At 54.6% G+C, this 57,237-nt stretch carries 54 protein-coding genes (1 of these 54 only partly in view); 20 read left to right on the top strand and 34 right to left on the bottom strand.

Annotated features, from left to right (window positions below):
* Positions 1–161 precede the first annotated feature (161 nt).
* The 3 genes from malT to KP814_RS26610 all read left to right on the top strand — a co-directional run bounded on the left by malT (position 162) and on the right by KP814_RS26610 (position 4,861).
* Positions 162–2,885 (top strand): HTH-type transcriptional regulator MalT, encoded by a 2,724-nt coding sequence (gene malT / locus KP814_RS26600; protein ID WP_216739624.1) that lies wholly within the window; start codon positions 162–164, stop codon positions 2,883–2,885.
* Positions 2,886–3,082: 197 nt separating this feature from the next.
* A complete protein-coding gene (locus tag KP814_RS26605; protein WP_216739625.1) occupies positions 3,083–4,426 on the top strand; it encodes a glucan 1,4-alpha-maltotetraohydrolase domain-containing protein in 1,344 nt (447 codons plus the stop codon).
* 177 nt (positions 4,427–4,603) lie between these two features.
* Entirely contained in the window at positions 4,604–4,861 is a 258-nt protein-coding gene (locus tag KP814_RS26610) for a GrxA family glutaredoxin (RefSeq protein ID WP_216739626.1), read from the top strand.
* A 112-nt stretch (positions 4,862–4,973) separates the two neighbouring features.
* Here the strand turns inward: KP814_RS26610 and KP814_RS26615 are convergent, their stop codons facing one another.
* From KP814_RS26615 to KP814_RS26630, 4 genes are all read right to left on the bottom strand, one after another.
* Positions 4,974–6,455, bottom strand: coding sequence for an OmpA family protein (locus tag KP814_RS26615; protein ID WP_216739627.1), 1,482 nt, complete (start codon positions 6,453–6,455; stop codon positions 4,974–4,976).
* Positions 6,456–6,599: 144 nt separating this feature from the next.
* A complete protein-coding gene (locus tag KP814_RS26620; protein WP_216739628.1) occupies positions 6,600–7,877 on the bottom strand; it encodes an NAD(P)/FAD-dependent oxidoreductase in 1,278 nt (425 codons plus the stop codon).
* A 159-nt stretch (positions 7,878–8,036) separates the two neighbouring features.
* Positions 8,037–8,477, bottom strand: a complete 441-nt coding sequence (locus KP814_RS26625; RefSeq protein ID WP_011398087.1) for a hypothetical protein — start codon at positions 8,475–8,477, stop codon at positions 8,037–8,039.
* Between the two features lie 347 nt (positions 8,478–8,824).
* Positions 8,825–9,247: a transcriptional regulator gene (locus KP814_RS26630; RefSeq protein WP_127971876.1), complete on the bottom strand. Its 423-nt coding sequence runs from the start codon at positions 9,245–9,247 to the stop codon at positions 8,825–8,827.
* A 108-nt stretch (positions 9,248–9,355) separates the two neighbouring features.
* Here KP814_RS26630 and KP814_RS26635 point away from each other — a divergent pair, with 108 nt between their 5' ends.
* Together KP814_RS26635 and KP814_RS26640 are read left to right on the top strand one after the other, a co-directional pair.
* On the top strand, positions 9,356–9,634 hold the full coding sequence (locus KP814_RS26635; RefSeq protein WP_216739629.1) for a Cro/CI family transcriptional regulator: 279 nt from the start codon (positions 9,356–9,358) through the stop codon (positions 9,632–9,634).
* Positions 9,635–9,655: 21 nt separating this feature from the next.
* Positions 9,656–9,883: a hypothetical protein gene (locus tag KP814_RS26640; protein ID WP_011398090.1), complete on the top strand. Its 228-nt coding sequence runs from the start codon at positions 9,656–9,658 to the stop codon at positions 9,881–9,883.
* A gap of 84 nt (positions 9,884–9,967) precedes the next feature.
* On the opposite strand, the gene KP814_RS26645 is transcribed toward KP814_RS26640, so the two are convergent.
* From KP814_RS26645 to KP814_RS26655, 3 genes are all read right to left on the bottom strand, one after another.
* Positions 9,968–12,490 carry a reprolysin-like metallopeptidase gene (locus tag KP814_RS26645; protein WP_216739630.1) on the bottom strand — a complete coding sequence of 841 codons (2,523 nt, stop codon included), beginning with the start codon at positions 12,488–12,490 and terminating at the stop codon, positions 9,968–9,970.
* 79 nt (positions 12,491–12,569) lie between these two features.
* Entirely contained in the window at positions 12,570–13,142 is a 573-nt protein-coding gene (locus KP814_RS26650; RefSeq protein WP_216739631.1) for a hypothetical protein, read from the bottom strand.
* A 330-nt stretch (positions 13,143–13,472) separates the two neighbouring features.
* Complete coding sequence (locus KP814_RS26655; RefSeq protein ID WP_216739632.1) at positions 13,473–14,873, bottom strand: MATE family efflux transporter; 1,401 nt, start codon at positions 14,871–14,873, stop codon at positions 13,473–13,475.
* A gap of 242 nt (positions 14,874–15,115) precedes the next feature.
* Between KP814_RS26655 and KP814_RS26660 the strand changes: the two genes are divergently transcribed.
* Positions 15,116–16,072, top strand: a complete 957-nt coding sequence (locus KP814_RS26660) for a LysR substrate-binding domain-containing protein (protein ID WP_216739633.1) — start codon at positions 15,116–15,118, stop codon at positions 16,070–16,072.
* 104 nt (positions 16,073–16,176) lie between these two features.
* Entirely contained in the window at positions 16,177–17,247 is a 1,071-nt protein-coding gene (gene dinB / locus KP814_RS26665) for a DNA polymerase IV (protein WP_216739634.1), read from the top strand.
* 64 nt (positions 17,248–17,311) lie between these two features.
* Here dinB and KP814_RS26670 read toward each other — a convergent pair whose 3' ends face one another.
* The 5 genes from KP814_RS26670 to KP814_RS26690 all read right to left on the bottom strand — a co-directional run bounded on the left by KP814_RS26670 (position 17,312) and on the right by KP814_RS26690 (position 22,255).
* The gene (locus KP814_RS26670) at positions 17,312–17,953 is read right to left on the bottom strand and encodes a hypothetical protein (RefSeq protein ID WP_216739635.1); all 642 of its coding nucleotides are present in this window, start codon (positions 17,951–17,953) and stop codon (positions 17,312–17,314) included.
* Positions 17,954–18,127: 174 nt separating this feature from the next.
* The gene (locus tag KP814_RS26675) at positions 18,128–19,777 is read right to left on the bottom strand and encodes a methyl-accepting chemotaxis protein (protein WP_216739636.1); all 1,650 of its coding nucleotides are present in this window, start codon (positions 19,775–19,777) and stop codon (positions 18,128–18,130) included.
* 116 nt (positions 19,778–19,893) lie between these two features.
* The gene (locus tag KP814_RS26680; protein WP_216739637.1) at positions 19,894–20,256 is read right to left on the bottom strand and encodes a hypothetical protein; all 363 of its coding nucleotides are present in this window, start codon (positions 20,254–20,256) and stop codon (positions 19,894–19,896) included.
* A 50-nt stretch (positions 20,257–20,306) separates the two neighbouring features.
* Positions 20,307–21,248 carry a sugar kinase gene (locus KP814_RS26685; RefSeq protein WP_216739638.1) on the bottom strand — a complete coding sequence of 314 codons (942 nt, stop codon included), beginning with the start codon at positions 21,246–21,248 and terminating at the stop codon, positions 20,307–20,309.
* Positions 21,245–22,255 (bottom strand): SPFH domain-containing protein, encoded by a 1,011-nt coding sequence (locus tag KP814_RS26690; RefSeq protein WP_216739639.1) that lies wholly within the window; start codon positions 22,253–22,255, stop codon positions 21,245–21,247. The genes KP814_RS26685 and KP814_RS26690 overlap by 4 nt, the downstream gene beginning before the upstream one ends.
* A 190-nt stretch (positions 22,256–22,445) precedes the next feature.
* Here KP814_RS26690 and KP814_RS26695 point away from each other — a divergent pair, with 190 nt between their 5' ends.
* Both KP814_RS26695 and KP814_RS26700 read left to right on the top strand, forming a co-directional pair.
* Positions 22,446–23,261 carry an ABC transporter substrate-binding protein gene (locus KP814_RS26695; RefSeq protein WP_216739640.1) on the top strand — a complete coding sequence of 272 codons (816 nt, stop codon included), beginning with the start codon at positions 22,446–22,448 and terminating at the stop codon, positions 23,259–23,261.
* 1 nt (position 23,262) lies between these two features.
* A complete protein-coding gene (locus tag KP814_RS26700) occupies positions 23,263–24,129 on the top strand; it encodes an ABC transporter substrate-binding protein (protein WP_216739641.1) in 867 nt (288 codons plus the stop codon).
* Here the strand turns inward: KP814_RS26700 and KP814_RS26705 are convergent.
* The 4 genes from KP814_RS26705 to KP814_RS26720 all read right to left on the bottom strand — a co-directional run bounded on the left by KP814_RS26705 (position 24,126) and on the right by KP814_RS26720 (position 28,359).
* Entirely contained in the window at positions 24,126–25,355 is a 1,230-nt protein-coding gene (locus KP814_RS26705; protein ID WP_216739642.1) for a hypothetical protein, read from the bottom strand. The two genes, KP814_RS26700 and KP814_RS26705, sit on opposite strands and share 4 nt — an antisense overlap.
* A gap of 139 nt (positions 25,356–25,494) precedes the next feature.
* Positions 25,495–25,893, bottom strand: coding sequence for a GFA family protein (locus KP814_RS26710; RefSeq protein WP_216739643.1), 399 nt, complete (start codon positions 25,891–25,893; stop codon positions 25,495–25,497).
* Positions 25,894–25,912: 19 nt separating this feature from the next.
* Positions 25,913–27,004: a S9 family peptidase gene (locus tag KP814_RS26715; protein ID WP_216739644.1), complete on the bottom strand. Its 1,092-nt coding sequence runs from the start codon at positions 27,002–27,004 to the stop codon at positions 25,913–25,915.
* A 62-nt stretch (positions 27,005–27,066) separates the two neighbouring features.
* Positions 27,067–28,359 carry a HAMP domain-containing sensor histidine kinase gene (locus KP814_RS26720; RefSeq protein WP_216739645.1) on the bottom strand — a complete coding sequence of 431 codons (1,293 nt, stop codon included), beginning with the start codon at positions 28,357–28,359 and terminating at the stop codon, positions 27,067–27,069.
* A gap of 243 nt (positions 28,360–28,602) precedes the next feature.
* Here KP814_RS26720 and KP814_RS26725 point away from each other — a divergent pair, with 243 nt between their 5' ends.
* Positions 28,603–29,199, top strand: a complete 597-nt coding sequence (locus KP814_RS26725) for an isochorismatase family protein (RefSeq protein ID WP_216739646.1) — start codon at positions 28,603–28,605, stop codon at positions 29,197–29,199.
* Positions 29,200–29,211: 12 nt separating this feature from the next.
* Here the strand turns inward: KP814_RS26725 and KP814_RS26730 are convergent, their stop codons facing one another.
* A complete protein-coding gene (locus KP814_RS26730; RefSeq protein ID WP_216739647.1) occupies positions 29,212–29,928 on the bottom strand; it encodes a DUF4279 domain-containing protein in 717 nt (238 codons plus the stop codon).
* A 221-nt stretch (positions 29,929–30,149) separates the two neighbouring features.
* On the opposite strand from KP814_RS26730, the gene KP814_RS26735 reads away from it, so the two are divergent.
* A complete protein-coding gene (locus KP814_RS26735; RefSeq protein WP_216739648.1) occupies positions 30,150–30,794 on the top strand; it encodes a putative adhesin in 645 nt (214 codons plus the stop codon).
* Positions 30,795–30,829: 35 nt separating this feature from the next.
* Here KP814_RS26735 and KP814_RS26740 read toward each other — a convergent pair whose 3' ends face one another.
* The 8 genes from KP814_RS26740 to KP814_RS26775 form a co-directional block, all read right to left on the bottom strand.
* Entirely contained in the window at positions 30,830–31,501 is a 672-nt protein-coding gene (locus tag KP814_RS26740) for a response regulator transcription factor (RefSeq protein ID WP_216739649.1), read from the bottom strand.
* The gene (locus KP814_RS26745; protein ID WP_253938658.1) at positions 31,482–32,354 is read right to left on the bottom strand and encodes a sterol desaturase family protein; all 873 of its coding nucleotides are present in this window, start codon (positions 32,352–32,354) and stop codon (positions 31,482–31,484) included. Before KP814_RS26745 ends, KP814_RS26740 begins: the two co-directional genes overlap by 20 nt.
* Before the next feature lie 92 nt (positions 32,355–32,446).
* The gene (locus KP814_RS26750; RefSeq protein ID WP_216739650.1) at positions 32,447–33,004 is read right to left on the bottom strand and encodes a hypothetical protein; all 558 of its coding nucleotides are present in this window, start codon (positions 33,002–33,004) and stop codon (positions 32,447–32,449) included.
* A gap of 34 nt (positions 33,005–33,038) precedes the next feature.
* A complete protein-coding gene (locus tag KP814_RS26755; protein WP_216739651.1) occupies positions 33,039–33,581 on the bottom strand; it encodes a DUF4166 domain-containing protein in 543 nt (180 codons plus the stop codon).
* 5 nt (positions 33,582–33,586) lie between these two features.
* Entirely contained in the window at positions 33,587–34,174 is a 588-nt protein-coding gene (locus KP814_RS26760; RefSeq protein ID WP_216739652.1) for a DUF99 family protein, read from the bottom strand.
* A 21-nt stretch (positions 34,175–34,195) separates the two neighbouring features.
* Positions 34,196–35,899: a nucleotidyl transferase AbiEii/AbiGii toxin family protein gene (locus KP814_RS26765; RefSeq protein ID WP_216739653.1), complete on the bottom strand. Its 1,704-nt coding sequence runs from the start codon at positions 35,897–35,899 to the stop codon at positions 34,196–34,198.
* Positions 35,896–36,570, bottom strand: a complete 675-nt coding sequence (locus KP814_RS26770; protein WP_216739654.1) for a hypothetical protein — start codon at positions 36,568–36,570, stop codon at positions 35,896–35,898. Before KP814_RS26770 ends, KP814_RS26765 begins: the two co-directional genes overlap by 4 nt.
* 111 nt (positions 36,571–36,681) lie before the next feature.
* Positions 36,682–37,167, bottom strand: a complete 486-nt coding sequence (locus KP814_RS26775; RefSeq protein WP_216739655.1) for an N-acetyltransferase — start codon at positions 37,165–37,167, stop codon at positions 36,682–36,684.
* 370 nt (positions 37,168–37,537) lie between these two features.
* Here KP814_RS26775 and KP814_RS26780 point away from each other — a divergent pair, with 370 nt between their 5' ends.
* Positions 37,538–39,373: a pre-peptidase C-terminal domain-containing protein gene (locus tag KP814_RS26780; protein WP_216739656.1), complete on the top strand. Its 1,836-nt coding sequence runs from the start codon at positions 37,538–37,540 to the stop codon at positions 39,371–39,373.
* A gap of 96 nt (positions 39,374–39,469) precedes the next feature.
* Here KP814_RS26780 and KP814_RS26785 read toward each other — a convergent pair whose 3' ends face one another.
* On the bottom strand, positions 39,470–40,132 hold the full coding sequence (locus KP814_RS26785) for an O-methyltransferase (protein ID WP_127971936.1): 663 nt from the start codon (positions 40,130–40,132) through the stop codon (positions 39,470–39,472).
* Positions 40,133–40,311: 179 nt separating this feature from the next.
* Between KP814_RS26785 and KP814_RS26790 the strand changes: the two genes are divergently transcribed.
* Entirely contained in the window at positions 40,312–41,772 is a 1,461-nt protein-coding gene (locus KP814_RS26790; protein ID WP_216739657.1) for an NAD(P)/FAD-dependent oxidoreductase, read from the top strand.
* A gap of 6 nt (positions 41,773–41,778) precedes the next feature.
* Here KP814_RS26790 and KP814_RS26795 read toward each other — a convergent pair whose 3' ends face one another.
* On the bottom strand, positions 41,779–42,759 hold the full coding sequence (locus KP814_RS26795) for an NADPH:quinone oxidoreductase family protein (RefSeq protein ID WP_216739658.1): 981 nt from the start codon (positions 42,757–42,759) through the stop codon (positions 41,779–41,781).
* A 197-nt stretch (positions 42,760–42,956) separates the two neighbouring features.
* The gene (locus KP814_RS26800) at positions 42,957–43,094 is read right to left on the bottom strand and encodes a hypothetical protein (protein WP_216739659.1); all 138 of its coding nucleotides are present in this window, start codon (positions 43,092–43,094) and stop codon (positions 42,957–42,959) included.
* A gap of 255 nt (positions 43,095–43,349) precedes the next feature.
* On the opposite strand from KP814_RS26800, the gene pdsR reads away from it, so the two are divergent.
* Both pdsR and pdsS read left to right on the top strand, forming a co-directional pair.
* Positions 43,350–44,051 carry a proteobacterial dedicated sortase system response regulator gene (pdsR, locus tag KP814_RS26805; RefSeq protein ID WP_127971942.1) on the top strand — a complete coding sequence of 234 codons (702 nt, stop codon included), beginning with the start codon at positions 43,350–43,352 and terminating at the stop codon, positions 44,049–44,051.
* An 8-nt stretch (positions 44,052–44,059) separates the two neighbouring features.
* Complete coding sequence (gene pdsS, locus KP814_RS26810) at positions 44,060–46,021, top strand: proteobacterial dedicated sortase system histidine kinase (protein ID WP_216739660.1); 1,962 nt, start codon at positions 44,060–44,062, stop codon at positions 46,019–46,021.
* A 9-nt stretch (positions 46,022–46,030) separates the two neighbouring features.
* On the opposite strand, the gene KP814_RS26815 is transcribed toward pdsS, so the two are convergent.
* Together KP814_RS26815 and mtnA are read right to left on the bottom strand one after the other, a co-directional pair.
* The gene (locus KP814_RS26815) at positions 46,031–47,617 is read right to left on the bottom strand and encodes an ATP-binding protein (RefSeq protein WP_216739661.1); all 1,587 of its coding nucleotides are present in this window, start codon (positions 47,615–47,617) and stop codon (positions 46,031–46,033) included.
* Between the two features lie 156 nt (positions 47,618–47,773).
* Positions 47,774–48,799 carry an S-methyl-5-thioribose-1-phosphate isomerase gene (gene mtnA, locus KP814_RS26820; protein ID WP_216739662.1) on the bottom strand — a complete coding sequence of 342 codons (1,026 nt, stop codon included), beginning with the start codon at positions 48,797–48,799 and terminating at the stop codon, positions 47,774–47,776.
* A gap of 165 nt (positions 48,800–48,964) precedes the next feature.
* Here mtnA and KP814_RS26825 point away from each other — a divergent pair, with 165 nt between their 5' ends.
* The 5 genes from KP814_RS26825 (at position 48,965) to KP814_RS26845 (ending at position 53,098) form a co-directional block, all read left to right on the top strand.
* Complete coding sequence (locus KP814_RS26825; RefSeq protein WP_127971950.1) at positions 48,965–50,299, top strand: TRZ/ATZ family hydrolase; 1,335 nt, start codon at positions 48,965–48,967, stop codon at positions 50,297–50,299.
* Positions 50,300–50,370: 71 nt separating this feature from the next.
* Positions 50,371–51,087, top strand: a complete 717-nt coding sequence (gene ubiG / locus KP814_RS26830) for a bifunctional 2-polyprenyl-6-hydroxyphenol methylase/3-demethylubiquinol 3-O-methyltransferase UbiG (protein WP_127971952.1) — start codon at positions 50,371–50,373, stop codon at positions 51,085–51,087.
* Positions 51,087–51,767: an HAD family hydrolase gene (locus KP814_RS26835; RefSeq protein WP_216739663.1), complete on the top strand. Its 681-nt coding sequence runs from the start codon at positions 51,087–51,089 to the stop codon at positions 51,765–51,767. Before ubiG ends, KP814_RS26835 begins: the two co-directional genes overlap by 1 nt.
* Before the next feature lie 72 nt (positions 51,768–51,839).
* Positions 51,840–52,589: a YciK family oxidoreductase gene (locus KP814_RS26840; protein WP_216739664.1), complete on the top strand. Its 750-nt coding sequence runs from the start codon at positions 51,840–51,842 to the stop codon at positions 52,587–52,589.
* A gap of 62 nt (positions 52,590–52,651) precedes the next feature.
* A complete protein-coding gene (locus KP814_RS26845) occupies positions 52,652–53,098 on the top strand; it encodes a DUF1499 domain-containing protein (protein ID WP_216739665.1) in 447 nt (148 codons plus the stop codon).
* Between the two features lie 17 nt (positions 53,099–53,115).
* Here KP814_RS26845 and ccmI read toward each other — a convergent pair whose 3' ends face one another.
* The 4 genes in view from ccmI to KP814_RS26865 are tightly spaced (at most 12 nt apart) and all read right to left on the bottom strand, a layout consistent with a single transcriptional unit that may run on beyond the window.
* Entirely contained in the window at positions 53,116–54,369 is a 1,254-nt protein-coding gene (gene ccmI / locus KP814_RS26850) for a c-type cytochrome biogenesis protein CcmI (protein ID WP_216739666.1), read from the bottom strand.
* A gap of 12 nt (positions 54,370–54,381) precedes the next feature.
* Entirely contained in the window at positions 54,382–54,867 is a 486-nt protein-coding gene (locus tag KP814_RS26855; protein ID WP_216739667.1) for a cytochrome c-type biogenesis protein, read from the bottom strand.
* Complete coding sequence (locus KP814_RS26860; RefSeq protein WP_216739681.1) at positions 54,864–55,427, bottom strand: DsbE family thiol:disulfide interchange protein; 564 nt, start codon at positions 55,425–55,427, stop codon at positions 54,864–54,866. Before KP814_RS26860 ends, KP814_RS26855 begins: the two co-directional genes overlap by 4 nt.
* Positions 55,427–57,237, bottom strand: partial view of a heme lyase CcmF/NrfE family subunit gene (locus KP814_RS26865; protein WP_216739668.1) — the 3' portion only. 214 nt of this gene lie beyond the right edge of the window; only the last 1,811 of its 2,025 coding nucleotides appear in the window; its start codon lies off the right edge, out of view; its stop codon occupies positions 55,427–55,429. The genes KP814_RS26860 and KP814_RS26865 overlap by 1 nt, the downstream gene beginning before the upstream one ends.

The raw sequence follows: 57,237 nt of genomic DNA on the forward strand, positions 1-57,237 counted from the left end.
CACCTCCCCCCTTGAGCGGCTGTTTACCCGTATTTTCTACCCCCATAACATTCATTGTAATAACGCCGCCAACATGCCCATTGCACATAACAAACAAAGCGGCCCATAACAAAAATAAACAGCCGTGACGGTCAGCGAGAGGCCGCCGGCGGAGCACCTTTATGACTACGAGCGACGCACCTGAAGCAAGACCGCTGATTCCCAGCAAGATTTCACCGCCGCAAACCAGCCCTCATGTTCTGAGCCGCCCACGCCTGGAAGCCGCTCTGCTTGACGCCGCCAGTAAGCCCTTATGTATCGTACGCGCGCCAGCTGGATTCGGAAAAACCACTTTGATGTCTCATTGGCGCCGCCGTCAGCCAGGACGGGTCGCCTGGCTCAGCCTGGATGAGCTGGATAACGACGCCACTCTGTTTGGGCGCTATCTGACAGCGGCGCTGTCTCATCATGCGGCGGAGCTTCAGGGTCCATTGTCACGCGCAGAAGAGGCGCTATCCGACTATGATCTGATCTGGCTCACCGGAAAGCTGTGCAACGAATTAAGCGCCCTGGATCAACAACTGATTCTGGTGCTGGATGACTACCATCGCGTGCATAACGAGCAAATCCATGAGGCGCTGCGGTTTCTAATTCAGCATCAGCCTCCCGCGCTACGTCTGTTTATTTTGACGCGATCTGAGCCGCCGCTAGGTTTAGCGAATTGGCGGGTGCGCGGCATGCTGCACGAAATCGGGGCCGATGAGCTTGGCTTTACATTGGAGGAAGCCCGGCAATTTCTTCATGAAAAAAATGATCTTCGAATCGACGACCCACAAGCATTGCAGGAGACGTTGCAGCGCCTGAAAGGCTGGGCGGCGGGACTGCAGATCATTGCGTTGTCGGCGCCCCCAAAGGATTCATTTAACGATTACCTGAGACGTTTTAACGGCGCCCACGCACATGTATTGGACTTTCTCGCAGAGGAAGTGCTCAGCAAACAATCGCCGGAACGTCAGGCGTTTTTGCTAAAAACCAGCGTGCTGGAGCGTTTCAATTCCGAGCTGGCGCAAGCGCTGACTGAACAGAAAGAAAGTTTCGGCATGCTGCAGGATCTGGAGAAAGGCGGCATGTTCATCGCCCCGCTGGACGAATATCGCACCTGGTACAGCTACCATCCCTTTTTCGCGGAGTTTCTGCGTCATCAGCTACAGCTTCAGGCGTCTCCACAGGCTATCGTCGACTTGCATAAAAGAGCATACGAATGGTGGTTGCAGAAAGCCCAAATAGCGGAAGCGCTAACGCATCTATTACAGGTGGACGATCCGGCGCTGATCGCAGAGACGTTGTCTGTCCATGGCTGGGCGCTGTTTGAGCAGGGACGGCTGAGCCTCATTGAACAGTGTCTGGACGCCCTTCCCGAAGCCGCCATCGCGAACGATAACAGACTCGCGCTGTTGCGAGCCTGGGTATGCCTGACCCAGGCCGATCCCGGATCGCTGGAGGAAGCGCTAAATCAAGCGGAGCAACGTTTGCCGGACCGGCAAGAGGAGACCCAGTGGCGACGGGTCAGCGCCGAAATCAGCGCACTCAAGGCCCAGTTATACGCCACGGTTGAAGACATAGAAGCGGCGCACAATCATGCGCAACAGGCCTTGGCGATCAGCTCCAGCGCCTCCAACGCAGCGGCCATCGCCCTGTCCGTTCTAGGTGAAACTCATGTGTGTCGAGGGGAACTGAATCAGGCGCGGGACGCATTTATTCAGGCGGAAGCTTCCGCACGCGCCGCAGACTCCATGCACGGACTGCTTTGGACGCTTGGTCAGCAGGCGGATGTTCTACGCCATCAGGGAGATCTGCTGGGATGTCACCAACAGCAGACCATCGTTTTGCAACTGGCGCGGGAGCACCATCTTGCGCAAACACCGGTCATGGAGTTTATTCATCGACAACGGGCCGATCTGCTCATCGAATGGCTGCAATACCATGAGGCCGCCCAGCATTGTGACGCCGGATTGCGCATCGTGGAGCACCTTGAGCCCCACTGCGCCATCCCTCTCAACGCATTGCAAGCCAGTATCGCGTTGCAGCAGGGCGAAGCTGGCGCGGCGGAAATTTATCTACGCAAAAATACACTGCTAATGCGCGAACACCGTTGCCACTCGGACTGGCGCGCCCTGTCCGCATCCATTCAACTTCGCTACTGGCGACAGCAGCGCAATCTATCCGCCATTAACGAATGGTTAGACGCCGAACCGGCTCCCAGTCCAGCGCCAAGTCATTTTCAGCAACGCCGCGCGCGCAACCTCGCCTTTGCGCTGCTCAGCCTGGACAAATCCAGGGAAGCGCTGCAGATACTGCAACCACTGACCGCTCAGGCTCACCAATTTGGCCTGCGCCTCTGTGAGATGGAAAACCAGATTCTCGCAACCTGGGCCTGTCTGCGCCTGGGAAATGAGAACGAGGCCAGCAACGCCCTGCTGCGCGCATTGCAGCTGGCGGAACCGATGCGCGCGATCGCCAGCTTGTTACAAGCGCCAGAGTGGCTGCTGGAGTTCTATGGCGCAATGATGGAGGACTCACGCTTGTCCAGCGCCGAACGCCGACACCTGCAACGGGTGTTAGAGCTATCCAAACGCCAGCATAGGCCGCAGAAGAAAACGCGCAATATGCCAGAACAAGCCAGAGCGTTGGCGCTTACCCCAAAAGAGTGGGAAGTGCTGCGCCTGATTGGCGAAGGCAGCAGCAATGAACGCATCGCCGAGCGTCTGTATGTAGCGCCAAGCACCGTTCGCAGCCACATCAAACACGTGTACCAGAAACTGGGAATTTCCAGCCGGGTGGAAGCTCGACGGGTTTCCCTCGACTTATCGCAGGGCCGGGTCGCCGGCCTTGGCGAACAGGGGTAGGCCGGCGGACCTAAACGCTGAAAATCCCCCCGTAAATCCCCCATTTGCATGGAAGCGTCCCAGGCTCGCCTTGGTTATGATCAAAGGGTAACGTACATCCGAAGCGGCTATGACGGCCGCCGCCAATTCCACGAGCTTGGCGCACGGATGCACCAATATGGACTTCAGAAAAAATACAATACCGGAGCTCATTCATTATGTTGAAAGTTCATCGCCCAACCCGAATTTCTCTCGTCATCCGACACGCAGCCGCCTGTGCGGCGGCCGCCGTATTAGGCATTTCCGCAACCGCCGCAAGCGCCGACACCTCTGGCAAAAGCGGCGCCGGCGTCCGCTTTCACGGCGGCGACGAAATCATCCTGCAGGGCTTCCACTGGAACGTCGTACGCACTGCGGAAAACAATTGGTACAACACCCTGCAAAGTAAGGCCCAGCAAATCAGCGACGACGGCTTCACCGCCATCTGGATGCCGGTTCCCTGGAGAGACAACTCTTCCTGGCAAGCGTCCAGCGATACACGCTTCGGCGGCGAAGGCTACTTTTGGGCCGATATGAATAAAAACAGCCGCTACGGGAACGACGGCCAATTGAAGCAGGCCGCGTCCGCCCTGAAAAACAAAGGCGTAAAGGTCATTTACGACATCGTGCCCAATCACCATGACCGCGGCCACAGCAATGACTCTCTCAATTTTCCCTCCGGGCAAGGTTACTATCGTTCCGACTGCAGTTCCTGTGACGATGGCGACCCGTTCATGGACGGCGGCTCAGATTTCAGCACCGCCCACCCGGATGTATACAACCTGTTTAAGAATGAGCTGGTCAACCTGAAGACTAATTACAGCGCCGGCGGATTCCGCTTCGACTTCGTCCGAGGCTACGCGCCGGAGCGCATCAATTCCTGGATGAGCGCCTCTCTGGACAGCGGCTATTGCGTTGGCGAGTTATGGAAAGGTCCCAGCGAATTTCCTTCCTGGGATTGGCGACACAGCGCCAGTTGGCAGGAAATTCTGAAAGATTTCACTGACAACTCCGATTGTTCCGTCTTCGACTTCGCCCTGAAAGAGCGCATGCAGAACGGCTCCATTTCCGATTGGAGATACGGGCTCAACGGCAACCCCAGCGCCCAATGGCGCGAGGTCGCGGTAACATTCGTCGACAATCACGACACCGGCTATTCACCCGGCCCTCTCGGCGGCCAGCATCACTGGGCGCTGCCGGACTGGAAACGCAAAATGGCTTACGCCTACATTCTTTCCAGCCCCGGCACGCCGGTTGTGTATTGGCCGCATATGTATGACTGGGGAATGCGCGACTTCATCCGCAATCTGATTCAACTACGCAAATCCGCTGGCGTGAAAGCTTACTCCGGTGTGCAATTCCATGATGGATTCAGCGGATTGGTGGGGACCACAAGCGGTAGTAATGGAAAATTGTTGTTCGCCATTGACTCTAACTTCAGCTCTCCCAACCAAGTGGCGGGCGGTTCATGGAGCCTGGCGGTCAACGAGGACAATGGCCGCATCCGCATCTGGCGTCAGTAACGCCAGCAATCTCCCGGGCGGCTGACGCCCGGGATTCTTGTGATCTGTAGACACAGTTTCGACGCACGCCAATAACAAAAATCAATCAAAACGTTATTAACTATCAATTTTCCTCCTTTCTTCGCCACGTATAATCTAGGTCGCATTGTTTTACACGCTCCTACGGAGGTATCAGTCATGTATACGGTGATTTTCGGTCGGTCAGGGTGCCCTTATTGCGTTAGAGCCAAGCAAATTGCAGAGCAACTAAAAGATCAGCGACAAGATTTCGATTTCCGCTACATAGACATTCATGAGGAAGGCATCAGCAAGGCTGACCTGGAGAAAACAGTCGGTAAGCCGGTCCAGACTGTGCCGCAAATATTTATCGATAAAGAACACATCGGCGGCTGTAATGAGTTCGAAAGCTACGTCCGCCAACACTTGACGCATTGACCACACCGCAGCAGCGTCAGCATCAACGACTTAATGCGATAAGCAACACAAATAAAAAGAGGCCACTCAAGGCCTCTTTTTATCTTTTAGATAACGCAACGCTATACGTTCGCTACTGGAGCCGCCTAATCAGCTCAACGCGACGATTGCGTTTCTTTCCAGCGTCAGAAAGATTGTCCGCTTCCGGCGCCACCGGACCCACTCCGTAAGGGATCAAGCGCGCTTGCGCAATACCGTAGTCTTTTATCAGACGTTCAACAACCGCCTTCGCACGCGCCGAGGACAGCTCAATATTGTGCTGAAACGCCCCCGTGTCATCCGTATGACCTGTCACATAGAGCAACAGATCCGGGCGTTTTTTCAGCAAGCCGGCGATCGCGTCCAAAGTAGGCTTGGATTCGTCTTTGACGACCGCTTTGTCCGTATCAAATAACACGCCGTATAAAAGCGCTTTTCCGGTCTCGTCGATATCGCGACTCAGACTGTCCACATCCACCGTGATCAGATCATCCTCCAGCGCCTCTGACTCCAGAATGATCTGCTGCACTGCCGTTTCATCCTCATAACCGCCAATAAACAAGGCGACATACACCTTGCCTTTTGCCGCGTCTTTAGAAGCCACCATAAAGTATGGATTACGGTAATAGTTGTAGACGGATTCTGTAAGCGATATCAGCCCACCAAGGTGAGCCGACTCATATTCATCGCCACACTGCTGCAGCTCACAGGAATAGATAGTGGTAAAGCCGCCTTTCGCCAGCGCCGCTCTATAGTTTTCGTACAGCTTTAACGTGGAGACATTTTCCAGTTCGTAATAGTGCCTGGACAAATCCCCCACTAAATCCAAGGATTCATACTGATAGGGCTTGCCGTCTCCGCTCAGTGCGGAAACCGGAATGCTGATGCGCTCATAATCCACCACTTTGCGTTGCCGCAAATCCGCACCGGGATAGCGTGGCAGCAGCGGATGATCTTCCTTCGTCGCGTCCGGGTCATTCGCCTTCGTTACCGTCGCAGGCGGCTGCGCCCCGAGATAATCGACATCCATGACGACAAGATCGTTCTGCAACGGCTCTTCTTCAACGATAACCTGCTGTACAGCGACCTCGTCTTCATAGCCGCCAATGAACAGCGCCACCGTGACTTTACCTTTTTCCGCCCCCTTCTCGTAAACCATGTAGTAAGGTTTGCGGTAGTAGTTGTAGACGCTGTCATTCGACGACACCAAAGCGCCCAACTCAGCAACCTGATATTCCGAGCCGCACTGCTCCAACTCGCACTGATAGACAGATTTAAACCCGCCTTTTTCCAGCGCAGCCCGATAGTTTTTATAAACTTTTAGTGTGGAGACGTTTTCGAGGTTATAGAAATGTTGGGTCAAGTCGCCGGTCAGGCTTAACTTTTCATATTCGTAAGGCTTATCTTCGCCGCTGAGTTTGCTGGCGGGAATCGTGAATGGCGCATAATCGATCTGCAGATAAGTTCTTACTGTGGCGCCAGGATAACGACTTAATAACGGATGATCCGGGTTGTCGGCATAAACACTGGCGGCGCTCAAAACGCCAATCAAAGCAGCGGCAAACCTTCTAAGCATGGAACTCCCCTATGTGTGGACGTAATTGCAGGAAATATAAGCGCTTTCTGACGTGGTTTTCCGTCACAATGACAGGGAGAAACGCGTCCACCCGCTTAGGCTGACGCGTTAGAAAGGTATGATTAGCGGAGGTTGAGAAAGTAGTTAAGAAGGGACCTTCAGCCTTTCAATACCGAAAGCTTTTAATATGTAGCGCTCAAAGAGCGGTTCTGTAGAGCCTTTACGTAGCTTAAGAAGAAAGTACTTCTCGAACGCCACCTTGGCGACATGCACCCACTTGCCTTCACGCATCCAGTTCACGTTACGTGGCGGCAGCTGCGGAATCGCCACGAAGGCGATACCGGTGTCCCCCATATCCGCCAGACAGACCGCATTCCAGGTCGCCTCCGCTTTGGGGGGCACGCCGTTAAGCGTCGCCTGAATATTTTTCGCCACCGCCGTCGCCATACTTTCAATCATATAACCGGTTTKGGGAACTCCAGTCGGAACAGGTKTTTTTTCCTTTGGCGCAATCGCAACCGCCACGCCAATCCCCCATACATTGGGATATGTGGGGTTACGCTGATGTTTATCGATCACAACAAAGCCCCGGGGATTCACCAGACCTTCGACACCTTTCAAGGCATCAATACCAGTAAAAGCGGGCAGCATCATGGAATATTTAAAGGGCAGTTCACGGCGTTGTTTGTCCTCGCCTTTCTCATCCACTTCCATGACAGTCATGAGTTTATCATCGACAGACTCAACCTTGGCGTTGCAGACCCAATCGATGTGTCTTTGTCGCAATTGCGACTCCAACATGCCTTTGCTGTCACCGACACCACCTAAACCGAGATGACCGATATAAGGCTCGGAAGTGACGAAGGTCATGGGCACTTTGTCGCGAATACGCCGTTTACGCAGGTCACGATCCATAATGAATGCGAATTCATAGGCCGGCCCAAAACAGGAAGCGCCCTGCACCGCGCCAACGACGATAGGACCAGGATCTTCGACGAACTCGCGCCACTTCTGGTTGGCTTTTATCGCATGATCAATATGGCAAATAGATTGGGTGTAGCCTTCTGGACCCAGTCCAGGAATTTCGTCAAACGCCAGACGAGGACCTGTCGCAATGATCAGATGATCATAGGAGATGCTGTCTCCATTTTTAAGCTCTATGCGGCTGGCGGCTGGATCGACTTTTTGCGCTGCGCCAACCACCAACTCTACGCCTTTGCCGGATAAGGGGGACTGCAGCGGAATTTTGATCGCTTCCGGCTCCCGCCATCCGATGGCCACCCATGGATTGGACGGCACGAAATGAAAATAATCTTTATCACTCACCACCACAATGCGGTGGTCTTTACTCAACGTTTCCCTTAACTCAAACGCCATGGGCATTCCGCCCAGGCCCGCGCCTAAAATAACAATAGTCGCCATGCGCTTCCCTCTTTGTCGTCAATTCCACTCTGACGCGGCTCAATCCCGCCGCCGCCTTGTCTCCAGCATTTCCTGAGACTCAGCAGAATAATTCAAAGCCGCACCACTTCGCTACAGCTGCAAACCGCGCATATGCGACTTAGACGACAAAAAGGCCCGTCAGGATGCGACGGGGCTTTCCTGAATCCTTACAGCAGCGCCGTTATGTCCTCTTTTGACGCTTGGCCCGGAGGGCTTGCGGAAAGCGTGACGAATACGATCCAGCTCCGACACCAACAACGTGCGCTCAAACTCGGTTGTGCGATCGTAGAGATCCAACCAGGCCTGCTTCTCAGGCGGCAGTTGATAGACAGGACCGTCTTCTTCCATACGCACGCGATACATAGGGCCATCGCCTGTACGCAACCACTCGAAGTTGCCATCCCATTTGTCAGCTATGGTAATCAGGTAATCCGCTCCCACCTGATAAATATCTCCGTTAAACCATTGGCGTACAGTTTCGTAACGCACGTTACAGGCGACGGAGATTTCCCGTTTAATTTTCCGAGGATGCACTCCCCGATCCAGTAGTAGTCTTTCGATTCTTTTTGTAACACTCATATGCAAGCCAGCTTTGTTAAGATTTGTAAATTGTATCTCGCATTAATACAAGCTTGCATGCCTAATTCCAAGATTTTTTATTACATTGACAATGATTAATAAAAGTACAACTGGATTTCGCCGCTATCCCACTCCTTTTCACTCCCTCAGACAGGCCTTGGGCACTGGGCGCGACGCACTTTCGCTAAAAACGCAAACGCAATCGCTCAACAAACGAAAAAGAAGACAAAATATTAAGAACAGGTAAGAAGATCGATCGATTCGAGGTGAGAAACTGACTCTCCGATGTGAAAGTCAGTCAGAGACTTGGACGGAAGTACAACTTTCAGCTAAAAGCCAATAAGTTATCAGCTTTTAACTTTTTCTTCCTTTTTTGAGAAAGAGGCCGGCTCCAACCCTTCATATGGATTTTGAATAGACTTACGGAACCGTTTCAACTCGTTGAGCATGTACGCGCGCTCAACGTCAGAGGTGTTATCGAACAATTCCAACCATGCCCTTTTTTCCTCGGGCAGATAAGAAGCGGCCTCTTCACTGATCTTGGGCTTTTCCATTGAGCCCTTGCCAGTGTAGAGCCAATCAAAGTTGGCGTCCCATTTGTCGGCGATAATCAAAAGATAATTCGCGCCTACCTCAGCAATCGTACCGTTAAACCACTGACGTACAGTTTCATAACGGACTCCGCAAGCGTTAGAGATCTTCCGCTTTACCTGACGGCGATGAACGCCCCTTTCGAGTAGTAGTTGTTCGATTCTTTCGGTTACAGACATATGCAAGCCAGCTTTGTAGTTTGCCGCATTGTAACCCGCCTTGCTACAAATATGCTTGCTTTATTAAAGCAATTATGCTTGTATAACGCGCGATGTAAGGAGGCAGCTATGACGAAAGCGGAAGTACTTGCTTACTTCGGTTCGGTGGCGAACGTCGCCAAAACGTTAGGAATCACCACCCAGGCTGTTTATGAGTGGGGAGACTCGGTGCCTGAGCCGCGACAATGGCAATTGCAGGTTCTGACCGACGGCGTTCTAAAGGTTTCATCGAAACGAAGCAGACAAGGTAAATCATCCACTCAAACTCTAAAGAAAAATGTAAAGGTTGGACAAAAAGCCAAAAGCGACAAAACCGGCGATGCGGACAAAGTTACCAAGGGAATATAGAGGAATAGCAAAGGGAGGCCCATGCTGTTATTAAGCCTGACCGGAGCCATATTGATTATGACTGCATTGTGTTTGCTGTTCTTCATCAGAAATGCGAAAGCATCGGAATTGCGGCTGCGCCTGATGAAAGAAAACTACGAAGCATTCAAGAAGCTCCCCAGCTATGAAGACATGCTTTACCGGTTTTGGATTCCCCTCACTCGATTTGAGGAGAAAGCGACAGGCGAACAAAGGAAGGAGGAAAGTTGAACCCAGATTTATCGACCTGAGTCATCGACAGATATTTTAAAAGAAGGTGAGCGTAACGCTCACCTTCTTAACTTATGAGCGGCGTTATTTACGAGGAAATTTAAACCGCAACCAATCCAGCGCCGCCAGCATCAGCCAAACTGCGCCGCCACCGCCGGAATCGCCACTACCTGAGTCGCCACTACCTGAGTCGCTACCACCTGAGTCGTCGCCACCAGTCGGCTCTTCATCATCGTTTGCGATAACACCTGAAGCCGTCGCCTGGCCGAGAATTCCAGAAGATGGATTGCTTATTGTCAGCGTGAAAGACTCATCCGTCTCAAATGTCGTATCGCCAGAAACATTAATCGTAAATGTCTTGCTGAACTCACCCGCGGACAAACTCACTGATCCAGAAGGCAATGCGCCGCCAAAGTCGGTCGCATTGGCTTGATTAGCGCCCGACCCTGCTACGCTGTAATCCACTGTCATATCGACAATCGCGTACTGACGGGAAACTTGGAAAGTAAAAGCAGTCTGACCGCTATTCCCTTCAACTTGGTTCGCACTGATCGCGCTGACGGAAATATTCCCTGAAGTATTCATAGAAACCAGAGAGAATTTAACAGGGGAAACGTTAAAGAACACGTTGTCGCTGCACTTCACCCGAATCCGTCCATTTGCGGTGTCCGTGTTGGGAGCAACCACTCTTTCGAATCCATCGTTGGACGCGCCAGCTTTAATCATCGTTGTGAACGTGGAGCCGTCGTCTTTCGATAATTCGATATCCACCTGGCTGCAACTGACTGGCGCCAGATTTGTATTCGCCACATTCCAGGACACATCCATCTGCTGTCCGCCGGTATATGTCCCAGCGCCTGGAGCGGTTACCTTAAATGGACCCGAATCGCCATCAACCGTCAACTTGACGTCGTCCTGGTTCACGCCAAAATCGCCAGAGCGAACGGTAACCCTGAAATTAAGATCACGGTCGGTCGTAGGCAGAGTTTCCCCTAGAGAGCTGCTTAGATCACCGGAAAGAATTGCATCCAATTTGGGGAAATAACGCGTAGATGAAGTCGTTCCTTGAAAAGAACGGAACAAAGGACGCTTTCCATCATCAGTGGCCATTTCAACCGCATCAGAGGTTCCACCGCTATCACTTCTGTCCTGCTGCTCCCACGTATAGGTTAGTCCAGATAAATCGCCTGGATCAGTATCATTAGCCGTCGCCGTGAGCATGAAAGGCGTCCGGGCGGGAATCGTGTAACTCGGACCTGCATTCACAGTAGGAACTGCATTCCCTGTATTTACCGGCGTTCCGCAGCTAGCTCCACTACCCGTAAGATGATTGTGGATTTGCTCCAGACTGCCCCCGTTAAAGTAGTCGTCGGCGCTATTTTGTATATTTTGAGGAGAACACAATCCCGAGTATGACATTATCGTCGAACCAGACCCAACTTCCCATGCGCTACTGGACGACCGGTTATCTTTACAACCGCCGCTTACCGCATTGAATGTATGCCCAGCCCCTAACTGATGACCTAATTCGTGGGCTAATAAGTCAGTGACAAAATACTCAAATCTACCATCAGGATTGCCTAGCCCAGTCCGCCCTTTAGCTTTGTAACCACTGCTGTTGCAAAAGACGCCAACAAACGCCAGACCACCTCCAACCTGATTGAGCAAATGGCCAACATCGTAATTTTCGGAACCAATGACACTGTCTAACGTCGCTTGATTCTCATTAAGCAGGATATCTGATCCATTAGCCGCCCTACCGCCTGTGTAAGGGTCAGTTGTTGAGTTGGTATAAATTATTTTGTCGTTGTTCCCAATCAGTTGTAAGCGAACCGCGACTTCCTTTTCGTAAATCTGATTCAGACGGTTAACCACAGAAACAATAAATGCCTGAGTTTCCGCAACAGAAGGATTGCTTGAATCACTGCTAACAGAAGCTGAAAATTCACCGGTAGCAGCCATAGCCAGACGATATACCTTATAACTATCGCCAAAACTTGCTCGCTCGGCCATTACAGGCATTTCAAGAGACTTCAGATAACCATATGCATGACCACTCTCTACGGAGTGGTCATGCTCCGCCGTTTCACACTGCAAAGGCTCTTTACTTGGCATGTCCTCTTTGAAAAAGCCGCGATATTGACTGGCGCTGTCTGTCTCGCTGAAGCTGGATTCCGGCTCGATGACCATGGTGGCTTCAGGGGTGTTCACATAACCGTGGAATCCACGGGGTGTAGTGTCGATACGCCCGCTGACGCCTTTGTCCTCAACGCCAAATACCTTGTAGGTGCGCAGCTCTGGATACTTAGCCTCTAACTCTGGAGCCATGACAGGCGAGTAAAACGCCTCCAGCAAAATAAAGCCGCCATCAGGTTTAGGGTAGTAAAACGGCAAACCTTCTAACGCGCCTTCAAGGGGGGCGTCTTGCAGATAGACTTTAAGGCGCTCAATATCCGCCGCTATTCCGCGATAATGGAATGCCGACTCAGTCTGCGTCTGCGCCTTACCCGCCATGTCCAGCCACAATCCATCGGGAGACTGGGCATGGGTAACACTGGCGATAGCCAGCGCCAACTGCGACGCCACAAAAAATGCTGCTTTATTCATGCTCATCAACTCAAATACCTGATAAAAATCTCTGACGCCTGTCCCCTGAAGGCAGGGACTTTGGCTAGTTCACCGGCGGTTAAAACCAGCTTTTAATAGATCGCCACATCCGAGAGAAGAACCCCGATTTCGCCGTTTCTTCATGGGGCTCGGCGTCATTCCCGGCATGTTCCGGTACAAGCGCGCCTTCCGGCTCAATGGGTTTGGGGATATATGGCAGATCCTGTTTGAAGAAAACCCGATAGAGATCCTCCGTCTTCCTGTCGGAAAACCGGCTTTCAGGTTCTATCAATACACTACGGCCATCCATGGTGAGAAAAGCCTTGAAGCCGGCGTCGGTATAATCGATGCGGCCTGACAAGGTGGGAATATCCACGCCATGAACTTTGTAAGTTCGGATATTGGGAAACTTTTCAGCGAGCTCAGGAGCCATAACCGGCGAGTCGTACGCTTCAACTGAGACAAAGCGCTGATCCGGCATAGGCAACGTCAAAGACAGACCCTCAGCGGCGCCCTCTTGAGGGGCGGCTCTCAGGTAGGCGCGAAGCTCTTCGCCTTTTAACGCGACAGCGAAATACGGAAATTCTTGCGTTTTCTGCGTCTCCACAATGGGTGACCAGAATGACGTCTCAGCGCTTGCGGTCTGGGACATCAAAACGATTCCTCCAATCAAAGCAAACTGCTGCGCTGACTTTATGGACTTGCGTAACTGCACTATACCCCCGAGAGAAACTGCGGCCAGTTGCGATCAAAAAACGAACACAACCAAGTTAATCCTCAATATATAAACGGATTCGGGGCGGACTACTATATAGTTTTTGTAAGAATGAGAAGGAAGACCGCCTCTAATCACAACAGGTCGCCGCACCTCAGGCATGTCATGCACTGTCTAATATCGACTCATGCTTAAAGAGGTGCGACAACCTATTGAATTTATAGGCAGTTTAATGGAAAAGAACGATTGACGCGCCGGCCATTTGGCTTAGTTGTGAGTTAATTGGGACTCAGTTGGCGCCGTTACAAAAGTACTGTTTTCTTTCCGTAATTCTCCTTTTAACGCTCGGTTCACCCGCCAGTTAAACAGTGTGGTAAGACATATTGCTGTAAATCCAAGTCCAACGCCCAATCCCATCCAGACGCCGACTATTCCCCACTGGCCTTTCAGCAGCCACGCGACAGGGAAGCCTACCAACCAATATCCAACCACTGTAATCAAGGTCGGAGCCGCTCCCATGCGCAAGGCTCTCAAGGCGGTCATCATGATGACCTGAGCGCCATCCACTACCTGGAAAATAGCAGCCACCGCAAGCAGACTGACGCCGAGCGTCATGACATCCTGATCCAACGCCCCTTCACCGCCCAGGGTAAAAAGACCCACGATCTGCTCAGGAAGTAATAAAAATACCAATGCGGACACCAGACAAAATATCCCGCCCAATGAGAGACCGGTCCAGGCGTAGCTCTTCAGCTCTCCCATACGGCCTTCACCGTAACACTGCCCTACCCGTATCGATGCCCCCTGCGCGAACCCAATATAGATATTGAAGGACATGGAAGCCGCTTGTAGGGCAATCTGGTGCGCCGCCAACGCTACCGCACCCATAGCGCCCGCCAATAAGGTCGCCGCGGTGAACAATCCCGCCTCCATGGTCCAGGCCAGCATGATTGGCAGCCCCAAAGTATAGAAAGGTTTGAAGTCCACCAAACGGGTTTTGATTTTAGTCAGGCCGCCCAGCACTTCGCGGACTTCCGCATAACGGTTCAAGTCCAATACAAGCATGACGCACATGAAGACACACACCAACGCTGTGCCAATCGCTACGCCGGCGATGCCCAGTTCAGGGAAAAAGCGCCAGCCGGTCATCAGCGCATAACTTAGCGGGACGTTAAGCGCGACCGCCGCCAGACTGATGCGCATGATGGAGGTCGTACGCGACATGCCGGCGGCCAGCCCCCGCAGCACCATGAAGGTAAACGCCGGCAAACTGATCCAGGCGGCCTGTCCCAGATATTGTGAGGCATACGCCACCGCCTGTGGTTCCTGTCCCATGCTTAACAAAAGCGCAGGCGTCACTTTCATCGCCAGCGCCACCGTGGCGGCGATAACCAAAACGAGGATCAGGCCCGCTTTGACGATACGAATGATATCCTGCCGCGCGCCGCGGCCGGTATGAAACGCGACCTCATTAGCGACCGCTGCGAGCAAACCGCTGATCACCACCAATATGAAGTTGAAGATAGCCGCGCCCAACCCGGCGCCCGCCAACTCTTCCACCCCCAAAATCCCAAACATAACGGAGTCGCAGAAAATCATAGCTGACTGCGCAACCTGGGCCGCTGATAACGGAAGGGATAATTTCAGAACTTCTCTTAACCTGCTCATTTTTCCTTGCTCACTCTTCGGCAACGTCTCACGACGAGCCTTCGCCACACACCTGTTAGTTAGTTTCACTTAATAAATTAAAGCTGTCGTCTGGAATCTGCTTCCCGCAGGTCCATGTTCATTCCAAACGAGGCCAGTTAAAGGCTGCCGATAGTGGAGCCTTAACAAAGCTGTTGCCTAAATTAGGTTGGAGCGGCAATATTCACAAGCGAAACATTCGCCTTTATACATGAGTTTTTTTCATGCCAATTCGTCCTAGAAAGTTACCGCCGCTAAATGCGCTAAGAGCCTTTGAGGCCAGCGCCAGACTACTCAGCTTCTCAGTCGCCGCGCACGAACTGAATGTGACCCAAGGCGCGGTCAGCAAACAGGTAAAATTACTTGAGGAATATTTTGAGCAGCCTCTTTTTCTGCGACGGGCGCGTCATATCAAATTAACGGAAGCGGGAGAAAAACTCTTTCACAGCCTGGGAGATATTTTTGATCAGTTGGTCAAAGCCTGTGACGCCGCGTCTTCCCATCAGAAAAACATTTTGCGTTTACAAGTAACGCCTTCCCTCGCCGTCCGCTGGTTGTTCCCTCGCCTGCCTCAGCTGCAACGAGAACTCAAAGATGTCCAGCTGAAAATTACGACAATGTGGCTATCTGCGGAGAAAGAAGCGGACTTGGATCTGGATCACTACGACATCGTTCTGCATTGCGGACGCCGTCGCGATAACGGGTCAGCTAACCTGTTGCGGGAAGAACAGCTTGTACCGGTATGTCATCCCTCTTTGCTGAAGCAGCACGGGAATGACTGGAGCCGCCTTATTCGCAACTTGCCGCTATTACACCCTTCCGTCACTCATGAAGACTGGCGCAATTGGTTGGCGAAAAACCCTGTTCCTGGCGTAGACCCGTCTTCTGGGCTGATATTCGATACCTTGGATATGCCAGTGACCGTCGCCATCCAGGGGCATGGCGTCGCCTTGGCGGACCCGCTGTTTATTATGGATGAGCTGAAAAATGGAATTTTGACCACGCCTCGCAATCACAGTCACGACAGCGGCTGGGGCTATTATTTTGTGCATCAGAAACTGCGCGCCTCCGACCCCAGCATTCTTACATTCAAGCGCTGGCTGATTGCAGGTCTGCAGGAAGATATGGAACGGCTGGAAACGATCAGGCTGCTTCCTGCATTGACGCCTTTGAGCAAGTAGATTTACAGCTCGATTTCTTAGCGCGCACAGGCTGGTTCACTTAGTCCTTAGGCGTTATCCTTGGACCATGTTAACGCCGTTGAGGCCGCCTGCAGACAGGCTTTATGCGAAAAATCATCCACATTGACGCCGACTCATTCTACGCTTCCGTAGAAATCCGCGATAATCCGTCACTGCAACACCTGCCAGTGGCGGTGGGCGGAAGCCCTGACAAGCGCGGCGTCATCGCCACCTGCAACTACAACGCCCGCGCATTTGGCGTGCGCTCGGCCATGTCCTCAGCGAAAGCCGTCCTGCTCTGCCCGGATTTAGTGTTCATTCGTCCCCGCTTTGAGGTTTACCGCAGCGTATCCAAAGACATTCATCGTATTTTCCGCGACTACACCGACCTGATTGAGCCGCTGTCACTGGATGAAGCCTATCTGGATGTATCCGAATGCAAAGCCTGTAAAGGCAGCGCCACGCTTATAGCCGAAGAAATTCGCGCACGCGTGAAGCAAGACTTGCAATTGACCGTATCGGCGGGAGTCGCCCCGAACAAATTTCTGGCCAAAATAGCCAGCGACTGGAATAAGCCCGACGGCATCTTCGTCATTCGGCCACAGGACGTTAAAGACTTTATCCCCCAGCTTCCTGTCCGCAAAATAAATGGCGTCGGCAAAGTGACCGCAGCGAAAATGGAGGCCTTGGGGATCACCACTTGCAGCGATTTGCAGCAACTATCCAAGGAGAATCTAGAGCGCCACTTCGGCAACTCCGGCGAACGCCTCTACAACCTGTCACGCGGCGTAGATAATCGTCCCGTGCAGACAGAATGGGTGCGTAAATCTCTGTCCGTCGAGCATACCTATGATCGCGATCTGCAGAATCTCGACGCTATTCTCGATCATTGCGAGCCTTTGTTCGAAGAGCTACTGGAGCGCTTCAATCGCATCAGTGACGCCTACCTGGTCAGTAAGCGCTTCGTCAAAGTCAAATTCGCCGACTTTACTCAGACCACCCTTGAAGAACTTCTACCGGGTTACAGCGGCCAATGGCGAAGCCTTCCCGACTACCTGCGCCTCATGAGCGCCGCCTGGGCGCGCCAGAAAAAGCCCGTGCGCCTGTTGGGCATGGGAGTCAGACTGAAAGATCCTAAAAATAACAATATTGGGGAACAGCTCTCGCTGTTTTGAGGGGGCAGCTCGTATTTCTTCTTGTCGTCTTTGCAAGAAGAAGCTATCACCAACACAATAATGGCTAATTACGACGCTTTTGCATCCCTTCAATATTTCCCAGCCAACTGCCAGCGCATATCAGCACGATATAAGTCCAGGGGGTGAACAGGATAGTGTTGCCGAGCAGGCGTCTCAGCAGAGGGGGCCAGTTTTGGATCGCGTCATTTTCCATGACTTCAAACAGCAGCATGACGCAGGCGACGCCCAGTAGGGTGATGGAGGTCAGTTTGACCAGCGCATCGTGCAAGGGAGGCGTATTTTTCAGATAAGGATGAAACGCCCAATAGACGCATCCACCGCCAATCAGCGCGCCAACCGCGATGCCGGCCCACTTCAGCGTGACAGAGACTTCCATGGACGTTTCGCCCATGAACAAAGCGGTGGCCCATCCAAGAAATATTTTACCGCTGATTTCCAGCGCGCCCTTACCGCTCACCGGATGAAAGCGCGCGATCCAGGCGATGATCGCCAGACTCAGCATCAGGCTGGGCCCCAGGCGAAACAGGTGATAGTAAGTGAAGTCCCGTCCGATCACGTCGTCGATCAAAAAACAGAACAGGCCGTTTCCCAACCCAACGCTTAACGCCAATGCCAGTGGCGACAATAATAAGGATGAATGGGAGACGCCAGCCGCATATTTTAAACTGTGCAAGTGTAAGCCCATGCACTGCCCTCCATGTGAGCTTAACCCAACTTTTCTTTATTCTAATTATTGATCCGACAAACTATGACGGCCTCTCATCGGTCGTTACTCCCTGTATGCTTGCCGGGACCTTTACAGGATTGTATATCACGAATAGCAACAAGAGGTTATCCGCCGATTGTTTAAAATTGTTTCTCAAGCCACCTTAAAATTAGAAACCATCTCTTTCAATTGCGCCGCCCGGTTGCTGAGATTTTTGGAAGAATCAAACAATTTGCTCACTACCTGCTCGGTATCTCTGACCGCGTCCCGCACATGAGCGAGGTTAGCAGTCATCTCACCGGCCACGCTGCCCTGTTGTTCCGCCGCAGTGGCGATTTGCAGGCTACGGTTGGTGATTTCCCCCATTTCCGTCACGATGCCGTCAAACATTTCGCCTGACTCGCCCACTTTGGAAGAGCCGGTTTCCGCCACTTCAACGCTGGCGCTCATCAGTTCAACTGCGTCCCGCACCTGCTTCTTCAACGCCTCAATAGTGCCGTTTATTTCACCGGTGGCGTCCCGGGAGCGCATCGCCAATTGCCGCACTTCATCCGCCACGACGGCGAAGCCGCGCCCGCTTTCCCCCGCTCTCGCCGCCTCAATCGCGGCGTTAAGCGCCAGCAGATTGGTTTGTTCCGCAATACTCTCAATGCTATCGGTGACGGAAGAAATCGTATCCACCTGATTGGCGATGTCCGTCACCGCTTTAGAACAATTATCAAGGTTGCGTGACAGATTATTGATGACGTTAACCGCATCCCCCACCAACTCATTACCGGTAGCCGCGCGTTCATTGGTGGCCTGGGTTGCGGCCGAGGTCGTGCTGGCGTGCTCCGCTACTTCCCTCACCGTCGCCGCCATCTCTTCCATGGCGGACGACAATTGCTCAAGTTGAGAAGATTCATCGTCTATCGCCCGTTTAGCCGTCGCCATACGGGAGGAAAGCTCTTTTGACTCATCCGACAGAGAGCGACTGATCTCCATCTGCTTTCCGATCAGATCCGCCAACGAGCGCCGGGTGGATTCAATGGCGCGACTGATGTGGGACACCTCATCGCGCCCGATACAGTCCAGATGAAAAGTCAGGTTGCCCCGCGCCAGATTCTCCATCGCCGCCACTACTCTTGAAAAACTGCGCTGCATGGCATTAACAACAAAATGCGATGCGGCGAACATGACGACCAGCACGCCAATGCTGACCCAAACCAGGCGGGTCAATGTCTCCTGATACAGCTCATCCGCATCGTCAAGGTATATCCCCGAAGCGATAATCCAGCCCTGCTCGGGCCAGGGTTCGATGTAAGTGGTCTTATCGACCAGCTCGTCTTTTCCCGGTTTACGCCATTGGTAGGTTACAAATCCGGACTTGCCAGCGCGAAACCATTGCGACGCCACATCGCCAAAGCGCCCGCCTTCATTAAGGTCAATGTTAGGAACTGGCTCCCCCACCCATTCCGGTTTAGGGGGGAACGCGACAAACTTCTGGTCGACGGAGAAGGCGTAAACATAGCCGTCCAGGGACTCTCCCCAGCGCAGACCGCCAAGCATCTCGCCAATATACTGATTCAATTCGTCCGGGTGCTGCGCTTTATACTGCTTCAGATTATGAAGGGCCGCCTCCACCATATTCATTGCGCTCTCGCGCAGGGCGTCACGTTGCGATTCACGGGTCAGGCTGGCGTTATACCAACTGGACGCGATAAACATGATCATGATGACCACACTGAGTCCCAGGAATTTTTGTCTCAGAGTCAACTGGGCGAAGAAACGGTCAATAGCGGTGGCAGGATGCGCTTCCCTCATGAAATACTCCCTTTTCGCGGATGCTTGCGTCGCAAATCAATTCAACGGGGCTTAGACTTTAAAAGTGTAGTCAAGATTCAGGCTTCCGCAGGCAGTCCGGCTCAGGAATTTTTCATTCAACCAAAATCCCCTTCACGCCAACCCTGGAATCCCATACAAAGCCCCTCGCCGTCTGGCGCCAGTTCACTTTCTTCCAGCAACACGCCCTCATTGTCACGCACACGCTGAATCAGCGCATATTCAGCCTGATGTTTCTCATCAATTGCGTTAAGGAAAATCCCGTCCAGCAACTGCATCATGGCGTAAAGCGTCGCATCCACCGTCTCCTCCACTAACTCGCGGTCTCTGTCGCTCTCATACGATCGCATGCTATACAACGCTTCTTTTCGAACTTTGTTGAACAGGTGCTCGCCAAAGGCGTGAGACGCCGAAACTTTGCGACTGTATTGTTCTTTCGGCCAGCTTTCATAGGGCTCCATAGCTCTTTTCCTTGTATTTACAGGTATCCGTTACGGCTCAAACCATTTTATCAATGAACAATTGAACCATATCGTTGCGACAAACTAATGTTAACTACTGCGCCGCTGTTGAACTCGATGGCGTCGCCGATCATGCCGTCACTGAAAATAACGCCGTTTTCCGGAACGCGGGATTTGATAGTCAGCGCTTCCCCGCCGGTGATTTCTCCAAACACCAGTTCAGTTTGCGTCGTATTGCTGGGGAAAGGCTCACGAACGGAGAACAGCAGCTTTTGCGCATCCCATGAGAGTGGTTGATAGGCGTCCGCGCTGTCGCCTTGCGCGCCGCGGGCTCGCGCCAAACCCAGGGAGCCGGCGATGACGCTGCGCATCCATCCGGTGGAACCCAGTCCCGTAGAGACGATCACGCCGCTTGAGCTGTGCATTTCCGAAGCTTCGCGAAAATCGATTTCATAACGTAAAGAAGTATGGTTTTTCGGCCCGATGAAGAAGTCGTTCACCGCCACCATGGTCTGGCCATCGTTGAGGCTGGCTTCCGCCATTGACACCCGTTTGATCGGCCGCTTCGCTTTTAGCAGCTCCCTCAGCACCGCATCCAGGTCCGCCACCTGGAATGGCAGCAATACGCCGTCGATGCGGGCGGGATCAGGGTTGACCGCCACAACGGGTTGACCATGCAAATACTTCAGCGTATTCGCCACCAGTCCGTCTTGTCCGAGCACGACCACCACATCCTGGGCGCCGAAGATAAAATTGCTAAGGAAATCGCGGTCAAGGGTCTGTACGCGTCCTATACGTGACAGCGTTGTTTCTACAGCGACCAATGATGCGCGATAGCTTTGGTCCTCGTGAATATAGACGTCAAAGTCCTCGCCCCGGCTCTCAATGTAAAAGCGCGCCTGTTCTTCTGTGTTATGCCGCCAGGCCAGCTCGTCCAGCCGCGTTCGGCGTTTCACCAGAATCAGTTTGGTTTCCGTAGCGCGATCACTCATCGTTTTTTACCCAGCAGCTCACGCATCAGATCCGGACTGATGTTCAACTGACCAATTTTATCAGCGCCAGTCGCCAACTGGCGGAAGGCCTGGGCGATTAGCTGCTCAGGATTCATCGAGCTGTTGGTGATCGCTTCAAGAATACGGTTATCCACTTCCGCCATGGCTTTCATACTGGCGGCTATTGCATAGGCTTTCACATCCGCTTCCTTACGGCTGTTCTCCGCGCTGACCGCCACCAGTTCCTGACGTTTGTTCTCTTGCTCGATTTCGTTCTCCAGCACTTCCCGCTGCAGTTCCTGAGTTTTGCGTTGCACCGCCATGCGAGCGTCCATTTCCGCCTCCTTGACCTGCTGCTTCTTCTGTTCGACGGAGATTTCCGTCTCCAGCTCGTTTTCCTTGATCTTACGCTCCTGCTCAATGGCTGCGTTACGGCGCGTATAAGCAGCCTCGTCCGCATCCTTCATCATCTGCTCACGCACCGTGGCTTCAAGCGCGCGGGCAGTTTCCGGATTGGGTTTAATCGCCAGAATGGAGACATCCAGGATTTCCACCCCCAGTTTCTCCAACACAGGGGCGGGATCAAGCGCGCTGGCGAGCGTCGCGGCCAGTGTTTCCGAAGCCAGCAGGCTGTCTTTCAAGGACAGGCTCTGGATGCTGTTGCGAGTGATGGATTGCAGCAGATTGAGAACGCGCGCCGGCAGCTTCTTCGGCGCGTCCGAAACATAGGATTTGCCATTATCAGCCAGGGTGAAGTTCATGGTCGCAGCCAGAATTTTGGGGCTCTTTACACGGTAAACCACCTGCCCCTGCACCGTGACTTCCTGGAAGTCGCTGGTGCTTTCTTTGAATATGAAAGGCAAGTCCGCCGAGCCAATGGGAATCGAAACCAATGACGTCGTCGGCGCAAAGTAAAAGAAGCCCAGTCCCGCGCCTTCCCGCTTAAGCTTCCCTTTGTTGAATTGCATGATGTAGGTGGTGGGTTCGGTTTTTATATATCTGAACATCTGTGACCTCTTCCTTAATGTTAAATAGTGGCTCAAAGCCACCAAAACAATTAAAGGCTCTGAGCCACTATTTGTCAATCACTAATTCGTCCTGACATCGCTATGCCTGTCGTCCCGCCACTTTGTAGACTGTTTCCGCATGCACTATCTTTAATACAGTTACTCTCATCGATAGAGACTTCAACTATACATGCGGCGCCGATTTACCCGGTTTGTACTTGCGCTGTTATGGCTGCTTATCGTTCAGGACGTCTATGCGGCGGAGACGGAGCTGTCCTTCGTGAGGATTTGCGACGACGCAGGAGAATGGCCGCCCTATACATTTTATCGAGTGGAGAACGGTAAGAAGGAGATTGCCGGTTACGCAGTGGATGTGGCGCGGGAGATTTTGGAAAGCAACCATATCAAGTATTCCATTGAACTTCCTTCCTGGAAGCGCTGTTTGCTGGAAGTCAGAAAAGCGCGGCAATTCGACATGCTGCTCAATGCGTCCTATACCGAGGAGCGCAGCAAGCAGTACCTGTACTCCCTTCCCTATTATTGGACGCACCTTTACTTTTTTTACCTGCAACAGCGATTTCCCGATGGCCTGGGCGAAATGGAAAAAAGGCTGCTGGACACTTACGTCATCGGCGGACTCTCCGGCTACAATTACACCTATCTGGAACACCCTGGCGACTCAATGGATACTGACTCCGTAACCTATGACCACCTTTTCCTGAAGTTGCGTAGCGGTAAAGTAGACCTGATTACCGCCGATTACGAAATCATGCAGGGCTTCGCCCATAAAGGTCTGGATTTGATCGCCACGCCGGGGATGCAGTACACCCCTATACCCAACTCTCCTCCGCAGGGCTATCACATGATGTTTCCCCGCACTCCAGAGGGAGAATATCTCAAGGCGCTGATGGACACAGGCATCACCAAAATGCAGAAAGATGGACGCTTACAAGAGATTCTGGACAGCTATATCAGCCCGACCGAGCAGGTCAGGAGCGACCCCTGACATGGCGATACGCCTCCTCGTCGGATGCTGGAGCGAAAAATGGAAAAAAGCGGGTCGATGTTGTCGCCACTGGGCCGCCGTTAGCGTCATCGCGCTCACGCTATCGTCGTCCGCCGCCCTCACCTTCGCCGCCGGCGTCACCGTCCGTCTGGCCAATGGCGAGTGGCCTCCCTATCAATCGAAAACGCTCAAGCATGATGGCGTGGCCAGCCATATTGTTACGGAAGCTTTCGGCATCGTAGGCGTGAACGTGCAATACGTCTTCTTTGACTCCTGGAAGCGCGCCTATGCGGAAGCGTTGTCGGGAAATCTGGACGGCAGCCTGCTTTGGAGTCCCTCCGTCGACCGGGAAGCGCAGTTTTACTTCAGCCAGCCGGTGGTTATGGGCGAGTCGGTGTTTTTTCACCGCGTGGATTCGGATTTCACCTGGAGCAGCTTCACCGACCTGAAGCACTACCGGGTTGGCGGCACCCTGGGTTACTCCTACCAGTTTGAAGGCACGGAAGGGGTGCAAATTGAACGAGTGTCCAGCGATGAGATTAATTTCACCAAACTACTGCGTAAAAGAATTGACGTCTTTCCGTCCGACAAAGACGCAGGCTATGCCTTGCTATATGAGCTGTTCCCGCCGGAAGACGTAGCGCAGCTGACCATTTCTCCCCATGTTTACAACAGCACCACCTATCATCTGATACTGACACGCGCCCTGCCGGTGAACAAGGAGCGCGTCAAACAATTCAATGAAGGTCTGCGACAACTGAAAGAAAGCGGTCTGCTCGACCGCTATCTGGAAGACTCGCGGCGCGGCGCCTATCGACTGCCGCAAGCCGTCAGCGAAGAAGAGAGCGAAAAAGCCGCCTCGCCTTAACTGAAATCGTGGTGAATAACTTCCGAATCCACCGGCTGGCCGTTTTCATCGAATTTGAAGATTTCTTCATACATCAGCGTCTTCTCGCCAGGTCTGCCAAAACTCATCTTTTTGATAGGGCGTCCTTCCGCGTCAAACACCATACATTCAGACACCACCTGCACGCCTTTCAACGTATAGACAGAGCTGTGCAACTTGGACTGCCCGGCCTCCAGTGGAACCGCAGCAGTTGATTCCTGTGACAACGGCTCGTATAGCACAACGTAATGGGTCGCTCTCAGGCCATCCAGAGAAATGGCTTCCTTACTGGCGTGAATCCGGCGCAGATAGGCATGCAACGTTTGTTGATGCAGTTTCTGCGGCACATTGATGATTTCTGTATGGGCGATGCCCCGCGCCGCGATCAGCTCGCTCATCGCCAACGTCTGATCGTTATGGAACCAGTGACGTCGATAGTCGGAATGCTCCATGATTTGATCATGCTCAATGGGAACGCCTTCGAGATCGACAAAGGCGACCAGCTCCGGGGTAACGAAACGCAGGACTTCTTCCAGTTGCGCCTGACAGTCCACCGGAAAAATAACCTGCCCTTCCTCATCCCAATCATCGTCCTCATCTTCAAGAGAGCGCATGGCCTGAATACCTTGCTCGGAAAGCTCCACAAAGGAAAACGGGCCGCTAAAGCCATATTTCTCATCAAACCCCAGCAAGGGATACTCTATGCCCAGTATGTCTTTATCTTGATTGAAGAAAACATGTTTCACCGGGATAGGGTGGGGGCCGCGATCAGTGACCTCCATACGGAAAGCATTATCAGGGTTCGGTTTGAGCGCCGCTTCGCCAGTTTCCAGATTCACGTCGACCCGGTATTCCGCATGAACCTTATACGCTTCCAATTCGCCGATGGGGATATTGTGAGGGAAGGTTTCATCGGGAATTTCTACTGTGACGACTACGTCAGGGCTGATTTCCGGCCCGTTCTCCAGCGTGGACGCATGCTCCCATATCGCCACCGCTCTGGCGGAGTAATCACCATCATCAGCAGGTCCGAGAATACGAAATACTGTGTTGTGCTCACAGAACATCATGTACTCAGTAACTTCTTCGTCATTGAGCAGAAAGCAGGTGTATTCGGCCCCGGCCGGGATATCGTCGACATCGACAGGCGCGCCTTGATAGAAATAAACAATGGAATGGACGTCTATAGAACTGCTCGAATGGCTCATTGGATACCTGACTGAATTGCAAAGCGGACTTCAGCGCGTCGTTCAATGCAAACGGGACGCGCCGACCAAGCCCGATACCCTACCCCATATCCGCGTTCGGGTCAGCCTCGTGTTAACCCTTTGGCGTCAATTTCGCGTTTCAGGACCTTTGTGCGAAATGCGGGATCCCTTCCTGCAACGGATGCCAGGGCGCTTTCGACTCACAATAGATCTGCTTGGAAGGCTTTACGCGGGGATCGTCGTCCAGAACGCCGGCGGCGACGCCAATGTCATCCCGCCCATCGCGGATAAATTGAATATTCGATCCACAGTCGCCACAGAAGGTCCGGCTGACATGGGAGGACGAGCGATAACTACGCAGGCTCTCAACGCCTTCCAACACTACAAAACTGTCCTTGCCGGTCACGATATAGGCGCCAAAGGCTGAACCATGGGCCTTGCGACACAGGCTGCAATGGCAGTAGGTCAGCGCCTTGATTTCACCTTCGATCTGGAATTTCACCGCTCCGCATAAACAAGAGCCCTTAATGTCAGCCATATCCAATCTCCCCGAAATTCTAAGGAACCGTTTTTTTCTCCACGTCCTTCGACGTTGCGGTCACCCAATCACCCAATGCGTCAAGAAAGCCTTCTACAAAGGCGTCTGGCCCCAGTGTTAGAAACATCGCTTCAGCAGATGCCGTCCACTCCGCAGGCGTTTGGAAGTCAAAGTAATTCGCCTTTAACAGACTATGCGTCGCGCCAGGAAACAGCTTCAATTGGTAATCCCGCCAGCTTGAGGATTGAAAAGCGCCGTCTATCGTCTGGATGCTCTCCTGAACATCCACATTACGATCTTTCTCACCGAATAGCCCCAGAAAAGGAACCTTGACGCGGACCAGCCCCGCACTCATGTCAGCCTGCATGTTGCGCATGACGAAGCGGTAGCGTTCAGGGGACATGGGCTCAGTTAATACGCCGGCTGGCGGGGCGCTATTGCGCAGCCACGCCAGATACTGGTCATAGGTGAGATGATTCTGCGAGAGATAGCGGTCCGATTTTTCGCTGAACGCCAGCGCCGTCGCGATTTGTTCTTCGCTGTAGCCCTCGCCAAGCATGCGTTGGCGCTGCAAGTAAAGCGACTGCCTGCGCCAATTGATGGCGACGCCAACCGCCACCATAAAATCGACGTCCGCCCCTCCTCCTGCGCCTTTCGCTAATTCCGACAGCACCCAGCCTCCTTGCGAGAACGCGATGACGCCGACCGCGCTGATATCAACACCTGCCTGCCTTCGCAGCGCAGCTATGCCCGCTTTCACTTCATCCGCTCGCTCCGGCATGCTTTGCGACAGCCAATCGCCGCTGGACTCGCCAACGCCCTGTTTATCCCAACTCAGGCAAGCCACGCCGCGCTCCAGCAGGCGGTTCATGATAGCCACGTAGCCGCCATTGGCGAAACGGTCCACCGGGCCATCGCCATGCACAAACGCGAGCACAGGAAAGGGGCCGTCTCCTTCCGGCGTCAGCAGGGTCGCGCCCAGCTGCTCGCCGCCATAGGAAAAAGTAAAATCGCTTCTTTGCGCATATTTCAGACTATGTTGGTCCAATATCCCCAATACCGCCACAGCGACCAAAACAAACGCAACCAGCAGACCCGCCACAACTTTCATCTTCTCTCCCTAACCTAGTGTGAAGTCCGCTACATTAAATCCGGCGCGACCTTAAGATCGTCTTAAGAGTGCGATGTCGGAGACCAAATCACGTTTACTTGCACCCCATCCCCTGTCAGGTCGACAGAAAAACGCCATTGCAGCTTGTCGCAGATGCGCCGCACCAACTCCAACCCCAGACCAAACCCTTCTACATTGGCGTCGGCGTCTTCAGGATTAATCGGATTCGTCAGGCGCAGCCCCTCGGAGTCTGTGATCACGACAATCTCACCCTCGGAGGAATGCTGGAAGGCGTTGCGAACAAGATTCGCCGAAACGATGTGCAACAGGCTTTTTTCAATTTTGATGACGCCGGAATCCAGCTCCAGCCTCACCGCCACATTTCCTCCTGTCAGCAAATATCGGTGGTCCTCAATGATCGCCTGGAAAAACGTATCCAGAGTCACCCGTTCTTTCTTTAACGCTTGCGGGGACTCCCGCGCCAGCCATAGCAGCGCACTGGACAGCAGCGCCATGTTCGCCCCCGCCAGTTGCGCTCGCCGCAGCGACGCCTTACCCGCCTCGCCGGTTTGCAATTCCAAGGTGTCCAGGCTGGCCTGGATAATCGCCAGAGGGGTTCTCATCTCGTGGCTGGCGTGCTTCAGAAACTGTTTTTCGCGTTCATTGAAGGCCTCTATACGGGCGACGCCCTCTTGCATTCGCTGCGCCAGCTGATTGAGTTCTTCGATTTCAAAATGCGGCGCATCCACTCGCGCCCGGGTTCCCAGGGTTTGCGCCCAGGCGCTGAGAGTGGCGATGGGCTGGGTCGCCCGTCGGATCAGCCAGAAAAACAGTGCAAACAGTAAACCGAACACCGCCAGGGTGGTGAGCAATGAATGCATCAATGCGGCGCTGAAAAACTCCTCTCCCAGCGTTTCAATATCCGCGCGGTTATGGCGACTTAATAAATACCGGCGCTCTCCCGTTTCAGTCTGAAACGGCAGCAAATATAAAAACGCCTCTTCTCCTGCATTTTTAACCACCGCTTCCAGTACTTCGCCATCGCGGGCCGGTTCAGAGCCAAATTGCGATCGTACTTGCTCTGGCACCGCCGCCCAGCTTTGATAGAGACTCAAATACCCATCACTCGTTTGCTGAGCGCCTCCCTCTCGCAGGGACTGCCGCAACAGAGCCTGCGCCTCCAGTTTCATCAGCGTATCGCCTGCCCAGTCCATATTGTTCCAGGAAGAGATAAAAGCCAGAGTGAGGCACCCCAAAAGCAACCCGGCTCCCATCCAGCGCAATTGATCCCTGAGACTTCGAGCCAATGTCCTGGCGCGAGCGCGAGGTCTTTCCCTGTTTGAGTTAAACATCATGTCATTCTCTGGAGACTATATTGCTTCAAACAATACCTGTTAATCATTCTCATTATTAATAAGCCAAAGAGATCAGGTATTTATACCTATTTTTTGAGGTGTTATCCAATTATTTGACGCCTTTGCAAATAAGTCGACGTCAAACCCAACTGAACACCGACAACTCTAATAATTATTTAAACTGAACATCATCCCGTTTCGACCAATCAGAATCATAATCCACCAAGGAACAAGGATACTATAATGACCATTATCAACACCATTTCTTTACATGAAGCCATGAACAATGAAGTTAAAAAAGGCAGGAAGAAACTCGCATTATTTGTCATAGATGAACAAGGAGGACAGGCGCCCAGGAATCATGCCTCACTATTGGCGACCATAACTAAAGCGCAAACTTTGCGCATGCCCATTTACTTAATAGAAATTGATCACGCGGCGCTCGGACAAGGAGCGCAACCTATCGTCATTGGCGGAGCTCCGCCGGTGGGAGTAAGAACATGGAGAGACTATTGCGTGCGTGGCGCTACAGTGGTTAAGAAGCCGCACATTAGTATGTTCAACCCCGAAACAAATCTGGATATCGCAGCTGAAATCAAAAGACAGAATATTACTGGGGCCGTTATTATCGGAACGCAAACAAATCAATGTGTAAAAGTAAATGCCGTAGGCGGCTATGTGGACAGGCTTAACACAAAGAAATTTGATGGACTAAATAAACTTTGTAAGGTTTATACATCCGGCGCAGTATTGAGAGGTACGGAGGAAGCCACTTGGAAAAATGAACCTAATGTTTTCTATTACAATCATTTGGAAGTAGCTCCCCGCCCTCATCGATAGGCTTCGCTCCTATCACCGCATCAGCTCCAACGCGTCAGCCCCGAACCTTGCAGAAATACGGCTGACGCCTAGACGCTCAGGGTCCGGCCAATCCGGACCCGACGCATGTATATCAATCTCCAGACCGGCTCCTATTTCCCCCAGCAAAGCCATCTGCTCCGCTGACAGAGATACCCCTCCCATCCAGTCTTTGTAGCCGTCATACCACACCATGATCCTAATATTCGCCGACTCTCCGAGAGTGCGTAGACTTTCTCTGTTTTCACCGATGACGGATATTAATTTATCCAGCTTTTGCTCCAGGGAAGCCGGAGTGTCTTTATCCAATTCAAACGCCCATCCATGTTGACGATAGACGGAATTTACAGATTTATTTCGTTTCTCCCCTTGCAAATAACTTTGCGTTGGGTTTAGCCCAACAAAAGAGGATATTTTGTCAGGTGTTATCGAGGAGGATTGAATGATTAATCTTACCCTGACATGAGGCTCAATATATGCCCAATTAACTCGCCATTGCTCAGCCTCCTGCTTCAAGGCAAGCACAAAATAATAAGATTCATCTACTAAAGAATAATAGACATTACAGCAGTCCATTTGCGCATTCATATCTATTCTTATTGGCTTCGGCGCAACTTTATGACTGGCTAAAACCTGGTCAGTAACGCCCAAGGAAGGCGTATCTATTTCCGCGGCCGCGATACCGACAATAAGTTCATTCAAATCCTGCACTGAACCTCCAATATGAGCATGGTCGCCGCCGGCTTTTTTTGTTTAAAGCGTCGTTCAAAGGAAATCCCCTTTATGGAACTTTTTTAGGATCTGATTATCAAATCCATTAAGCATACTAATTATGCAAAGGACACTGCAGATTTTATTGTTACATGCCAACAACAGACGGTTTTTAACATTCATCTTTATAATGCTTTCTCAACGACACTTCAGGACTATATATGGCGAAGAAAATCCCATTAGGCGACAAACTGTATTTATTCACTGACGCCACCGGCATGATAGCGGAAAACCTGCTTATCACCTCCCATGGGGGCTATATTTCCCGCCCTGATTTCGGCAAGCAGACTGGCTGGGCGCGCAACATTCCCGGCCTGGGAGGCTGGATCAGCGTGCCGGAATGGACCCAGCTTTATTTCTACGGCCCCCACACTCAAGCATTGCTGGACCCGGGCCTGAGTTCCGTCATCAGCGGTAAAACCAGGTTTTTGCAACATCTGCACCCCAATACAAAAGTCAGAAATTACAGCCTGAGCAAATACCAGGGGGATGATACCGGAGAGACCTACGACAGCATCAGTCGGGATATAGACAGCAACCGCACATTCATCACTTTACGCCAGGATGCCCTGAACAGCGGCGACGCGCGAATGATGGCGGAAGTGCAGCGCCTCTGTCCCAACCCGTTCCCCAAGTTTGACGTACTGACCGTACGCAATCGAAAACTGATGGGCGGCGTCAATCTCAAGCACGCTCTCGACATGCTCGCCAGCAACGGTTATCGCTACAACAAGATTCACTGCGTATTCTGCCGTTCAAGAATGATCGGACCAAGCGGCAGTTGGGACGCCCGCAACAACCCTTGATCAGTTCCCGACTATGATGCGCCGAGCAGGGATGCTCAGGCGCCGTCTTCCCGAATGCATACGCCGACGCCGACAACGGTATGTATCAACGCCTGCGCAAAGGGCTTATCCACGGCTTTACGTAGCTGATGAAGCTGGACGTTGAAATTGCCCGGATCGACGTCTTCACCGGGCCAGGCGGCGGCTTCCAGCTGCTCTCGGGAAACGACGTCAGGACTGCGTCGCATCAGCGTCACCAACAGCCTCCAGCCGGTTGGCGTCAGTTTTAGCTCCCGCCCTTCTCGGGTGGCGCGATGTTCCCCCAGGCGCAACTCTAGCGGCCCCACTCGCAATGCCTCACCCTGCTTCGACGCGCGTCTCGCCAGCGCCTGTAAACGCGCCCACAGCAACGGCATCGCACAAGGCTTGGCGACATAGTCGTCAACGCCACTGCGAAACCCCTGCAGTTGTTCTTCATCCGTATCGCAAGCGGTCAGCATCAACACTGGCGTATATATCCCCTGACGCCGCAGTTCCAGGCACAGGTCAAAGCCGTTCATTTTCGGCAACATCAAATCCAGAATGATGGCGTCGAACCGGTCCTGCGCCGCACGCTGCAAACCGACAGCCCCATTGAAGGCGAAGTCGCACTCCGCCTGCTGCAGCTCAAGATAGTCGGCGATGGCCGCCGCCAGGTGACGGTCGTCTTCAATGATCAGTATGCGCATGGGAGTCCGGTTTCCAGCCAGGGGGCTTAATCAAAAACTGTAGCCGATCCCGCCATGACAGCGCGGCTCGGCAATCCGAATATAACGCCGCCGCCTCATGAAACACCACTACAAAGGGGTTGCGGGACGCCAATGGCTCAGTCAAACCATAACGCACCGGCGAGATCTCAGCCTGATAAGTCCCGAACAGGCGATCCCAAAGCATCAGCACGCCGCCGAAGTTTTTGTCCAGATAGGGATGATGAGAGCCATGATGGACCCGGTGCGCAGACGGCGTATTGAAGACCCGATCCAGCCAGCCCAGCGTTCCCACTTTTTCCGTATGAACCCAGGATTGGTAAGCCACAACAGCCAAAAACGCCACCATCGTCTGCGCCAAGTCAAACCCGAGCAACATCATGGGAACCAGAAAGATCCACTCTACCGGGCCCTCCAGCCAGGAAAGCCGCAAGGATGTACTGAAGTCAAAGCGCTCCGAAGAATGATGCACGCTATGAATGGTCCAGAAAATCCTGACCTTGTGTTCGATTCGGTGCATCCAATAGTAACTCAAGTCCGCCGCCAGAAGCGCCAGCGCCCAGGTCCAGCCATTTATCGGAATACGCCACAAAGCCAGAGGCTCCACCAGCCAAAGCGCAATCAGAAAGACCGCGCCATACAACGTTCTCTCCAACAGAGTATTACCGATGGCGACAGCGATATTGGCGAGCTTCTCACGTAAAGGTCCCCATCGCTTTCGCGCCATATCCCAGCACACGCCCGCCGCCACGACGCACAGCGCGGCAAGCAAACTCAAGTCAATCAATTCCAGCCAGACACCCACCGCATCAAAACGCGCCTGCAAATTCTCCATTCTCACCTCCCACAGCGATATTCTCCGCCACAGCCCATGCTGCGACCGGTCTCATTGCGGGAGAGCTTAAAAAAGGCGTGATTAAGAGCGTATTAAGACAGCAGGTAGTGACGTATCAGCGCCGCGTGAGACAGAGGCTTACGTGGGTCGTCGATATCGGTGTTGGTCTCATAATCCAACAAAACTAACCCCTTACTCTGGGCCAGCAGATCTGACAATTGACTCAGCTCCGCCTGCAACCTGTGGGTCAGCACCCATTGATACGCTGGCAGATAGATCTCCTTTCTCGCCTCAATATAGGGAAGCAACTCTCCTGCAGGTCCCTTTCGGTGTCCCAACACGCGACCGTAACGTCTGACGGTGCGCTTGATGCCTTTCATATCTCTGATATCAAAGCGAGTTGGATCAATATCCTGGCCTTCGAACACCTTCAAGCCCTGCCAGATTCCTTCCACGGATTGGGCGGACTCGGATGAAAACGGGATGGGTAGCCCGCCATGAGGATAGAAAGGGGAAAACTTCACCCAGGGCTCCGGGGCTTTTGAGGTAACGTCGATGATGGCGTAACCCGGATATTCCTTCTCCAGGGTTTGTCGCTTTTTTCTTCTGCTGGCGATGACTATCGCGCCGGTAGTTGTCTCTGCTTGCATAACGCCTCTTGGGGATTTCTCTGGTTTGCGTGTGTCAGCCCAGACGCAGGTCTCCAGAATAGCTCATTAGTTTTCCCAACACGGGAAGGCTCAGGATCACGGCAAACCGGTACTGGTCGCCCACTATGGTTTTATAGGCGTCCGTCCGTGGAACCAGCCATAAAGGCAAAGGGATGCCGCGCACTTTGCAGCGTTGCGGGACCCAGCGCCAGCCGCCATCGCGAATATCCACGCCCAAATGCAGCTCTACGCCGCCGGTGGATTCACTCCAGTAACCGTCAGGAAACGCGCCATGAGGGCGAAACAGCGAGCGCATCTGTGCGCCGGACTCAAAGGTGCGACTCCACACTAACGCATCGCCCGTATGGCGGATTTCAACACAAAAACCGACCATTCCTGTCGTCTGCGGGGCGCCGGTCTTCGCCGCGATACGACGTCCAATCCAACCCGCTATCCCCGGCCCGTATTCAACCTGCACTCGTCCAGTCAGCGTTCCTCCCTCGCGGTGCAGTTGTTGCAGCAGTGGGTGTAGGAGCGAGAATGCGTCACCGAACCATTGCGTCACAGCATTGTTCATTGGCTTCAGGCCCTCCGACCGCTTTCGCCGKTTATCACCGCCGAGCCGATAATATGCGCCAGCCTCAAAGCCTCCGGCACTCGGCCTTTGGTGGTCAGTCGCGCCAGGGCTTGGCTGGCGGTTTCTGGGTCGCAACCCGCCACCTGATAGTGACAGAAGTCGTTATTAAAAATGGTTCCCGCTGCACGAATCAGGTCGCGTCGCCGTTCATAGTCGTCAAAGTTGCGTAGCGCCTTGTCTATAGCCGGTAGATCTGGGTGCTTGCGCATGACCGCGATGCAGGGACGCTGCACGCTTTCGCATAACCTCGGCAGATCAATGACATTGAATCCGCCGATGGCCACGCCATCCGTCAGCACGACGCCGACCTGATCATAAAACTTGCTATTCATCAGCATAGCGATCAGGCAGTCCGTCGCGTCATCGCCGTCTTTGGTCGCCGTTCCCCAGAGCATGCCTTCAAATTCACCATCTGCGCAGATGATTCCCGCCACGTTGACGGGCAATCCTCTCCGCCGCGCAAAAGGCGCATCGTCAAATCCGGCGACGCGAATGCGACGATTGCCTTTCACCAATTGATCCAATGATTTCATTACGCCGTTTCCAAACTGCGGTTAATCCGTCTCGCCATTTTCAGTTTTACTCGTCTCCTGAGCGCTCTCTTCATTCTCCCGCCCTTTCTCCATTGTTTCTTCGAAAAACACCGGCAGATAAGGATGCCAATTCCATAGCGCAGGACGTCCGCTGTTTTCTGGAAGATAGGCCCCATCGGTTTTACCATGACGCACGAATTTACCCAAAAACAGCACCTGCTCTCCCCGCTCCAGACGCCACACAGCGCCTTCCGGTGCGTCCACGCTTCCGTGCGCGCCATTCCCCAATAATCGCAAGGTCTCATCAATAGAACAGGGTTCGCCGATATGGAGGACCTTGGCGGGAGTAAACCCAGCCTGCGTCACTCGTCGCCTGAAAACCGCATAGGGCGCACGTCGATTGTCCGCGGTGAAAATATCAAAGGCCGCAAAGGGTTCATGCGCCAGCCGGTAACGGGTTCCATGCACGAGGGCCAACCATTCGCCGACCAACCTCTCACCAGGCTCCAACACATCAAGAAAACGAGACTGATGCTCTTCCACCCATTCCGCCCACAGTCTTCGCGCCGGATTGGGAGACTCATCCGCCAGATCGCCATCTCGTCCCAGCGCCAGAACCCGGTCATCCGTTCGCAATGCCGCCACGCAGGAGCCATCCAGCTTTTCTTGCACGATAACCACATCGTCAGGGTAGCGTTGTCGAGAGGTCAACATCTCCGCCTTATTGGCGTCGATGTGTTTGTCCGCAGGGCCAGTGCGCGACCCCGGCAGATGGGGAATGGAGGTATAGGCCTTGTACGGCAACAGCTTGCGTTTCTGCTGCAGGGTGCGCAGCTTTTGGCGCGCGGCTTCCGAACCGTCTTCCTTCAACAGCTTCACGCGATAGGTGATCACCTCAGACTGGGTCAGCAAGGTTCCATCATTCTGCAACGGCAATATGGGGTTGAGATATGCTCGCAGCCAGTCCAACACCAACTCCATCGGTTCAATTTTCTGATGCGGATACTCCGACATCAAGTTGCGCCAGTTTCTGCGGGATTTTTTGCTGCGGCCGAAATCGCCGTATAGCAGACGACGAAGGATCGCCAGCGGGTCCATGCGGCTTTCAAAGGCGACCAGAATCGCTTCTCGCAGCCGCATGGGGTCCAGTGAATTGTGTTTGCAGAACAGATACAGGTCCCACAACGTCTTCGACATCCAACCGCCGTTCATATGCTCAAACAGCCCATGCAACTTCCAGGCGGCGGCGATCTCAACAGCGACAGCGGGTACAGCGATCATTGCGCCGTCCTCCAGCACGGAGGGTAGCTCAACCATTCGGGGTGGAATCGTCAACGGATCGCCGACAGCGATATCCACCTGCAGCAGCCCTTCGACATCGTAAACCACATAGCCACAGGTGAAGCGAATACCGGGAGAAATACTGTCCTGCCAGATTGGGTTGACCTGCATAGCATCCGAGTTAAAGCGGCAGGGCGAGGCGTCCGTCTGCGTCATGAGCTGGCGTATCAAAGCAGTGAAATAGTCCGGGGCGTAATCCCCCAGATACAATAAATCCAAGTCCTTACAGGCTCGCGGCTGCGGCCCGCTCCAACAGCGCGAGACGTAACTGCCTCGCACGACGAAGCGATCAGCCTGCGCCAGACTGTATAAACGCGCCAACAACGTTTCAATAGCGATCAGCGTTCGCGTTTCTTCCGTCAAAACCTTCGGCGTCTCCGTCATGGGCGCGTTCCTGTGTCGACCCCATCCCAACCGGCGTCAAGCCCTATGTTGCTGTCATAGATATTGAACTCGCGAATGTCCTTCACAATCTCTACGCCATTGTCCGCTAAAAATGTACGCAAAGCCTCCAGCACCTCGCCCGCCTTCCCCAACCCTCCGCGTATGCGTTGAGTGACGAACTGCTCCCGATGCTCCTCATCGCGCCAAAATGCATTGGAGGAAAGACGCCCGCGATACGCGCGCACCTTTGCACGCAAGACGGTTAAGTCATAATCCGCCGGCAACCTGAGCTTCAGATGATGTTCGAAGTAACAATATTCGGGAAATTGCGTCGCCGCTTCGTCATGCTGGGGGATGTTGGCGTTGCTTATCGCCGCCTCGATTTTCAAGCGTTCGACGGAAAATCCCTCACTCGCCATCCCGTCGCACAGCTCCTGAATTTGCTCCCAAACCTTCTCCGGCGCGCCGCTCAAACGCTTGCACAACATGGGTTGCGTACAATGCTCACCAGAGGACAACTGAATAACGATAGCTTTCGCCTCTTTCACCGCGCAAAAGTCGACAAAGCGCTGCAGCGCGACTTGATCGCGAGTGACGACGGTAATGTGGATTTCATACTTTCCGGGAAACGCTTTGAGCGCATCCAACGGCGTGTGGAACCGATACTTCATGAGATAAAAACTGCCTACAGAAAACCCGATGGTACAGATAGCGGACGGATTGATTTCAAATGCGCATCCATCGCGCGATGATTAATTGATGAGATATGTTTGGAGCCGGCCTCAAAACAGGAGGTCAAAGGATACCACAGATATCCCCTCCTCCGTGCGGCGACTCACCACCTTCTGAAACCCGAACCGTTCATACAGGGCGATGGCGGGCGCATTTACTGCGGCGGTGGACACTCGCGCTCCTTTGGGACGTCCAAACTGATCGCGATGAGTAAAAACATGCTCCAGCAAACCGCTGGCGTATCCCCGCCGAAACATATCGGGGGCGACCACCAGACTGTCGATACTCAGCCACTCGCCCTGGCGGTCCAACTCCATCGCCGCAACCAGTCTGGCCTCCCGTCGATATCCCAGGAACTGGGTGGAACTCGCCATGAAGTCAGCGGGGGTTCTAAACAATGGCGAAAACAGCTCTACGCCAATCAAGTCCGCTTCCACCCGGTAAGCGGATTGAAACAGATCAAACAACTCCTGGGCGATACCCGCATCTGTATGCTTCAGACATAAAAATTTCATCTTTTCAGCTTCGCCGTTCATATTTCTTTATCCGATTTTTTGCCTGATTTTTTATCTGACATTACGCCGCTTAACGCAATAATACGCCCCGTACTTTTTGTTCAGGTATTTCAACCGGATTGCCGGATTTTTTTATAAATCCTAGTCTTTATTCCAGTGCAAAAAAAGACGCATCATCCTAACGATAAAATGAACGGCGGAGAGTTTGAAACCATTCCCAACCCGCGTCCCACACTTGCAACTGATCATTTTTTAGTCTTCATTTATAACTGTCTGAGAGTTGTTCTCATTTGAGAAACAGACCGCTCGACTGCGCTTCCTACCGCGCAGCATTTAAACCGGCCAGCCATTCCGAGCCGCGTTCAACTAATTGACTTTAAAGGGAATTTATATGAAAAAGAGTATCGGAACTATCTTCGTCTGCGCGCTTTCAGCACTCCCCCTCCTGGCGCATTCCGACGATAGCAGAGATATCATTTCGGACGAGCAGTTTATCTATTCTTATCAAGAGATGCTGACCTTCGATGTCGCCGCCTACCTGAAACGGAATGCTCCTCATTTACTGGATCAGACCGAAGTCATTACGCACTGGGCCGGTTATAGCACCGTGAGCCCTAAAGTGTTGTTAACCCTGATAGAAATGCAGACTGGCCTGGTAAGCGGCGCACGCACTGCATCCCTGCAACGCCCCCTCGGAGATTTGTCCGAACGGGATGGCTTCAGCGCTCAAGTTGAAGATATCGCCATGCGTCTGGCCAAAGCTTATTACAGCACGGTAAATCAAGAGCAGAAAAGCCTGTCTGTCAGCGGCGAAGACATCGCCACACGCGCGCTCTCCCGCGCCTTGATGAACAACGCCGCAGGCGACGCGGAGGAGTTTGCAACGGTCTACCAGCGCCTGTTCCCGCAAGAGCAGGAAAGCGCGGAACCTCCCGGCGTCAGCCGCTTCTCCGCTTACTCCAAAAAGCTGGTCCCTCCGGAAAACATGCTGCAGCTCCCCTTCCCGATTGATCAAAGCTGGTGGTTCGGCGGCGCGCATACCAACACCGGCAGCGGCAACTATCCGTTGTCTTCCCTGGACATGAACAATGGCGGTGGCTGGGGATCGGATACATCCACTAAATGGGCGGTGGCGTCCGCAGCGGGCACAGCAGTGCGACATTCATCCTGCTTCGTGGAAGTGCTGCACGACGGCGGCTGGTCAACCACTTACTACCACTTGGACAATGTGCAGTTCCAGGACCGCACCGCCGTATCGCAAAACCAGAAACTGGCGAACTACGCCAACAACCGTTCTCAGGCGCTATGCAACGGCGGCAGCTCCACCGGTCCCCATCAGCACTTCAGCCTGAAATATGACGGCGGCTTCTATCACCTGGACGGCGTTTACCTGTCCGGCTACAAGGTGAAAACCGGCCGCTATAGCTATGACGGCGACTGCAATTATTTCTGGATGAGTAAAAACGGTTCGAAATACTGCACCAGCAATAAACTCTACAACCCTGGCACATCCGGTCCCACCGATCCTGATACGCCGGATAAGGAACTGGAAAACGGTCAGGTTCTCAGTAATCTGAGCGCGGACAAAGAGGATAAAGACTACTACGTTCTGAAAGTCGACCCTGGCGCGAGCGATCTGGTGTTCCGCATCTCTGGCGGCAGCGGCGATATGGATATGTTCGTCAAGTTTGGCGAGCGTCCCACCCTCGCTTCCTATGACTGTCGACCTTACAAAACCACCCAGGAAGAAATCTGCACCTTCAACTCGCCCCAGGCGGGCAATTACTATGTCATGCTGCATGCGTTCTCCAGCTATTCCGGCATCACTTTCGAAGCTGGCTATAAAGCTAACTCCGACAGCAGCCAGGAACTGATGAATGGCGAGGCGGTGACGAAGCTTTCCGGCAGCAAGGATGAGATGGACTATTTCTACGTCGACATCCCGGAAAGCGCCCGCAACTTGCGTATTGAAATGTCTGGCGGTCAGGGCGATGCGGACATGCATGTTCGCTTCAGAACGCCCCCGACGTTAAACGAATATGACTGCCGGCCATTCAAAACCACGCAGGTAGAAACCTGTTCCTACAATACGCCGCAGACCGGGGTTTATCATGTGATGTTGCACGCCTTCGATCCTTATTCGGACGTACAGCTGGTGGCCCGTTACGATGATCGGATTCAAGGCAAAGAAGTGGCTGTCGTGCTGACGCAGGCCAGGCAGGAATAATCCCGCGCTCACACCCTAAGCTACGTTAATGAACGCGGGGCTCGATCCGCCAATACGGCTGCGGATCGAGCCCCGCTTGGTCATCTCAATTCGAGATTATTTTTTCCGCGCCAGACTGACGCCATCCGCGATGGGCACCATGGAGTAATCAATACGCTTGTCGCGCATCAGCTTCTCATTCAAAGCGCGAATCGCACAGGTATCGTCGTCCCGTTCCGTGGGATCGGCGACTTTGCCATCCCACAGCACATTGTCGACGGCGATCAACCCGCCTGGGCGCAACAAGCGCAGGCAGGCTTCGTAATAGTTGTCGTAATTGGTTTTATCCGCATCGATAAAAGCGAAGTCGAAAGTGCGCGCGTGGCCCTCATCCAACAGCTTGTTGAGGGTTTCCATCGCAGGAGCCAGACGCAGGTCAATGCGGTCAGTCAGCCCCGCCAGACACCAATAGCGTCTGGCGATACTGGTCCATTCTTCACTGACGTCACAGCAGATGAGTTTGCCGTCTTTGGGCAAGCCTTCAGCGATGCAGATGGAGCTGTATCCGGTAAAGGTGCCCACTTCGATGGCTTTGCGGGCGCCCGTCAGCTTTGTCAGCAAGGTCAGGAACTGCCCCTGCTCTGGCGCAATCTGCATACGCGCCATTTCGTGTCTGTTGGTTTCGTCCCGCAATGCATGCAGCACTTTGCTTTCCCTGACGCCGGTGACTTGCAGGTACTGATAGAGGCTGTCGTTCATATTCAGAGTTTGTTTTGACATATTGTGTGATCTCTTTCAAATCGCCGCCGCGCCGATCACCCCAAAGGGGCTGCCAATTAGCGGGAGACTTACCTATCCTTGAGTTTACCGAGGTCTGTTGAGGTTTCGTCATTCACAGCGAAACCTCAACGGAGCCCAGCGCACACAAAATAACAAAGATATTTCGCAGGGGGTAGCTCATGAGCGAAGCGGCGCGTCTCCAAGTCATCATCATCGGATCTGGCTTTGCGGGACTCTGCATGGGAATACGGCTAAGGCAGGCCGGCATTGAAGACTTTATGATTCTGGAACAAGCCGACGACATTGGCGGGACCTGGCGCGATAACACCTACCCCGGCGCCGGCTGCGATGTTCCCTCCCATCTGTATTCCTTTTCCTTCGCGCCCAATCCGGACTGGAGCCGCATGTTCGCCTCGCAACCGGAAATCTGGGCCTACATGCAACAGTGCGCAGACAAATTTGGCCTGCGGCCCTTTATTCGCCTAAATCAACAAGTCACCCGCGCGGAGTTTGATGAGACCGAGGATCAATGGCGCGTACAAGTAAACGGCGAAGGCTGGTTGCAAGCGCGCTTCCTGGTCTCAGGCGTCGGCGCGCTCAGTCGCCCGGCGCAACCGGAGATACCAGGGCTATCATCCTTTACTGGCAAGCTTTTTCATTCCTCCCGCTGGGACCACAGCTATGACCTGACGGCTAAAAAGGTCGGCGTCATCGGCACAGGCGCCAGCACCATTCAGCTGCTGCCAAATATTGCGCCGCAGGCCACCCATACCACAGTCTTTCAACGCACGCCGCCCTGGATACTGCCCAAGCCGGATCGCATGATCAGTCCAATGGAACGGTCGTTATACCGCCGCTATCCCTTCTTACTGTGGTTCAGTCGTCAGGTGATTTACTGGGTGTTGGAATGGCGTGTCATGGGGTTTGTGCTGCATCCCGGCATCATGAAACTGGTGGAGAAAAAGGCCCTGTCGCACTTGGCGCGTCAAACGCCAGACCCCGCGTTGCGGGCCAAATTAACGCCGCAATACACCCTGGGCTGTAAGCGGGTGTTGATCTCCAATGACTATTATCAGGCGCTGGGGCGCAAGGACGTCACGCTGGAGACCACGCCCATCGACGCCATCACCGCGACTGGCGTCAGAACCCAAGACGGGGTTTACCATGATTTCGACGCCATTATCCTCGCCACTGGTTTCCAGGCGGCGGAAGCCGTCATTCCTTTTGATCTCATCGGGCTCGGCGGCGTCAGCCTCAATCAAGCCTGGGAAGACGGCGCGGAAGCGATGTTGGGCGTCACCATCAGCGGATTCCCCAACTTCTTTATGGTGGTCGGCCCCAACTCCGGCCTCGGTCACAGCTCCATGATCTTTATGATCGAGTCGCAGGTTAATTACATTCTCGACGCCATGAACAAAGCCCGTGAACTGGGAGTTAAACAGATTCACTTGCGCTCCCGCGCGCAAAGACTGTTCAACGAATCGTTGCAACAACGCCTGCAGCGTTCCGTGTGGAAATCCGGCTGCCAGAGCTGGTATCAAACCAAAAGCGGTAAAATCACCACACTCTGGCCCGGCTTTACGGTGGAATATCGTCGCCGCACCCGCAAGGTGAACGAAGCGGACTATGAGTGGCTGTAACGTCGCCTATTCCGCGATTCGCACCACCGCTTTTCCCACCAGCCTGCGCTCCGCCATATCAGAGATGGCCTGCGCCGCCTGCTCGAACGGATACACTTTGCTGACCCGCGGCTGCAGACGATCCTCTTGCATCCACTGGAACATGCGCTGGAAATTCTGCAGATTGTCCTGAGGCTGACGTTGTGTGAAAGCGCCCCAGAAGACACCCACGACCTCGCATCCTTTCAGCAAGGTCAGGTTCGCCGGCAGCTTGGGAATCTCGCCACTGGCGAAACCAACCACCAGATGTCGTCCGCCCCAGGCCATGGAGCGCAGCGCCTTATCCGTCAGAGCGCCGCCGACCGGGTCATAGACCACATCCACGCCGCGCCCCTCCGTCATCGCTTTTATGGCTTCCTTCAAATCCGTTTCGGCGTAATTAATAGTCGCGTCCGCCCCTGCCTCCTGAGCCGCCGCCAGCTTTTCCGCTGAGCTGGCCGCAGCAATCACCTTAGCGCCCATGGCCTTGCCGATTTCCACCGCAGCCAGCCCAACGCCGCCGCCCGCGCCCAGCACCAACAACGTCTCACCGGCCTGTAGTCGGCCGCGCTGAGTCAATGCATGCATGGATGTGCCGTAAGTCATGACAAACCCGGCGGCGACGATATCGTCTACGCCCGCAGGAACTGGAATCAGGTTGGATTCGGGAACCGCTACTTTTTCCGCAAAGCCGCCCCAGCCCGTCAGCCCCATGACGCGGTCGCCGGGTTTTAGCCGCTTCACTTTATCTCCCACTGCACTCACTACGCCGACGACTTCTCCGCCGGGACTAAAGGGCATGGGAGGCTGAAACTGGTATTTCCCCTGAATGATCAGGGTATCGGGAAAATTAAGGCCGGCGGCTCTAACGTCCACCAGAACGTTAGCCCCACTTACTTCGGGCTCGGCAGTGTCTTCAATGACCAGCGTATCCGCCGGTCCATGCTCTTTGCACAGCAGCGCGCGCATGATGTTCCCCTTTATCTGATGAATAGATTCAACAACCGGGGTTTGATTTGCTCATTTTATGATTTTGTCGCCGAGTGAATCGGCGCGGCTCTTGCGGCCTTGGGGAGTATGAATCAGGGACGGAGGTAACTCAACCGCATTGACCTGGGCGCGGTTGAGTTCCAGGAAAGCGTTCGTGCATCTTGTCGCAGTATTAATCAGATAATTTGGTTGTCGATCATGAAGCAAAGGTTTTGTGCGCAGACAATCGCGGCGAAGGTCAGCAGCGCCAAGCCATAACGCATGGCTTTCGATTGTGATGGCGCGTTAGAGGCGTTTTGAAGTTTCTCGCTCATAGCGTATCTCCTCTTGGGTACAGCAGTGATGTTCCGGTTAAGCGACTGCGGGACACTCAGACTGTTTCTGTCAGTTTAGTAACCGTTTTGTTGCAGTCGTTTTACATTTCACTCAAGAATTAAGCGGTTTATCTGCTAAAAAACCGTCAAAGCGTCGATCAAAAAATGACGAATTGTGGCAATGCGCCCCGCTTCTCTTGAGCAGAGAAATTCAGGCGTGCTCTAATAGCGCCATTCTTTGTCGATAGGTGTGAAATGACCCGCAGAATTGCCTTAGTTGAAGACGAGCCTCTGATCCGCGCCAATTACAGTGAGGCGTTGAAGAAACACGGCTATCAGGTGGAAACCTATGATTCCCGTCCCTCCGCCATGGAACGCTTTCGCGTGCAACTGCCGGACCTGGTGATCATTGATGTGGGTCTGGGTTCTGATGTAGAAGGCGGTTTTGAGCTGTGCCGCGAAGTGCGCGGGCTGTCCTCCCAGGTCCCCATTATTTTTCTGACCGCCCGGGACAGCGAGTTCGATCAGATATCTGGACTGCGCCTGGGCGCCGATGATTATCTGACCAAAGACATCAGCATTCCCTATCTGCTCACCCGCATCGTCGCCCTGTTTCGCCGTCTCGACGCCTTGCAGGCCGCCAATCAGAAGCAGGACGAACTCATCACCCGTGGGCAGCTTAAACTCAACATTGACCGTATGCAGGCGTTCTGGAACGATGAGCCCATCATGCTGACGGTCACTGAGTTCTGGATCGTGCACGCGCTGTCACGACACCCTGGGCACGTCAAAAACCGCACTCAATTGATGGACGCCGCCAACGCCGTTCTCGACGACAGCACCATCACCTCGCATATCAAACGCATCCGCAAAAAATTCCAGGCGGTGGACCCGGACTTCCGGGCGATTAACACCGCCTACGGCATGGGATATCGCTGGGATTCGACACAACCTTAGGCTGACGCATGAAACTACGTCGCCAGCTTATCCTGATCGCCTGCGTCATGCTGTTGCTGCCGTGGGCGGTCATTCAGTTCGCCAAACAGATAGAACAGAGCCTGCGGGAATCCCAACAGCAGAATCATATCCAGCTGGCGGGTTTTATCGCTTCCCTGCTGCGCCCGGAATGGCCGACGCCGGCTTCGATAGGCGGCCGCATTCTCAATGTACGCCAGTATGATACGCCTATTTATCTGGACGGTTATCAGGACGACTGGGCGGAAATTCCCGCCTTGTCAGACCCGAAACCGGATTCCATCCGTGCAGTCAAAGCCGCCACCGACGGGCAGGACCTGTATCTATTGGTCGCCGCCAATGACGCATCCATTCAATACCGACAGCCCAGCGCCCGCAGCCAGCCAGCGGACCATTTCGAACTGATCACCGGCTATCTCGCCGGCGGCAAGGCGGTGACGATGCTGGAAACGGAAGGGCCCGGACAAATCAAAGCCCGCTTAGCTGGATCATGGAGCAGCGTGCATGGCATGTGGCAGGAGGACGGCCCTGGCTTCATCCTGGAATTGCGCATTCCCCTCGCCTCCTTGCAGGACGGCTTCAGCCTGCGTTGGATCGACATAGACAAATCCGCCGCCTGGGTGTTCAACCGTAATACGCTGGATGTTCTGGGCAGCGACGCTGAGCCCATGTTGTTGAACTTCGCGCCGCCAGGCCTGATCCACAAGGCTCAGGAATTAACGCCTGAATACACCCGTTTACGCCTGACCGACGCTCAGGGCGCAACCCTGCTGGAATACGATAACGACCTGATGCGCTACATTGGCATGCAGGATGACGTCTGGCGCATGGCCATGCGCCGCCTGCTGCGCTGGGCGGTGGACGGCGTTTCACAGGCGTCGGAGTCGCAGCCCCTCGCCGCCGACGCGCCGCGCTCCACCTGGGACGCCAGCGCCACCTCGGAACTCGCCAACCTGATCACCCGCTATCCCGTTAAAAGCGAGACAGGGAAATTACTGGGCTGGGTGCAGTTGGAGCAGCGTACGCCGCAAATCGCCGCCGTAGCCAATGACGCCCTGTTCGCAGCCGTCGGCGGCTCTGTGGCGCTGTTGATCGTCATCATGCTCATCTTGTTCGGCTACGCCTCCTGGCTGTCCTGGCGCATCACGCATTTGAGCAAAGGTATCGTTTCCGCACTGGATACGGAGACCAAGTTCAGCGGCCGCTTCCAGGCCTCACGGCTGCCGGACGAGCTGGGCGACCTGTCGCGCAGCTTTAGCGAAATGCTGACCCAATTACGCAGTTATTCAGAATATATGGAGTCCTTCGCCAGCAAGCTGACCCACGAATGTCGCACGCCGCTGGCTATCGTCAGCTCCTCCCTGCAGTTACTGGAAAGCGCCGACAATGAACAGGAAAAGCAGGAGTATCTGGGTCGGGCCCGCGCCGGCGCTGAACGCATCAGCGCCCTGCTTACCGCCATGCGGCAGGCGTCGCGTCTGGAAGCCACGATTCAGTCGCAAAGCCTTGAAACCTTTGATTTGAGCGAGCTGATCAGCGAGTTGCAGCAGTCTTATCGCCCCCTCGTGGAGCCGCGCCGACTGGAGCTTGAATTGCCGGAAGCGCCAATTGTGGCGGACATTTCCGCCGAGCTGATCGCCCAGGCGGTGGACAAATTACTGGAGAACGCCAGGGACTTTACCGCACCGGACGGGGCCATTTACATCGGCGTCGAAGAAGCTAAACAGGAGCGCTGGATCTACGTTGAAAACGAAGGCGACCCTATTCCGGAATACATCAAGGAGAAGCTGTTTACGCCGTTTATGAGCGTGCGCCAGGACGGCGGACAGGAACTACACCTGGGCCTGGGCCTAGTTATCGTCAAACTGATCGCCGATTTCCATCAGGCGCGGATCAAAGTGGAGAACACCGCGCGCGGCGTGCGTTTCGCTATTGGGCTGCCTCGTTCTTGAGCTTTTAAGTCAAGCGCGGATTTCCCGGCAACGGGCAGGTAAACGCAGTGTAAAACAGCTGCCTTTGTGCAGCTGTGACTTGACGCTGACCCCGCCGCCCATCTGCTCAATCAACGCCCGCACAATACTGAGCCCCAGTCCCGTACCCGCCACCGCCTGACGACCGGAAGGCGGCGCCTGGAAAAATTTATCGAAGATGCGCGCCTGATCTATTTCACTGATTCCCACGCCTTCATCCACGACGTCAATAAACACCTCGCCGCCGCCGGACAATCGACTGCGAATCGTCACCCTTCCCTGCGCGGGAGAGAATTTGACCGCATTGGAAATCAGGTTGCTCATCACCTGCTGAAAGCGGCGTTTATCCACTCCAACAATAACGTCACCGGCGCCATGCTCAAGCTGCATCGTCACATTACGAGCCTTGGCGTAGGGTCCATTCATGCTCAGCGCCTGCTCCAGCTCGGCCAGTAGTTCGGTTTCCTCCAACGCTATGTCCACATGCCCCGCTTCCAGCTTCTCGATATCGAGTATATCGTTCACCAGCGCCAGCAAACGTTCGCTGTTGTTTGAGGCAATCGACAGCAACTTCGCTGACTGTTCGTTCAGCTCCGGACCCAAGGTCGCCGAAAGCAGTCCCAAGGCGCCTTTTATGGAGGTCAACGGAGTGCGCAATTCGTGGCTGACCACCGACACGAACTCTTTCTTCATGGCCTCCGCGCGTTTGCGGTCGGAAATATCCGCCACACTGCCAACCCACCTCATTGCGTCGCCCATTTCCATCTGGCGGAAGCTGAGCTGAGCAGGAAATGTCTCACCGCTGCTGCGGATCAATTCCACCTCCAGGCGATGAATGCCGTCCCGGACGTCGGCGTCGCCTTCTTGTCCACGCTGCAATAACTCCAGTAGAGGCGCATCGTTTTTCAGCCATTGAGAAAAATGAGCGCCATTCAGCTGCTCGCCAGAGACCCACAACATCTCCTTCATCGCCTGATTGGCGGCTTCAATCACGCCATCGGCATTTACCGTCACAATCCCTTCGACAACCGCTTGCAGAATGGAAGTGAGATAGGCTTCCTGATGGGCGTTCATGTGCGAAAGATCCGCCAGGCGCAGCATATGCAGCTCTCTTTCCACCCAACCAGCCAAATCCTGCAGGCGTTGCAGTTGTTCCTGGTTAAAACGACGGGGGCGAACGTCAATCAGACAGAGCGTGCCAATACGGTGGGTCTCATCCAGACTCAGCGGAGCGCCAGCGTAAAAACGAATGTGAGGAGGACCAGTGACCAGGGGGTTATCGGAAAATCGGGGGTCTTTCAGGGCATTGGGCACATAGAGCACTTCCCGCTGCAAAATAGCGTGCCCGCAAAATGAGATATTGCGACCGGTTTCCGACGCGTTGAGCCCCACCTTCGATTTGAACCACTGGCGTTCAGCGTCGACCAGTGACACCAGCGCAATGGGCACATTAAACAGCGAGGCCGCCAGCTTGGTGATGCGGTCAAAACGCTGTTCCGGCTCTGTGTCCAGAATGCACAGCGAGTGCAGACAGACAAGCCGCTGCGATTCATTCTCCGGGATGATGGGTTCCTGCATAAATTATACGCGCCACTGGCGAAGATAAGTTCTGCTCTCGCGGTTTCGCGTCCCGCTGAAAACCGCCCTCCCCTGATAAAGATAGCAGCCCGGGAAGGAATATCATCCTTCCCGTATTCGCCCGTGCTCAGAAAATGATGCGCACAGACGACGAGATTATTGCAATTTACGCATTTTCTCAGCATTCGGACGTAAAACCACACCGCGTTCGGTGACGATGGCGTCGATCAGCTCCGCCGGCGTTACGTCGAAGACAGGGTTGAAGGCGTTGGCTTTTTCCGGGGCCAACGGGGTTCCCTGTACGAACTTCAGCTCATCGGAAGTGCGTTCTTCAATAGGAATATCCGCGCCGCTGAACAGTTCGAAGTCAATGGTGCTGGACGGCGCCGCCACCATGAATTTGACGCCATGATGACGCGCCAGCACCGCCAGACCGTATGTGCCGATCTTATTAGCGACGTCGCCATGGGCGGTAATGCGGTCGGCGCCGACAATCACCCATTTCACCGCACAGGTTTTCATGACATGCGCCGCAGCGGAGTCCGCGATCAGTTTGACGGGGATATCGTCCTGGCATAACTCCCAGGCGGTCAGTCTTGCGCCTTGCAGCCAGGGGCGGGTTTCATCCGCAAACACTTCCGTCACCAGATCGCGACGGTAGGCTGATCGAATCACGCCCAGTGCGGTGCCATAGCCGCCAGTGGCCAGACTGCCGGTGTTGCAATGGGTCAACAACGCGCCGCGACCGCTTTCTGCGATCAGATCAGCGCCCAGCTCACCCATGGTCAGGTTGGCTTGCAGGTCTTCTTCGTGGATGCGCGTCGCTTCTTCCACCAACAGAGGGAACAGGTCCGCGGCGGATGAGGCGTCAATCAGATCCCGCATGCGACGCAGGGCCCAGAACAAATTCACCGCCGTCGGTCGTGAATCCGCCAGCGTTTCCAGGGCGCGATGCATGCGATCCCGGTCGGAACTGAACTCCGCCGCCGCCAACGCCACGCCATAGGCCGCCGCGATTCCGATCGCCGGCGCGCCGCGCACCACCATCTGGCGGATGGCGTCAGCCACTTCAACGTGAGTGACGCAGTGAACATAAGCTTCCTGCAGCGGCAGTTTGCGTTGATCTAGCAGAATAAGTTGATTGTTCGCCCAGCGAATGGCGGAAACGGAAGATTGCGACATGTGGCGCGCCCCAATAAATTGATCAAATGGTCAGAAAACGGAACCGGGCGAAAATCTGCTGGTCCGGGCCGGCATTATACGTCATTTAAGCCCTGCGCCCTACTTATCCCCTTGTATTATAGGTATACTTGGCGCTGATTTTGAATAGATATAGGAAGTGTAGCTGTGGCTCAAGAAAGCGTTGATTTATTGATAAATGCGCGTTGGGTTATCCCCGTCAGACCTGCGGGAGTCGTTCTTGAAAACGCCTCCGTCGCCGTATCCGAAGGCAAAATTGTAGGCGTTTGCGACGCCGCCGAGGCGACAGCGCGTTTCGCCGCCAAAGAAACGGTCGACCTGCCCAACCACGTCGTGGCGCCCGGCCTGATCAACACCCACGGCCACTTGGCCATGTCCCTGTTCCGCGGGATGGCGGACGACCTGCCTTTAATGGAGTGGCTGAGCCACCATATCTGGCCTGCGGAAGGCAAATGGGTCAGCGACGAATTCGTTCGCGACGGCTCCAAACTGGCCATGGCGGAAATGCTGCTGGGCGGCACCACCACTTTCAGCGACATGTATTTCTATCCGGATGCCGTGGCCGAAGAAGCCACCCGTCTCGGCATGCGTTGCCAGATTGTGTTCCCGGTCATCGATTTCCCGGTTCCCGGCGCGGCGACAGCGGAAGAGTCCATCCACAAAGGTCTGGCCCTGCACGACGAATACAAGCACAGCGATCTGGTTCGCATCGGCTTCGGTCCCCATGCTCCTTACACCGTTTCCGACGACAAGTTCGAGCAGGTGGTGACGCTGGCCAACCAGCTGGATATGCCTGTACAGGTTCACCTTCACGAAACTGCTGGCGAAGTGCAGGAAGGCCTGGAGAAAACCGGCAAGCGTCCGACCGAACGTCTATACGAACTGGGCCTGCTGACGCCGAACACGCAATGCGTACACATGACCCAGATTAACGATCGCGATCTGGAGATTCTGCAGGAAACCGGCGCGCATGTAGTTCACTGCCCGGAATCCAACCTGAAGCTGGCCAGTGGTTTCTGTCCTCTGGACCGTCTGCTGAAAGCTGGCGTGAACGTGGCTCTCGGCACCGACGGCGCCGCCAGCAACAACGATCTGGACATGCTGGGCGAGCTGCAAACCGCTGCGATGCTGGCGAAAGCCGTGGCGCAGGACGCCGCCGCCGTCAGCGCATTCCAGGCGCTGGAAATCGCCACCATCAACGGCGCGAAGGCGCTGGGCATGGAGTCCGTCACAGGCTCTCTGGAAGCTGGCAAGTGGGCGGACATTATGGCGGTAGACCTGAGCGGCATCGAAGTACAACCGGTGTATCACGTCGCTTCGCATTTGGCTTATTCCACCAAATCCAGCCAGGTCAGCCATGTCTGGACCTCCGGCGTGGCCCAGGTGAAAGAGCAGAAGCTGATCAATATGGACGTCCGCGAGCTACGGACCAAGGTAGACGCCTGGCGCGAGAGAATCGCCAACACCGCCGAAGCCAATTAAAATAGCCCGCCGAAGCGTACGCATGGGGCCGCATCACGGCCCCTTCCGACCAATTCAGAGGAAACGGATACATGACTCCCGTTGAGAACGTCGATCTGAGTGAAGTGAAAAAGTTTGAAGATCTCGCCCATCGCTGGTGGGATGCGGAAAGCGAATTCAAACCCCTACATGAGATCAACCCGCTGCGGCTCGACTTTATTGACGAGCGCGCCGCCCTGCCCGGCAAAAGAGTGTTGGACGTAGGCTGCGGCGGCGGCATTCTCAGCGAGAGCATGGCGCGTCGCGGCGCACATGTGGTCGGCATCGATATGGGCGAAGCGCCGCTGTCCGTGGCCCGTCTGCATGGACTGGAATCTGGCGTCAGCGTGGATTATCGCCGCACCACTATTGAGGAGCTAGCGGAAGCCGAAGCGGAGTCTTTCGATGTGGTGACCTGCATGGAAATGCTGGAGCATGTTCCCGATCCCGCCTCAGTCATCGCCGCCTGCGCTCGCGTCGCCAAACCCGGCGCTGACCTGTTCTTCTCCACCATCAATCGCAATCCCAAGTCCTTTCTATTCGCCATCGTCGGCGCGGAATACGTGCTGAAAATGCTGCCGCGAGGCACTCACGAATGGAAGAAATTCATCAAGCCCAGCGAGCTGGCGGCCTGGTTGCGTCGCACTGATCTCGATCTGTGTGAAATGCGAGGCATGACCTACAATCCGTTGCTGAAAGAATACAAGCTGGGCGACGACGTGGACGTCAACTACCTCATGCACGCGGTCAAACCGCTCAAGGACGCCTGATGACGGATACGCGACTTTACCGTCCAGAGGCCGTGTTCTTCGATCTTGATGGCACCCTGATCGACACCGCCCCCGACTTCTTTCGGGTGATGAACATGCAACGCAGTCAACGCGGCATGCCTGACATGGCGTACGAAGCCGTGCGTAAAACGGTGTCCGATGGTGCCCGCGCCATGGTGAAGCTGTCTTTCGCCATGGAAGAGACAGACGCCGATTTTGAGCCGCTGCGTCAGGAGCTGCTGGACCTGTATTTGCGCCATATCGCCGTCGACAGCCGCCTGTTCGCAGGCTTTGAAACGCTACTGACGTTGATGGAAGGCCAAGGAATTCACTGGGGGGTCATCACCAACAAACCCAGACTGTACAGCGAAGCGCTGCTGGAAGCGCTGGGCTTGAGCTCCCGCATGGCCGCACTGGTGTGTCCCGACGACGTCTCCCGCACCAAACCGGACCCTGAGCCCATGTTGCTGGCGTCGCGTCTGGCGGACTGCGACCCGCAGAAATGCTGGTATGTCGGCGATCATATACGCGACATTCAGGCCGGCGCCAATGCCGGCATGCTCACCATCGCCGCCGCTTACGGCTATCTGGATGAGCCCGAGGCGGCCCTGGCCTGGAATGCGGACCACGTGGCGCACTCTGTGGAGGATGTCGCCGCCCTGCTGAAACAAGTGCTTTGATTTCCCCTCGGGCGTTATAATCGAAAGTCACTGCACATTAAAGACAGATCACGACGAGAGAAAACACGCATTATGTATTCTTATCAAGCCCCCGCCGACCTTCTACACGACCGCGTAATCCTGATCACAGGCGCGGGCGCGGGAATTGGCCGTGCGGCGGCGAAGACCTTCGCCCGACACGGCGCCACCATCATTCTCAGCGGCCGCACCACCAAAAAGCTGGAAGACGTCTACGATGAAATCGAAGCGGAAGGCGGCCCGAAACCCGCGATTTTTCCCGTCAATCTGGAAGGCGCGGTGGCGAAGGATTATGACGATCTGGCCAACGCCATCCGTGAAGAGTTCGGCCGACTGGACGGACTGCTGCATAACGCCGCTATTCTGGGCCACCGCACCCCGCTGGAGCACTATGACCCGGACAGCTGGGCGCGCGTAATGCAAGTAAACGCCATGGCGCCATTTCTGCTGACTCGCTCCCTGATGCCGGTGATCCGCGAGTCCGAAGACGCTTCGATCGTTTTCACTTCCTCCAGCGTCGGCCGCAAAGGCAAAGCCTACTGGGGCGCTTACGCCGTCTCCAAATTCGCCGTTGAAGGCATGATGCAGGTGCTGGCGGACGAACTGGATGACGCCGACAAACGCATTCGCGTCAACAGCGTCAATCCCGGCGCCACCCGCACCGCCATGCGCGCGCTGGCCTATCCGGCGGAAGACGCCACGAAAAACCCAACGCCTGAAGAGATCATGAATGTCTATCTTTATCTGATGGGTAAAGACAGCATTGGCGTTACTGGTCAGGCATTTAACGCACAAGGCGACTGATCTTACAGCTGTATTTCACGCCTTAACCAAAGTCTGCGCCAATGCGCAGCGGAGAAGGAGCGATGAGCAACACAGCAAAATGGACAATCTTTGTTATCGCCGCAGGCCTCAGCGCCTGCGGCAGCACGCCCCCAGCAGGACTCGGGGCCCATGACGGGCGTCTGACGCCCTGCCCCGAAAGCCCTAACTGCGTCAGCAGCTTCAGCGATCCCAACGACGCGGAGCATTTCATTACGCCCCTTTACAACGACAAAGCGACACAGATGTGGGAACGGCTGCCCACTGTTTTGGAAAACGCCGGCAATATCCGCATCACCCAACGCAAGCCCGATTACATCCGCGCGGAAGCCACATCATTCGTATTCCGCTTTGTGGACGATGTAGAGTTTCTATTGGATCGGCAGACAGGCGTGATACATCTGCGCTCGGCGTCCCGGCTGGGCTATCGGGATTTCGGCGTCAATCGGGAGCGGATGGAGGAAATCAAGGCGGCGCTACTCAGTGAGTAACGCCGCCGGCGCATGAGCTATTGCACCAGCTGGTCAATCACCAGATTGAGCGGCTCGTTTTGCGCGCGCAGTTGGATTGGGCCTACGACGCCCTGCAGGTCGCCTGGCTGAGGTTGCGGCGAACCGGATTTGGACACCCGCGCCACCACTTCCACCGTTTCAGCGGAGGACAGCTTCGCCATCGGCCCCATGGCCATGGAGTCATCCAAGGTGACGCTGACAGGCAACTCGCCCACGGTTTTACGCACCACCGCTAACGGCATGCGCGTGCCGTCCGCAGGGCGCGCAAGGATAAATACAGTATCACCAGGCTCAGCCTGGCCATTCAGACTTTCACCCAGACTGACTTGCAGCTGCAGACTGGCTCCGCCCGCCGCCTGCGCGGGCTGCTGATTCGCCTGCTCCGCCGCCAGTTGCTCCGCTCTCGCTACGCCATTACGAATCGCAGCGGCGTTAGGGTCGTTCGGATTCAGCTCAATAATGCGACGCCAGAACTTGGCGGCTTCGGCGTAACGTTGCTCCTGGAACGCCGCCACGCCAAGAATACTCAGTGAACTCCCTTCGTTGGGGTCGGTTTTCAGGGCCTGCTCCAGAGCCGCCCTGACCGGAGCGCTCAAACGTCCTTCCTTGAAGAACAGCGCCTGTGCGCGCAATCCGTGAGCGCCGGCGGGGTTTTCGCCTTCCGCCGCAAGCAACTCCGCCAGGTGGCGAAACGCTTCTTCCGCTTCCGCGTAGCGCTGCATGGTCATCAGGGAGCGCCCCAATAGCGCCCAGCCTTCGACATGGTCCGGCTGCTCCAAAAGACGATCGCGCAAACGGCGCAAAATCTCTTCCGGATCATTGCCAGCCAGAGCCAATTGCAGGCGAGTCTCTTTCATCCACTCCACCTGACGCAGGCCTTTATAATCGCCAACCTGCTGATACATCAGCAGCGCCGTCACCGGCACTCCCACAACTACCAGCACCAGCACAAGAACCTGGCGCATGCGGCTACTGCGGTACGCGGTGTTCTGCGCGCCCGGCTCCGCGTCGTTCAACAGTGACTTTTCCAACTCAATATGCAGATCATGAAACTCCGCATCGCTGATTTGTCCGGCTTTCAGCTCCGCACGCAGCTCCGTCAGACGGTCTTCAAACAACGCCACGTTGGCGGTATCGCGACGCGCGCCAGCGCCCTGCGAACCGGATTTCAGGATGGACAACAAAGGAACGGCGATGATCGCTATCGCCAAAACCGCCAGAAGGACGATAGCCAGCCAGAATACTGTCATTCGGAATGCCTGTTATTTCTGCTCAGATTCTTCGGAAGAGGTTTGCTGCAATAAGGCCCGCAAGCGCGCCTGCTCTTCATCGCTCAATTCAGCAGACTCTCCCAGAGAGCGACGTCTACGACGAGCGACGTACAGCAAAATAGATAAGCCCAGAGTCACCACCGTCACCGGTCCCAACCACAAAGCGGCGGTTTGCGCATTCAGCCGCGGCCGATACAACACGAAATCGCCATAACGGGCCACCATGAAGTCAACGATGTCGTCATCGCTCTTCCCTTCTTCAATCATTCGATGCACTTCACGACGCAAATCTTTGGCGATGGGCGCCGTGGAGTCGGAGATATTCTGGTTTTGACACAGGGGACAGCGCAGCTCGTAAGTCAGTGTCTGATAACGCTCACGACCTTCGTCACTGCTGAACTGGTAATCATCAATGGCCCAGACGGCAGAAGACATCCACAGCGCAGTCAGGCAGATCAGTAATCTTTGCGCGATCATGAACCAGGCTCCTCAACCGCGTTGGCGTTCGCCATCTTCAAATTGCGCAGCATCGGCGCCAGGGTCTCCCGCCAGACTTTTTCGTTTACTACGCCCACATGGCGATAACGAATCACGCCGGCGGCGTCGATCACATAGGTCTCAGGCGCGCCATACACGCCCAGATCCAGACCCAAACGTCCTTCCTGGTCGAAAATCACAAAGCGATAAGGGTCCTGCAGCGTCTCAAGCCACTTCTTCGCCGCATCGCGATCATCTTTGTAGTTCAAGCCAATGATCGGAACGTTGTATTCCTTGGCCAATTTAAGCAAATAAGGGTGCTCGACCCGACAGGAAGGACACCAGGTCGCCCAGACGTTGAGCAGCATGGGCTCGCCCTTAAGATCCGCAGGAGTCAGCTCCCGGCCAGGGTTGTACAGTTCGCCCAGCTTAAATGTCGGCACAGGCTGATCCTTGCGCGCCAACTCCAGCTTGGAGGGATCGTTGTCCATGTTCTGATTAAACAGAATGACTACCGCAACAAAGGCCAGCAGAGGAACAAATAAGAATAACCGCTTCATCACGCCTGCCGTCCTCCGAGCGCATCGGCGTCGCCGCGAGGTTGAGCCTGTGCGTCGCTGCTATCCATGGCTTCCGCCGTTGATAGTTTGCGTTTCAGCTTGATGCGATAACGTCTGTCCGCCACCGCCAGGAAGCCGCCCCAGGCCATAAACACGCCCCCCAGCCACAGCCAGCGCACGAAAGGCTTATATTGGACGCGCATGGTCCAGGACTCATCTTCCAGAGACTCGCCCAGAGAAACGTAGAGATCCCGGAACAGGCCCGGGTCGATGCCTGCTTCCGTCATAATATTACCGGATACCTGATAGCGGCGTTTTTCCGGATGCAGAACATGCAGCACGTCGCCGTCACTGTCGAGAATAGAGACTGTGGCGCGATCGCCGATAAAGTTAGGACCGCGACGCTGGGTTTCTTCATCAAAACGGAAGGTGAAGCCCGACAGCTCAACCGACTGCCCTGGCGCCAGGCGTACGTCCCGCTCCACGGTGTACTGTGACACCATCGTGGCTCCGACGATGGTCACCGCCAAGCCCAGATGCCCCAGCACCATGCCTTTGTAGCTCCGCGAGGTGCGCAGCCAGCCGCGCATACGTCCCTGCGAGGAGGCGCTTTTGAGCCACGCGTCGCGCAGGGTCGCTGCAAACAGCCAAACAGCGATGAAGACGCCAATAACCGCCATCAAATGAATTTCCCCGTACATCCAGGGAATCACAACGGAGGTAACGGCGCTGATCACCAGAAACATAGGGACAGGACCGAGCAGCTGCGCCGCCTTGGTGTCCTTCCAGTGACTGTACATGCCCACGCCCATCACGATGACCAACAAGGGAACCAACAGGGAGAACATCAAATTGAAATAGGGCGCGCCGACGGAAATTTCTTTATCCATCCATTCCGCCACCAGCGGGGCCAGCGTACCGATCAACACGGTCAGCATAGCGACCACCAGAATGATGTTGTTGACCAGCAGGAACACTTCCCGGGAGGTTTCACTGAAGCCAATGCGGCTTTTCACCACGGGCGCGCGCAGGGCGTACAGCAGCAGCGAGCCGCCAATGACCACGCCCAGCATCATGAGCACGAAGCGGCCCCGTTCAGGGTCTGCGGCGAACGCATGCACCGAGGTCAGAATGCCGGAGCGGACCAGGAAGGTGCCCAACAGACTGAGCGAGAAGGCGAATATCGCCAGCAAAACCGTCCAGCTCTTGAAAACGCCGCGTTTTTCCGTCGCCGCCAGAGAGTGAATCAAAGCAGTTCCCGCTAACCAGGGCATAAAGGACGCGTTCTCAACCGGGTCCCAGAACCACCAACCGCCCCAGCCCAGCTCGTAGTAGGCCCACCAGCTGCCCAAGGCGATACCTAGAGTCAAGAAGGCCCAGGCCACCGTCGTCCAGGGACGCGACCAACGCGCCCAGGCTGCGTCCAGACGACCGCCCATCAGCGCAGCCACCGCAAAGGCGAAAGCGACGGAGAAACCGACATAGCCCATATACAGCATGGGCGGATGCACGATCAGACCGAAATCCTGCAACAAGGGATTCAGATCCGCGCCGTCCTGCGGCGAATTCGGCAGGTAACGCAAGAAGGGATTAGAGGTCATCAGGATGAACAACATAAAGCCGATGCTGATCATGCCCATGACGCCCAGTACGCGCGCCACCATTTCCAGCGGCAATTGCTTGCTGAACTTGGCCACGGCGGCGGTCCAGCCAGTCAAAATCAGCGCCCACAATAACAGTGAGCCTTCATGGCCGCCCCACACGGCGCTGAATTTGTAATACCAGGGCAGCAGGCTGTTGGAGTGGCCCG

It is taken from the genome of Hahella sp. HN01, from assembly GCF_018986435.1.
Taxonomy (GTDB): Bacteria; Pseudomonadota; Gammaproteobacteria; order Pseudomonadales; family Oleiphilaceae; genus Hahella.

Excerpts from the sequence above, each read along its gene's own strand:
- KP814_RS26735 (WP_216739648.1), top strand. The coding sequence starts at position 30,150 with ATGGCGAAGAAAATCCCATTAGGCGACAAACTGTATTTATTCACTGAC.
- KP814_RS26675 (WP_216739636.1), bottom strand. The coding sequence starts at position 19,777 with ATGAGGGAAGCGCATCCTGCCACCGCTATTGACCGTTTCTTCGCCCAG.
- KP814_RS26610 (WP_216739626.1), top strand. The coding sequence starts at position 4,604 with ATGTATACGGTGATTTTCGGTCGGTCAGGGTGCCCTTATTGCGTTAGA.
- pdsR (WP_127971942.1), top strand. The coding sequence starts at position 43,350 with ATGACCCGCAGAATTGCCTTAGTTGAAGACGAGCCTCTGATCCGCGCC.
- KP814_RS26795 (WP_216739658.1), bottom strand. The coding sequence starts at position 42,759 with ATGCGCGCGCTGCTGTGCAAAGAGCATGGACCGGCGGATACGCTGGTC.
- KP814_RS26695 (WP_216739640.1), top strand. The coding sequence starts at position 22,446 with ATGCGGCGCCGATTTACCCGGTTTGTACTTGCGCTGTTATGGCTGCTT.
- KP814_RS26645 (WP_216739630.1), bottom strand. The coding sequence starts at position 12,490 with ATGAATAAAGCAGCATTTTTTGTGGCGTCGCAGTTGGCGCTGGCTATC.
- KP814_RS26605 (WP_216739625.1), top strand. The coding sequence starts at position 3,083 with ATGTTGAAAGTTCATCGCCCAACCCGAATTTCTCTCGTCATCCGACAC.
- KP814_RS26790 (WP_216739657.1), top strand. The coding sequence starts at position 40,312 with ATGAGCGAAGCGGCGCGTCTCCAAGTCATCATCATCGGATCTGGCTTT.
- KP814_RS26780 (WP_216739656.1), top strand. The coding sequence starts at position 37,538 with ATGAAAAAGAGTATCGGAACTATCTTCGTCTGCGCGCTTTCAGCACTC.
- KP814_RS26635 (WP_216739629.1), top strand. The coding sequence starts at position 9,356 with ATGACGAAAGCGGAAGTACTTGCTTACTTCGGTTCGGTGGCGAACGTC.
- KP814_RS26770 (WP_216739654.1), bottom strand. The coding sequence starts at position 36,570 with ATGAAGTATCGGTTCCACACGCCGTTGGATGCGCTCAAAGCGTTTCCC.
- KP814_RS26765 (WP_216739653.1), bottom strand. The coding sequence starts at position 35,899 with ATGACGGAGACGCCGAAGGTTTTGACGGAAGAAACGCGAACGCTGATC.
- KP814_RS26720 (WP_216739645.1), bottom strand. The coding sequence starts at position 28,359 with ATGATGTTTAACTCAAACAGGGAAAGACCTCGCGCTCGCGCCAGGACA.
- KP814_RS26700 (WP_216739641.1), top strand. The coding sequence starts at position 23,263 with ATGGCGATACGCCTCCTCGTCGGATGCTGGAGCGAAAAATGGAAAAAA.
- KP814_RS26670 (WP_216739635.1), bottom strand. The coding sequence starts at position 17,953 with ATGGGCTTACACTTGCACAGTTTAAAATATGCGGCTGGCGTCTCCCAT.
- KP814_RS26640 (WP_011398090.1), top strand. The coding sequence starts at position 9,656 with ATGCTGTTATTAAGCCTGACCGGAGCCATATTGATTATGACTGCATTG.
- KP814_RS26690 (WP_216739639.1), bottom strand. The coding sequence starts at position 22,255 with ATGTTCAGATATATAAAAACCGAACCCACCACCTACATCATGCAATTC.
- KP814_RS26785 (WP_127971936.1), bottom strand. The coding sequence starts at position 40,132 with ATGTCAAAACAAACTCTGAATATGAACGACAGCCTCTATCAGTACCTG.
- dinB (WP_216739634.1), top strand. The coding sequence starts at position 16,177 with ATGCGAAAAATCATCCACATTGACGCCGACTCATTCTACGCTTCCGTA.
- KP814_RS26815 (WP_216739661.1), bottom strand. The coding sequence starts at position 47,617 with ATGCAGGAACCCATCATCCCGGAGAATGAATCGCAGCGGCTTGTCTGT.
- KP814_RS26705 (WP_216739642.1), bottom strand. The coding sequence starts at position 25,355 with ATGAGCCATTCGAGCAGTTCTATAGACGTCCATTCCATTGTTTATTTC.
- ubiG (WP_127971952.1), top strand. The coding sequence starts at position 50,371 with ATGACTCCCGTTGAGAACGTCGATCTGAGTGAAGTGAAAAAGTTTGAA.
- KP814_RS26855 (WP_216739667.1), bottom strand. The coding sequence starts at position 54,867 with ATGATCGCGCAAAGATTACTGATCTGCCTGACTGCGCTGTGGATGTCT.
- KP814_RS26710 (WP_216739643.1), bottom strand. The coding sequence starts at position 25,893 with ATGGCTGACATTAAGGGCTCTTGTTTATGCGGAGCGGTGAAATTCCAG.
- KP814_RS26615 (WP_216739627.1), bottom strand. The coding sequence starts at position 6,455 with ATGCTTAGAAGGTTTGCCGCTGCTTTGATTGGCGTTTTGAGCGCCGCC.
- mtnA (WP_216739662.1), bottom strand. The coding sequence starts at position 48,799 with ATGTCGCAATCTTCCGTTTCCGCCATTCGCTGGGCGAACAATCAACTT.
- KP814_RS26840 (WP_216739664.1), top strand. The coding sequence starts at position 51,840 with ATGTATTCTTATCAAGCCCCCGCCGACCTTCTACACGACCGCGTAATC.
- KP814_RS26725 (WP_216739646.1), top strand. The coding sequence starts at position 28,603 with ATGACCATTATCAACACCATTTCTTTACATGAAGCCATGAACAATGAA.
- KP814_RS26715 (WP_216739644.1), bottom strand. The coding sequence starts at position 27,004 with ATGAAAGTTGTGGCGGGTCTGCTGGTTGCGTTTGTTTTGGTCGCTGTG.
- KP814_RS26625 (WP_011398087.1), bottom strand. The coding sequence starts at position 8,477 with ATGAGTGTTACAAAAAGAATCGAAAGACTACTACTGGATCGGGGAGTG.
- pdsS (WP_216739660.1), top strand. The coding sequence starts at position 44,060 with ATGAAACTACGTCGCCAGCTTATCCTGATCGCCTGCGTCATGCTGTTG.
- KP814_RS26685 (WP_216739638.1), bottom strand. The coding sequence starts at position 21,248 with ATGAGTGATCGCGCTACGGAAACCAAACTGATTCTGGTGAAACGCCGA.
- KP814_RS26755 (WP_216739651.1), bottom strand. The coding sequence starts at position 33,581 with ATGAACAATGCTGTGACGCAATGGTTCGGTGACGCATTCTCGCTCCTA.
- KP814_RS26800 (WP_216739659.1), bottom strand. The coding sequence starts at position 43,094 with ATGAGCGAGAAACTTCAAAACGCCTCTAACGCGCCATCACAATCGAAA.
- KP814_RS26650 (WP_216739631.1), bottom strand. The coding sequence starts at position 13,142 with ATGTCCCAGACCGCAAGCGCTGAGACGTCATTCTGGTCACCCATTGTG.
- KP814_RS26835 (WP_216739663.1), top strand. The coding sequence starts at position 51,087 with ATGACGGATACGCGACTTTACCGTCCAGAGGCCGTGTTCTTCGATCTT.
- KP814_RS26740 (WP_216739649.1), bottom strand. The coding sequence starts at position 31,501 with ATGCGCATACTGATCATTGAAGACGACCGTCACCTGGCGGCGGCCATC.
- KP814_RS26660 (WP_216739633.1), top strand. The coding sequence starts at position 15,116 with ATGCCAATTCGTCCTAGAAAGTTACCGCCGCTAAATGCGCTAAGAGCC.
- KP814_RS26655 (WP_216739632.1), bottom strand. The coding sequence starts at position 14,873 with ATGAGCAGGTTAAGAGAAGTTCTGAAATTATCCCTTCCGTTATCAGCG.
- KP814_RS26630 (WP_127971876.1), bottom strand. The coding sequence starts at position 9,247 with ATGTCTGTAACCGAAAGAATCGAACAACTACTACTCGAAAGGGGCGTT.
- KP814_RS26750 (WP_216739650.1), bottom strand. The coding sequence starts at position 33,004 with ATGCAAGCAGAGACAACTACCGGCGCGATAGTCATCGCCAGCAGAAGA.
- KP814_RS26745 (WP_253938658.1), bottom strand. The coding sequence starts at position 32,354 with ATGGAGAATTTGCAGGCGCGTTTTGATGCGGTGGGTGTCTGGCTGGAA.
- KP814_RS26845 (WP_216739665.1), top strand. The coding sequence starts at position 52,652 with ATGAGCAACACAGCAAAATGGACAATCTTTGTTATCGCCGCAGGCCTC.
- KP814_RS26775 (WP_216739655.1), bottom strand. The coding sequence starts at position 37,167 with ATGAACGGCGAAGCTGAAAAGATGAAATTTTTATGTCTGAAGCATACA.
- KP814_RS26680 (WP_216739637.1), bottom strand. The coding sequence starts at position 20,256 with ATGGAGCCCTATGAAAGCTGGCCGAAAGAACAATACAGTCGCAAAGTT.
- ccmI (WP_216739666.1), bottom strand. The coding sequence starts at position 54,369 with ATGACAGTATTCTGGCTGGCTATCGTCCTTCTGGCGGTTTTGGCGATA.
- malT (WP_216739624.1), top strand. The coding sequence starts at position 162 with ATGACTACGAGCGACGCACCTGAAGCAAGACCGCTGATTCCCAGCAAG.
- KP814_RS26860 (WP_216739681.1), bottom strand. The coding sequence starts at position 55,427 with ATGAAGCGGTTATTCTTATTTGTTCCTCTGCTGGCCTTTGTTGCGGTA.